This window comes from Mesorhizobium sp. A556 (assembly GCF_054489545.1).
The window spans coordinates 56170-113840 of sequence record NZ_JBTMXA010000006.1 but is presented as its reverse complement, the minus strand read 5'-3'; the positions used below and the strand labels follow the sequence as shown (position 1 = coordinate 113840).

General features: G+C 64.4%; 50 protein-coding genes (2 of these 50 only partly in view). 38 read left to right on the top strand and 12 right to left on the bottom strand.

The window, feature by feature from the left end; genetic code table 11:
- Positions 1-2463, top strand: partial view of a type VI secretion system ATPase TssH gene (tssH, locus tag ACX3P0_RS14305; protein WP_459089446.1) — the 3' portion only. 306 nt of this gene lie to the left of the window's left edge; the window shows 2463 of its 2769 coding nt (coding positions 307-2769); the start codon falls outside the window, past its left edge; it ends in the stop codon at positions 2461-2463.
- A gap of 257 nt (positions 2464-2720) precedes the next feature.
- On the opposite strand, the gene ACX3P0_RS14300 is transcribed toward tssH, so the two are convergent.
- Together ACX3P0_RS14300 and ACX3P0_RS14295 are read right to left on the bottom strand one after the other, a co-directional pair.
- On the bottom strand, positions 2721-3002 hold the full coding sequence (locus tag ACX3P0_RS14300; protein WP_459089444.1) for a hypothetical protein: 282 nt from the start codon (positions 3000-3002) through the stop codon (positions 2721-2723).
- A 29-nt stretch (positions 3003-3031) separates the two neighbouring features.
- Complete coding sequence (locus ACX3P0_RS14295) at positions 3032-5581, bottom strand: caspase family protein (RefSeq protein WP_459089442.1); 2550 nt, start codon at positions 5579-5581, stop codon at positions 3032-3034.
- 406 nt (positions 5582-5987) lie between these two features.
- On the opposite strand from ACX3P0_RS14295, the gene ACX3P0_RS14290 reads away from it, so the two are divergent.
- The 5 genes from ACX3P0_RS14290 to ACX3P0_RS14270 all read left to right on the top strand — a co-directional run bounded on the left by ACX3P0_RS14290 (position 5988) and on the right by ACX3P0_RS14270 (position 10744).
- Entirely contained in the window at positions 5988-7259 is a 1272-nt protein-coding gene (locus ACX3P0_RS14290) for an ABC transporter substrate-binding protein (RefSeq protein WP_459089440.1), read from the top strand.
- Between the two features lie 159 nt (positions 7260-7418).
- Positions 7419-8291 carry a branched-chain amino acid ABC transporter permease gene (locus tag ACX3P0_RS14285; RefSeq protein ID WP_459089438.1) on the top strand — a complete coding sequence of 291 codons (873 nt, stop codon included), beginning with the start codon at positions 7419-7421 and terminating at the stop codon, positions 8289-8291.
- A 1-nt stretch (position 8292) separates the two neighbouring features.
- Positions 8293-9294, top strand: coding sequence for a branched-chain amino acid ABC transporter permease (locus ACX3P0_RS14280; RefSeq protein WP_459089436.1), 1002 nt, complete (start codon positions 8293-8295; stop codon positions 9292-9294).
- A complete protein-coding gene (locus ACX3P0_RS14275; RefSeq protein WP_459089434.1) occupies positions 9291-10034 on the top strand; it encodes an ABC transporter ATP-binding protein in 744 nt (247 codons plus the stop codon). Before ACX3P0_RS14280 ends, ACX3P0_RS14275 begins: the two co-directional genes overlap by 4 nt.
- Positions 10031-10744, top strand: a complete 714-nt coding sequence (locus tag ACX3P0_RS14270) for an ABC transporter ATP-binding protein (RefSeq protein WP_459079937.1) — start codon at positions 10031-10033, stop codon at positions 10742-10744. The genes ACX3P0_RS14275 and ACX3P0_RS14270 overlap by 4 nt, the downstream gene beginning before the upstream one ends.
- A 401-nt stretch (positions 10745-11145) precedes the next feature.
- On the opposite strand, the gene hisC is transcribed toward ACX3P0_RS14270, so the two are convergent.
- The 3 genes from hisC to ACX3P0_RS14255 all read right to left on the bottom strand — a co-directional run bounded on the left by hisC (position 11146) and on the right by ACX3P0_RS14255 (position 14454).
- Positions 11146-12249: a histidinol-phosphate transaminase gene (gene hisC, locus ACX3P0_RS14265; RefSeq protein ID WP_459089432.1), complete on the bottom strand. Its 1104-nt coding sequence runs from the start codon at positions 12247-12249 to the stop codon at positions 11146-11148.
- Between the two features lie 112 nt (positions 12250-12361).
- Positions 12362-13093: a GntR family transcriptional regulator gene (locus ACX3P0_RS14260; RefSeq protein ID WP_459079935.1), complete on the bottom strand. Its 732-nt coding sequence runs from the start codon at positions 13091-13093 to the stop codon at positions 12362-12364.
- Positions 13090-14454 carry a formimidoylglutamate deiminase gene (locus ACX3P0_RS14255; protein WP_459089430.1) on the bottom strand — a complete coding sequence of 455 codons (1365 nt, stop codon included), beginning with the start codon at positions 14452-14454 and terminating at the stop codon, positions 13090-13092. The genes ACX3P0_RS14260 and ACX3P0_RS14255 overlap by 4 nt, the downstream gene beginning before the upstream one ends.
- Before the next feature lie 138 nt (positions 14455-14592).
- On the opposite strand from ACX3P0_RS14255, the gene hutI reads away from it, so the two are divergent.
- The 22 genes from hutI (at position 14593) to ACX3P0_RS14145 (ending at position 39496) form a co-directional block, all read left to right on the top strand.
- The gene (gene hutI / locus ACX3P0_RS14250) at positions 14593-15795 is read left to right on the top strand and encodes an imidazolonepropionase (protein WP_459089428.1); all 1203 of its coding nucleotides are present in this window, start codon (positions 14593-14595) and stop codon (positions 15793-15795) included.
- A complete protein-coding gene (hutH, locus tag ACX3P0_RS14245) occupies positions 15788-17329 on the top strand; it encodes a histidine ammonia-lyase (RefSeq protein WP_459089426.1) in 1542 nt (513 codons plus the stop codon). The genes hutI and hutH overlap by 8 nt, the downstream gene beginning before the upstream one ends.
- An 11-nt stretch (positions 17330-17340) precedes the next feature.
- Positions 17341-18147 (top strand): N-formylglutamate deformylase, encoded by an 807-nt coding sequence (gene hutG / locus ACX3P0_RS14240; protein WP_459089424.1) that lies wholly within the window; start codon positions 17341-17343, stop codon positions 18145-18147.
- Positions 18144-19310 carry a CaiB/BaiF CoA transferase family protein gene (locus ACX3P0_RS14235; RefSeq protein ID WP_459089422.1) on the top strand — a complete coding sequence of 389 codons (1167 nt, stop codon included), beginning with the start codon at positions 18144-18146 and terminating at the stop codon, positions 19308-19310. Before hutG ends, ACX3P0_RS14235 begins: the two co-directional genes overlap by 4 nt.
- Positions 19307-20470: an acyl-CoA dehydrogenase family protein gene (locus ACX3P0_RS14230; RefSeq protein ID WP_459089420.1), complete on the top strand. Its 1164-nt coding sequence runs from the start codon at positions 19307-19309 to the stop codon at positions 20468-20470. Before ACX3P0_RS14235 ends, ACX3P0_RS14230 begins: the two co-directional genes overlap by 4 nt.
- 13 nt (positions 20471-20483) lie before the next feature.
- A complete protein-coding gene (gene hutU, locus ACX3P0_RS14225) occupies positions 20484-22151 on the top strand; it encodes a urocanate hydratase (protein ID WP_459089418.1) in 1668 nt (555 codons plus the stop codon).
- Positions 22152-22248: 97 nt separating this feature from the next.
- Positions 22249-23067, top strand: a complete 819-nt coding sequence (locus ACX3P0_RS14220) for a transporter substrate-binding domain-containing protein (RefSeq protein ID WP_459079928.1) — start codon at positions 22249-22251, stop codon at positions 23065-23067.
- Between the two features lie 58 nt (positions 23068-23125).
- A complete protein-coding gene (locus ACX3P0_RS14215; protein ID WP_459079927.1) occupies positions 23126-23773 on the top strand; it encodes an amino acid ABC transporter permease in 648 nt (215 codons plus the stop codon).
- A complete protein-coding gene (locus tag ACX3P0_RS14210) occupies positions 23773-24435 on the top strand; it encodes an amino acid ABC transporter permease (protein WP_459089416.1) in 663 nt (220 codons plus the stop codon). The genes ACX3P0_RS14215 and ACX3P0_RS14210 overlap by 1 nt, the downstream gene beginning before the upstream one ends.
- Before the next feature lies 1 nt (position 24436).
- Positions 24437-25213: an amino acid ABC transporter ATP-binding protein gene (locus ACX3P0_RS14205; RefSeq protein WP_459089414.1), complete on the top strand. Its 777-nt coding sequence runs from the start codon at positions 24437-24439 to the stop codon at positions 25211-25213.
- A gap of 294 nt (positions 25214-25507) precedes the next feature.
- The gene (locus ACX3P0_RS14200) at positions 25508-26095 is read left to right on the top strand and encodes a TetR family transcriptional regulator (protein ID WP_459089412.1); all 588 of its coding nucleotides are present in this window, start codon (positions 25508-25510) and stop codon (positions 26093-26095) included.
- An 86-nt stretch (positions 26096-26181) separates the two neighbouring features.
- Entirely contained in the window at positions 26182-27390 is a 1209-nt protein-coding gene (locus ACX3P0_RS14195) for an efflux RND transporter periplasmic adaptor subunit (RefSeq protein WP_459089410.1), read from the top strand.
- A gap of 11 nt (positions 27391-27401) precedes the next feature.
- Positions 27402-30551: a multidrug efflux RND transporter permease subunit gene (locus tag ACX3P0_RS14190; RefSeq protein WP_459089408.1), complete on the top strand. Its 3150-nt coding sequence runs from the start codon at positions 27402-27404 to the stop codon at positions 30549-30551.
- 7 nt (positions 30552-30558) lie between these two features.
- Positions 30559-31017: a TetR/AcrR family transcriptional regulator gene (locus tag ACX3P0_RS14185; protein ID WP_459089406.1), complete on the top strand. Its 459-nt coding sequence runs from the start codon at positions 30559-30561 to the stop codon at positions 31015-31017.
- 172 nt (positions 31018-31189) lie between these two features.
- Positions 31190-33037, top strand: coding sequence for a sensor histidine kinase (locus ACX3P0_RS14180; protein WP_459089404.1), 1848 nt, complete (start codon positions 31190-31192; stop codon positions 33035-33037).
- Entirely contained in the window at positions 33034-34377 is a 1344-nt protein-coding gene (locus ACX3P0_RS14175; RefSeq protein ID WP_459089402.1) for a sigma-54-dependent transcriptional regulator, read from the top strand. The genes ACX3P0_RS14180 and ACX3P0_RS14175 overlap by 4 nt, the downstream gene beginning before the upstream one ends.
- A gap of 205 nt (positions 34378-34582) precedes the next feature.
- Complete coding sequence (locus tag ACX3P0_RS14170; protein WP_459089400.1) at positions 34583-35560, top strand: tripartite tricarboxylate transporter substrate-binding protein; 978 nt, start codon at positions 34583-34585, stop codon at positions 35558-35560.
- A gap of 101 nt (positions 35561-35661) precedes the next feature.
- The gene (locus tag ACX3P0_RS14165) at positions 35662-36123 is read left to right on the top strand and encodes a tripartite tricarboxylate transporter TctB family protein (protein WP_459079917.1); all 462 of its coding nucleotides are present in this window, start codon (positions 35662-35664) and stop codon (positions 36121-36123) included.
- A 9-nt stretch (positions 36124-36132) separates the two neighbouring features.
- Positions 36133-37641 carry a tripartite tricarboxylate transporter permease gene (locus ACX3P0_RS14160; RefSeq protein WP_459089398.1) on the top strand — a complete coding sequence of 503 codons (1509 nt, stop codon included), beginning with the start codon at positions 36133-36135 and terminating at the stop codon, positions 37639-37641.
- A gap of 126 nt (positions 37642-37767) precedes the next feature.
- Positions 37768-38364: a hypothetical protein gene (locus tag ACX3P0_RS14155; protein WP_459089396.1), complete on the top strand. Its 597-nt coding sequence runs from the start codon at positions 37768-37770 to the stop codon at positions 38362-38364.
- On the top strand, positions 38361-38954 hold the full coding sequence (locus ACX3P0_RS14150) for a hypothetical protein (RefSeq protein ID WP_459089394.1): 594 nt from the start codon (positions 38361-38363) through the stop codon (positions 38952-38954). The genes ACX3P0_RS14155 and ACX3P0_RS14150 overlap by 4 nt, the downstream gene beginning before the upstream one ends.
- Entirely contained in the window at positions 38951-39496 is a 546-nt protein-coding gene (locus ACX3P0_RS14145; protein WP_459089392.1) for a hypothetical protein, read from the top strand. Before ACX3P0_RS14150 ends, ACX3P0_RS14145 begins: the two co-directional genes overlap by 4 nt.
- On the opposite strand, the gene ACX3P0_RS14140 is transcribed toward ACX3P0_RS14145, so the two are convergent.
- The 5 genes from ACX3P0_RS14140 to ACX3P0_RS14120 form a co-directional block, all read right to left on the bottom strand.
- Positions 39489-40754 (bottom strand): hypothetical protein, encoded by a 1266-nt coding sequence (locus ACX3P0_RS14140; protein ID WP_459089390.1) that lies wholly within the window; start codon positions 40752-40754, stop codon positions 39489-39491. The two genes, ACX3P0_RS14145 and ACX3P0_RS14140, sit on opposite strands and share 8 nt — an antisense overlap.
- 136 nt (positions 40755-40890) lie before the next feature.
- On the bottom strand, positions 40891-41892 hold the full coding sequence (locus tag ACX3P0_RS14135; protein ID WP_459089388.1) for an acyltransferase family protein: 1002 nt from the start codon (positions 41890-41892) through the stop codon (positions 40891-40893).
- Entirely contained in the window at positions 41889-43151 is a 1263-nt protein-coding gene (locus tag ACX3P0_RS14130; protein ID WP_459089386.1) for an O-antigen ligase family protein, read from the bottom strand. The genes ACX3P0_RS14135 and ACX3P0_RS14130 overlap by 4 nt, the downstream gene beginning before the upstream one ends.
- A 37-nt stretch (positions 43152-43188) precedes the next feature.
- Complete coding sequence (locus ACX3P0_RS14125) at positions 43189-44448, bottom strand: polysaccharide biosynthesis/export family protein (RefSeq protein ID WP_459089384.1); 1260 nt, start codon at positions 44446-44448, stop codon at positions 43189-43191.
- Between the two features lie 57 nt (positions 44449-44505).
- Positions 44506-45183, bottom strand: a complete 678-nt coding sequence (locus ACX3P0_RS14120; protein ID WP_459089382.1) for a sugar transferase — start codon at positions 45181-45183, stop codon at positions 44506-44508.
- A gap of 561 nt (positions 45184-45744) precedes the next feature.
- On the opposite strand from ACX3P0_RS14120, the gene ACX3P0_RS14115 reads away from it, so the two are divergent.
- Positions 45745-46053 (top strand): exopolysaccharide production repressor protein, encoded by a 309-nt coding sequence (locus ACX3P0_RS14115; RefSeq protein ID WP_459089380.1) that lies wholly within the window; start codon positions 45745-45747, stop codon positions 46051-46053.
- 104 nt (positions 46054-46157) lie between these two features.
- Entirely contained in the window at positions 46158-47162 is a 1005-nt protein-coding gene (locus ACX3P0_RS14110; RefSeq protein WP_459089378.1) for a glycosyltransferase family 2 protein, read from the top strand.
- On the opposite strand, the gene ACX3P0_RS14105 is transcribed toward ACX3P0_RS14110, so the two are convergent.
- The gene (locus ACX3P0_RS14105) at positions 47153-48106 is read right to left on the bottom strand and encodes a polysaccharide pyruvyl transferase family protein (RefSeq protein ID WP_459089376.1); all 954 of its coding nucleotides are present in this window, start codon (positions 48104-48106) and stop codon (positions 47153-47155) included. The two genes, ACX3P0_RS14110 and ACX3P0_RS14105, sit on opposite strands and share 10 nt — an antisense overlap.
- 9 nt (positions 48107-48115) lie before the next feature.
- The gene (locus ACX3P0_RS14100; protein WP_459089374.1) at positions 48116-49072 is read right to left on the bottom strand and encodes a glycosyltransferase family 2 protein; all 957 of its coding nucleotides are present in this window, start codon (positions 49070-49072) and stop codon (positions 48116-48118) included.
- 216 nt (positions 49073-49288) lie between these two features.
- Here ACX3P0_RS14100 and ACX3P0_RS14095 point away from each other — a divergent pair, with 216 nt between their 5' ends.
- The 8 genes from ACX3P0_RS14095 to ACX3P0_RS14060 all read left to right on the top strand — a co-directional run.
- Complete coding sequence (locus ACX3P0_RS14095; RefSeq protein WP_459089372.1) at positions 49289-49690, top strand: hypothetical protein; 402 nt, start codon at positions 49289-49291, stop codon at positions 49688-49690.
- Between the two features lie 145 nt (positions 49691-49835).
- Positions 49836-50648, top strand: coding sequence for an endo-1,3-1,4-beta-glycanase ExoK (exoK, locus tag ACX3P0_RS14090; RefSeq protein WP_459089370.1), 813 nt, complete (start codon positions 49836-49838; stop codon positions 50646-50648).
- Positions 50649-50660: 12 nt separating this feature from the next.
- A complete protein-coding gene (locus ACX3P0_RS14085; RefSeq protein WP_459089368.1) occupies positions 50661-51836 on the top strand; it encodes a glycosyltransferase in 1176 nt (391 codons plus the stop codon).
- Positions 51833-52861, top strand: coding sequence for a glycosyltransferase family 2 protein (locus ACX3P0_RS14080; RefSeq protein WP_459089366.1), 1029 nt, complete (start codon positions 51833-51835; stop codon positions 52859-52861). Before ACX3P0_RS14085 ends, ACX3P0_RS14080 begins: the two co-directional genes overlap by 4 nt.
- Positions 52858-53826: a glycosyltransferase family 2 protein gene (locus ACX3P0_RS14075; protein ID WP_459079901.1), complete on the top strand. Its 969-nt coding sequence runs from the start codon at positions 52858-52860 to the stop codon at positions 53824-53826. The genes ACX3P0_RS14080 and ACX3P0_RS14075 overlap by 4 nt, the downstream gene beginning before the upstream one ends.
- Entirely contained in the window at positions 53816-54766 is a 951-nt protein-coding gene (locus ACX3P0_RS14070) for a glycosyltransferase family 2 protein (protein ID WP_459089364.1), read from the top strand. Before ACX3P0_RS14075 ends, ACX3P0_RS14070 begins: the two co-directional genes overlap by 11 nt.
- A 43-nt stretch (positions 54767-54809) precedes the next feature.
- On the top strand, positions 54810-55706 hold the full coding sequence (locus tag ACX3P0_RS14065; RefSeq protein ID WP_459089362.1) for a UTP--glucose-1-phosphate uridylyltransferase: 897 nt from the start codon (positions 54810-54812) through the stop codon (positions 55704-55706).
- A 126-nt stretch (positions 55707-55832) separates the two neighbouring features.
- Positions 55833-57671: the 5' portion of a Wzz/FepE/Etk N-terminal domain-containing protein gene (locus ACX3P0_RS14060; RefSeq protein WP_459089360.1), read on the top strand. 495 nt of this gene lie beyond the right edge of the window; the window shows 1839 of its 2334 coding nt (coding positions 1-1839); the start codon lies at positions 55833-55835; its stop codon lies off the right edge, out of view.

The following is a 57671-nucleotide window of genomic DNA, read 5'->3' as shown; positions in this document are numbered from 1 at the left end:
ATCTTTCACGCCATCCAGGAGGCATGGAGCCTGGCAGGGCTCCAATTCGGCGTCGAGGAGGTTCGCAGCGCCCATGTCATCCTCGCCTGCCTGAAAATCCCGGTGCTCGAAGGACTGGTATCCAAGATCAGCGGCGAATTCGACAGGATAGACGCCGATGGCGTGATCGCCCGTTTTGGCGACGTGGTGGAAGGGTCCATCGAGGCGGCCGAAAGCGAGCCTGTTGCAGACGCTGCCGCGGCACCGAAGCGGGCTCCCGGTGGGGATTCGGCGCTGGCGAAATACGCGACCGACCTGACGCAGCGCGCGCGCGACGGCAAGATCGATCCCGTTATCGGGCGTGATCCGGAAATCCGGCAGATCGTCGATATCCTGATGCGCCGCCGGCAGAACAACCCGATCCTGACCGGCGAGGCCGGGGTCGGCAAGACCGCCGTGGTCGAGGGCTTTGCCTTGCGCATTGCCGAAGGCGACGTGCCGCCCATGTTGCAGGGTGTCAGCGTGCGCATGCTCGATGTCGGTCTGATGCAGGCGGGCGCCAGCCTCAAGGGCGAGTTCGAGAAGCGGCTGAAATCGGTCATCGACGAAGTGCAGTCTTCCGGAACGCCGATCATCCTTTTCATCGATGAAGCCCATACCCTCATCGGGGCGGGGGGAGCGGCCGGCACGGGCGACGCCGCCAATCTTTTGAAGCCCGCGCTGGCAAGAGGCGAGTTGCGCACCATCGCGGCGACCACCTGGGCGGAATACAAGCAGCACATCGAAAAGGACCCAGCGCTCACCCGCCGCTTCCAGGTGGTCAAGGTCGACGAGCCGGACGAGGCTGTCGCCGTGCTCATGCTGCGCGCCACGGCAGGCGTGCTCGAACAGCACCACCAGGTGCAGGTGCTTGACGAAGCAATCGAGGCGGCGGTGGCGCTGTCTCACCGCTATATTCCGGCGCGGCAACTGCCGGACAAGGCGGTAAGCCTGCTCGACACTGCCTGTGCGCGCGTCGCCGTTTCGCAGCATGCGACGCCGGCCGAGGTCGAGGATATATTGCGCCGCCGCCAGGCCCTTGAAGTCGAGCGCGGCATCATCGGACGCGAGGCCGCGATCGGCATCGACGTGAATGAACGGCAGGCTCGCGTCGAAGCGGGGCTGGCTGAAACCGAGACGACGCTCGCCGCCGCGCAGCAACGATGGGACCGCGAAAAGACGCTGGTCGCCGAAGTTCTCGAACTGCGCGCAAGGCTGCGCGGCGAGGGCGTGCCGCTCGACAAGGCAGCACAGGAGGCGCAAAGCGGAGAGGCGCAACCGGTCGAGGCTTCCCTGGACGCGAAAGACCCCACCGAACCCGCTGGAGAGGATGTGCAAGCCGAACCGGCTTCCGATCCCATCGCCGATCTGGCACGGCTCAGGGAACTGATGACCGAACTTGCCGAGGCGCAGGGCGAGACGCCGCTGATCCTGCCTTCGGTCGACCGGAACGCGGTGGCCGCCGTGGTTCAGGACTGGACCGGCATTCCCACCGGGCGCATGCTGTCGAGCCAGACCGAAAAGGCGCTGCGGCTCGCCGAAACGCTGTCCGAGCGGGTTGTCGGCCAGGACCATGCGATGGAAATGATTTCCAGGCGTGTGCAGACTAGCCGCGCCGGCCTCGGCGCGCCTGAAAAGCCAGTCGGCGTCTTCCTGTTGTGCGGCCCTTCGGGTGTCGGCAAGACCGAAACGGCGCTGGCGTTGGCCGAGACGCTTTATGGAGGCGAACAAAACCTGATCTCGATCAACATGTCCGAGTTCCAGGAGGCACACACCGTCTCGACGTTGAAAGGCGCGCCTCCCGGCTATGTCGGCTACGGCAAAGGCGGTATCCTGACCGAAGCAGTGCGCAGAAAACCCTATTCGGTGATCCTGCTCGACGAGGTCGAGAAAGCGCATCCGGATGTGCACGAGATTTTCTTCCAGGTCTTCGACAAGGGCATGATGGACGACAGCGAGGGCAGGCGCATCGATTTCAAGAATACGCTGATCCTGCTAACCTCCAATGTCGGCTCCGAAGTGATCATGGATCGTACCCACAATGGTACCGTGCGGGCCGGCCTTGACGATCTTGACCTGGCCCTGCGCCCGCCACTCTTGAAGGTATTTCCGGCGGCGTTTCTCGGCCGCGTCGTCACCATCCCCTACTATCCACTGTCGGATGCCATGATCGAGGCGATCACCCGCCATCAGTTCGGCAAGATAGCAAAAAGGCTGCGTGCAACCAGCGACGCCGAACTGGTGATCGGCGAAGGCGTCATGGATATGGTCAAGGCCCGTTGCACAGAAATCGAATCCGGCGGGCGCATGATCGATGCCATTTTGACCAACACCCTGCTGCCCGAGCTTTCCCGTGGTGTGCTCAACCGCACGCTGGAAGGCGAGCCCATGAAAAAAGTGACGGTTGGTGCCTCCGCCGAAGGGTTTACCTATACCTTCGAATAGGGTGTCGACTTCCCATCGACCACAATCTTGCCGGTTCCCAAAGCGGCTTGGGAAGTCGCAACATTACGGTGCGCTGTTGTCATCCTCCGACAAGATCGGCGAGGCGTCGTTCGACAGGCAGGAGATGCTGGAGCCTCCCCTGGTCGTGGTGAGCCTCTTCGAATGCGGCTATGATCCTGGCGTCGTAACGGATGCGCTCCGACCGCGGCATAGGCGTGCCAATGGTGGCGGCCGGACCTTGACCCGCTGTCGAACGCTCATCCCCAGCCGCCACTGCCGCCACCAGTGCCAGTGCCACCAGTGCCGCTGCCGCCCAAGGGCGGAACGACGACAGGTGCCGTTTCCTCAGCCGGTTTGACAATTTTCCTGGCGACGATCTTCTTCTGCTTGACGATCTTTGACCTGGTGGTCGTGCGGGTGGTCGTCGGCCTGTGCTTCGTCGTCGTCAGCGTCGGTTCGGCCTTCGGTGCGACCGACACGCAGCCCGTCAGCACCGCCAGAGAACCGGATAGAATCGTGGCGATCAATGCTTGCTTCATCACCCTGCCCACCATTGCCTCCTTGTTGATCAAAACAGGTCTCGACGTGGATTGGCCTGCTCCCAGACCGCTCTGGCCGCATTGACCAGTTGGTCGTCCAGCGAGCCATTCGCCGGGACCTTCGACTTGAGGTCCCGGCGCAATTGCTTGAGCGCCGCCGTCTTCGCCTTCACTCCGAATTTCGCCAGCACCGCCCGGGCGTCCGGCAATTCCTTGCGAAGATCAAGCGCGACCGTGAAGGCAAGATAACGCACTGCTATTGCCTGGTCGGCCTTGTCGCCCTTCTGCATTTCAAGGGCCGCGCGATCATACGCGCCGGACTGGTCGCCCCGCGTTGTCGCCACCTCGAACAGCCTTTGCGCTTCGGCGAGGTTCTGTCCTACGCCGACACCGTCTCGGTACATGCGCGCAAGGCTGCCTGGGGCGTAGGGTTGGCCGAGGTCAATGGCCTTCTGAAAAAGCGCCAACGCCGCCTTCGGGTTCTTCTCGACGCCCTGCCCACTGAGGTAGTTGCGGCCGAGCAGGTTCATCGAATACATGTCCTGCCGCTCGACGCCGGCCTTCAGAAAGGCCACGGCGCGAGCCGGATCAGAGGGTACGCCATTGCGGCCTTCCGTGAAGATCGCGGCAAGATCGTTCATCGCGTAAGTATGACCCATAGCCGCCGCCTTGAGCAGCAGGTCCAGCCCCTTGCCGGTGTCGCGCTCGACGCCATAGCCGTTGAACAAGGCGCGGCCCCACGACGTCATCCCGTAGGGATCGCCCTTATCGGATGCGGATGCATAGAAGGTGTTGGCCTGCTTGCGATCGACGGGCATTCCCGTTCCCGTCGCGTTGAAATAGCCGAGTTCGAACACGGCGCGGACATGGCCCCTGTCGGCGGCTTCCTGGATGGCCTTCTTTGCCCGGTCGACCTTGCCGGCCGCCAACAGCGCTCGTCCCAGTTCGTAGCGGAAGCGGGCGACATCGGGATAGGCCTTCACCGCCGCCTCGCAGGGCTCCACGGCCTCGGCGCTGATCTCGTTTGGCAAGAGGCCTGGAACAACACCCTGCAGGTCGAGAGGCTCGCCGGCAGCCTGGTCGCACGGATCGACGCTGGGCGACAGCTTCATCGTGGCGGGCTTGGATGAACTGCTGTCGGCCCGGATCTCGAAGCCGACCTCGACCGGTTCGGCGGCACCGATCTGGGGTTCGTAGCGCAAATCGTCAACCTCGTCCGCCATCAGGCTCGACTCGGGCGACAGGGCACGATCCGGCAGGGACAGCGTTCCCGTTATCGGATAGTTCGCGATCTTCACGCTGACGGAGGCATCCTTTGTAGGGAAATCCAGCTTCAGCGGAACCGGTCCGACGCCCACCTGAACGCTGATCTCGCGGTTTTCGATCGCCTCGGCAGCGCCGGTGATATGGATGCCTCGCTCGAGCACCTGCTGTTTCTGCTCGGCTTCGAGCGAGGCCATAATCTGTTCGCCCTCGGCGCCTTGGCCGCTTTTGACACGGAACACCATTATGCCCTGGGCTTTGCCACCCCAATTGTCATGCGTGGCATAGGCCAGCATGTCCACCTCCTCCTGCGCACCGATGCCCTTGGGCACCGCCATCTTCAGGCGCGGCAAGTCCTTGCCCTGAATCAGTTCGCCCATCTCGACAGCCTTGCCGTCCAGCAGCAGGCGCCCGAGCGCAGGCGGCCTTTCGATGCTAACGGTGATTGATCCGCCATCGACGTCGACCGGTTCCGGCAGGTCCAGGGCGACGGGCCCGACACCCGACGGCACAAGCTTCTCCAGAACCGGTGGCAGCGAAGGCCGGCTGGCACGGCGCATCAGGACAACCTCGTCAATGAGGGACGAGTTTTCCCAGGGAACCTGCTTGCCGTCAGTGGCCTCCACCACATCGCGGCGCACCGCGGCCATGACCGTGCGAAGCTCCTGGTTCGGAGCCATTGCGCGCCGAGAGAATGCAGATGAAAACGGGCTGAGGTCTCCCGTTCCATCATAGGCGACCGCCCCTGGCTCGGTGGCGAAGGCTATCAGCGTGTTCAGCGAGCTTTTGACCTGCGCAAGACCGGTGTTGCCCGCCGTGATCAATTGATCCCTCAGCCAATAATCCTTGCGCGGAAACGGATTGTTGCGACAGGCATCGAGGATGATCACCTGGATCTTCGATTTCGAACGCAACTGCTGCAGCACATCGCCCAGCCTGATCGCCTGTACCTCAATGTCGGCCGCATTCTTCAACGAGGCATCCACGGGGATCAAGAAATTTTCGCCTCCGATCTGAAAGCCATGACCTGAATAGTACACGACGGACAGATCGGCGCCGTCCGCCGCCGCGAGGTAGTGACGAAACTGTTTCTCGAACTGCAGCTTTGTGAGGTCCTTGGCGACGAACACCTCGAAACCGGCCAGCCGAAACGTTTTGGATACGTCCTCGGCATCCTTGTCGGGGTTCTTGAGCGCGGGGATTTCCCGGTACTCGGAATTGCCGATCACCAGGGCAACCCTTCGATCGGCCGACGCATCGAAGGTCGTCAGGGCCGCTACGAGGAAGACTGCGATGAATCCGCAAAGTCGGAGCATGGCAACTGCCTTAACCGCTACCTGGCGACCCCAAGCACGCAGCTTGCGGTATCAAGGTCGGCTACAGAGTTCACAATCTGCCGAGACAGGAACAGAGTGAAAAGCCATCGCGACAGCGGGCACATTCCTCATCTGAATAGGCTCTAGGTTACCTCAGAACCGAACCGCCCGCAATGCGTGTCAAATCGCCCCGGAGGTGCTGTCCGGTGTAAGCTGCAGGTGTAGGTTCGTGGGTGTGGCGCATCGGCCGATACTCCGTTCCAGCCCACCCCATAAATCCTCATGCTCCCCCTATTGCATGACGCCGCGTAAATCCCCTTGCCGGGATTATATGCATATGATCGTATGGCGATCAAAATCCATCAGTTCAATCTGATACGAAAACGCAAAGGGAGGAATTGCATCAATGTCCACGAATAGCAGAGGGTTTTCGCGCCGCGGTTTTCTCGGCGGCAGCGCCGTCGCCCTGACGGCAGGCACGTTGGGAATGCCCTTCGTGCGCACGGCCCGAGCGCAGGCGTCGACCTTCAAGGCGGGCGTCATCACCTCGCTGTCGGGGGAAAATATCCTCGGCGGCAACCTCACCAAGCGCGGCTACGATCTGTGGGCTGACGCCATCAACGCCAAGGGCGGCGTCGAAGTCGGCGGTGACCGGTTCAAGGTGGACATGTTCTACGGCGACGACCAGAGCAATCCGGCGACCGGCGCCGACGCCGCCGAGCGGTTGATCGTGCAGAACGAGGTCGACGTTTTGTTCGGCCCTTATACCAGCGGCTCGACCATCGCCGTGCAGCCGATCTGCCAGAAATACCAGGTGCCGATGATTTCCGGCTCGGCGGAATCGCCGAATGTGTGGAAAGCCAAGCCGGAATTCAATTTCGGCATCATCCCGGCCGTGGATACGACCTCCGGCATGTCGCTGGCGGTGCTGGCCAAGCTGTCCAACCCGAACGCCAAGACCATTGCCGTGATCGGCGTCAACGAGCCCTTCTCCAAGGAGACGGGCGAGGGTTTCCGCGATGGCGTGAAGGCAGCTGGTCTGGAAATGGTCGCCTACGAGCTGGTGCCGCCGGAAGGCGACCTCACCCCCGTCATTTCCAAGATCGCAGCCCTCAATCCGGATGTCATTGCGGTGGGCGGGCACGAGGAACCGCTCATCAATGTCGTCAAGACGTGCAAGTCGCTGAATTATCGGCCGAAGGCGCTGATCATGCATTACGGCGTCACCAACCCGGCCTTCGCCCAGGCGCTCGGCGCGGATGCGGACGGCACGACCGGCGTGGCGGTGTGGCTGCCGACCGTTCCCTACAAGGACGATCTGTTCGGCACGGCCAAGGAATTCGCCGAGATGGCGCAGAAGAAGTCGGGCTCGGAGCCGGACTATACCGAGGCCGGCTGCGCGGCCAGTGGGCTGGTGCTTGGCGATGCGCTCAAGCGCCTCGGCAAGAAGCCGGCACTGACGCCCGAGGACCGGGTGGCGCTGAAGGATGCCATCGCCGAAACCGACATCCAGACCTTCTACGGGCCGATCAAGTTCGAAAAGGAAGGCCCGCACTATCACGACAATACCCAGCCCGTTCCGGTGCTGATCCAGATCCAGGGCGGCAAGACCATCGCGGTCGGCCCGAAGGAAGCGGCTGCCGCGCCCTTCATCTATCCGCTGCCGGCCTGGAAATAAGCGTCAAGACGGGATGGGGCGAGACCACCGCCCCATCCCGGTCGAATTCCGCCGCCGGTTGCGCATGCCTGAAAAATGACGGACACATGTGCCTGTGGTGCCGGCTTGCCGCCGTACCGCTCTGCCTTTCCGTTTCCCTGACGACGAACGGTTTTCGCCTTGGATCTTTTTCTCCAGACTCTGCTGAACGGCCTGTTGATCGGCGGCGTCATCGCCACCTTCACCATCGGCTTCCAGCTTACCTTCGGCGTACTGCATGTCATCGACTTTGCGGTCGGCGGCTGGGTCGTGCTGGGTGGCTATCTCGGCTACTACATGACAGCGGCGCTGGGGGTCGACGGCTTCGCGGCGATCCCGGTGGCCTTCGTCCTGTTCGGCGCGCTTGGCTACCTGATCGGGCCGATCCTCTACAATGTCCGCAACAGCCGAACGGCAAGGCCGGAATTGATGGCGCTGGCGCTGACGTTTGGCCTGTTCACGCTGCTGCGCGGCGGCATGCTGACCGCGTGGGGCTTCAACACCTACAGCGTGCAGACGGCGCTGAGCGGCGAAAGCTTCACCCTCGGCCCGGTCACGGTACCGCTGATCCGGGTCGCCGCGGCAGTTTTTGCGGCGGCAATCGCCGGTGGCCTGTTCCTGTTCCTCTATCGCACCCGCTACGGGCTGGCGATCCGCGCCACGGCCGAGAACCGGCACAACGCCGCTCTGATGGGCGTCAACATCCGCCGCCTCAGCGCCAATGTCTACGGGCTTTACGCAGGCATCACCGCCATGGCCGGCGTGCTGATGGGGTCTATCTACTCGGTCAATCCGGAGGTCGGCCTGCGCTACACGCTGTTCGCCTTCTTCGTCGCCGTGCTGGCGGGGCTTGGCTCGGTCGGCGGCGCGCTGGTCGCAGCCCTGCTGCTCGGCGTCATCGAAGCGTTCGTTTCCACCTATGTCGGGTCCAGCTATTCGCTGCTGGCGGTCTTCGCCACGCTCTTCCTGGTCCTTCTCATATCCCCGAAGGGGATCTTGCGGAGAGGATTGTGACATGGCGGCGCAAACGATGAAATCGCGCCTGCCGGGCCTCGTCCTGCTCGCCGCCATCCTCGTGGTACTGGCGCTGATGCCGTTGCTGGTCAACAATTACTGGCTGCGCATCGCCACCGGCGCGCTGATGTGGGCGGGGCTTGCCTGCTCCTGGAACATTCTGGGCGGCTATGCCGGCTACATCAATTTTGGCCACTCAGCCTTTTTCGGCCTCGGCGCCTATGCGACCGCGCTCCTGATGGGCGACCCGTTCGGCCTGCCTTTCCTGGCCACGATCCCGGCCGGCATGCTGGTGACAGCCCTGTTCGCCGTCGTCATCGGCGCACCGACGCTGCGCCTGCGCGGCGCTTATTTCGCCATCGCCACATGGGCCTTCGCCGAGGTGCTGATCCAATTTTCCTCGGTGGTGGACTTCACCGGCGGCATCGGCGGCATCGGCCTGCCGCCCTACCTCAACGAGCGCTTCTTCTATTTCGCCATGTTCGGCGCGGCGGCGCTGACCTATCTCGTCACCTGGGCGCTGTTCGAGCGCTCCCGCTTTGGCCTGAAGGTCAAGGCGCTGCGCGACCACGAGCCGGCGGCGGAGGCGATGGGCATCAACACCTCGCTGGTCAAATTGCAGACCTTCGTGCTGAGTGCGGTAACCGCCTCGGTTTTCGGCGCGATCTTCGCCTACTGGGTCACCTTCATCAATCCCAAGAGCGTGTTCGGCGGCGACATCACCGACCAGATGGTGGTGATGGTGCTGCTCGGCGGGCTGGGTAGCCTGTGGGGACCGGCCATTGGCGGGGTGATGCTGTTCGTCGTCAACCGCCTCGTGTGGATGTACTGGGGCGACACCGCCTTCTATATCGCCGTACTCGGCGCGGCCATCGTGCTGGTGGTGCTGTTCCTGCCCAACGGCATCGCCGGCCTGTTTGCCAAGCGCGCCAAATCGAGCACGATACTGGAAAAGGCCGCCGGCAAGCTGGTCGGCGGTAGCGGGGAGGGAGGGCGGCCATGAGCGAGACCACGCAATCACCGCCGGCGGGCGAACCTATCCTCGTGGTGCGCGACGTGCAGAAGCACTTCGGCGGCATCAAGGCAGCCAACGGCGTCAGCCTGGAAGTCGGGCGTCGGGAGATCGCCGGGCTGATCGGGCCGAACGGCTCCGGCAAGTCGACATTGTTCAGCCTCGTCTCGGGCACGGTGACGCCGGACAGTGGCCAGATCCGTTTCGACGGGCAGGAGGTGGCCGGCCGCAGCGCCTATGCGATCGCCAGGCTGGGACTGGCGCGCACCTTCCAGATCCCCGCTCTGTTCGAGAACATGACCGTCACCGAGAACCTGCTGGCGGCGGCGGCGCAAGGTCATTGGCCGGGCGCGCATGAGCGGGCGACAGAGACGCTTGCACTGCTCAAGCTGGAACATGTCGCCGATAACCGCGCCGCCGACCTGTCGGGCGGGCAGCAGAAGCTGCTCGAATTCGGCCGCGTCATCATGCGCCAGTCCAGCCTCATCCTGCTCGACGAGGTGACCGCCGGCGTGCACCCCAACATCCGCAAGATCATCCTCGAGGCGATTGCGCGGCTGCGCGAACGCGGCGTTACCTTCCTTGTCATCGAGCACGACATGGAGATGGTGCGCAGCGTATGCGACCGCATCATCGTCATGGATTCGGGTCGGGTGGTGACCAGCGGAACCTTCAACGACATCGTGCGCAATTCGGAAGTCATGCAGACCTATCTGGGGCGGCCGCAATGAGTACGCTCGCCGCCGAAAACATCGTCACCGGCTACGGCAAGCAGGAAATCGTCCACGGCATTTCGCTCACGGCCGAGGCCGGCAAGATCACCTGCATCTTCGGCCCCAACGGCTGCGGCAAGTCCACTTTACTCAAGGCCATCGCCGGCGCGCTGCCGGTGTGGAGCGGCACGGCCAGCCTTGGCGGCACGACGCTTTCCAACCTTGCCGTCCATGACGTGGTGCGCGAGGGGCTGGTGCTCATGCCGCAGGGCGGCGGCGTGTTCCCGCGCCTGACCGTCATGGAAAATTTGCGCATGGGCGGCTACGCCATTGCCGACCGCAGCGCGGTGGAGCGCCGCATCGAGGCGCTGATCGACGAGTATCCCTCGCTGGCGCGGCGTCGGCGCACGGCGGCCGGCGCGCTTTCGGGCGGCGAACAGGCGATGCTTTCGCTGGCGCGCGCTCTGGTTTCGCAACCACGCTTCATCCTGCTCGACGAACCCTCCGCCGGCCTGTCGCCCGCGATGGTGATCGAAACGCTGGAACGCATCACCGGGCTGACGAAACTGGGTATCGGCATTCTGATGGTCGAGCAGAACATCCGCGAGGCCATGCCCATCGCCGACCGAATCTACATCCTCGCTGCCGGCGAAAAGCGCTTCGAAGGCTCGCCGAGCGACGTACGCGACGACCGCCAGATCATGGACATCTACATGGGCGGCGCCTGATGCGCGTTGATGCAGCAAACAGAGCGGTGAAGCGGCCAATCCGCTTGCTCGTGACCACGGGCTCTCAGGTTTCAGGGCTGTTCACGCACTCGAGGAGCGACGGTGGTTGAGGCGCAGGGAAAGCCCGAATGATCGCCGTGAGGAGACCCTGTCCCTGACCGCCGCAGGTCGCCGGCCTTACGCGGAGATTGTTCCTCGCGCGATAGAGTTTGAAGCAGCATTACGTGGCGTGCTTGGAACCGATGCAGGACCCTTGCTGAGGGCACTCCACCGACTCGATGCCCATGCTGGGGTGGGAGTCAAAGGGGGGTGCGATCAGGTGGGGGCCATCGCCCCACCCTCTAGCTAGGTGCTGTGCTTCTACCCTCCGCGGAGGCGGCCTTATGCGATAAGGTCCAGGCTCAGAGCGAGGCGGCCAGTGCCTTCAGGAAATGGTCGTTGTCGGCCTCGGTGCCGACCGAAACGCGGAGCCAGTTTTCGTAGCCCGCTTGCTTCCACGGCTTGACGATCACGCCCTGGTTCAGCAGCGCCTCGGCGAGTTCGACCGATGGGCGGGTCGCTTCGAAGAACAGGAAATTCCCCTTTGACGGCAGCACGCGCAGGCCGAGCGCTTCGATCGCGGCTTTTACGCGCGGCCGCTCGCGCTGCACCAGTGCCACCGCTTCCGCCACCGATTGCGGATGGGCCAGTGCCGCCTCGGCCGCCACCTGGGCCATCAGGTTCACGTTGAAGGGGGTGCGTGCCAGATCGAGCCCGCGCTTCAGCTCCGCGCTGTTGGTCAACCCGTAGCCGACACGCAGGCCGGCGAGCCCCCAGGCCTTCGAGAAGGTGCGCAGGATCAGCAGCGGCCCGCGATGCGTCGCCAGCCGCGCCGTGCCCGAAGCGTATCCCTCCCCTTCCGCATATTCGTGGTAGGCCTCGTCGAGGCAGGTCACCGCCTCGGGGTGGACCGCGTCCAGCACCCGGTCCAGATCCTGCGGCGACAGCCACACGCCGGCCGGGTTCATCGGGTTGGCGAACAGCACCAGCCGCACCGGCTGCGCCACCGCCTGCACCAGCGCGTCGACATCGATGCTGCCTTGCGGCGTCAGCCCGATGCGCGTGACCTCCGCCCCCATCAGCCGGGCATAATCCTCATGCAGCGGAAAGGACGGATAAAGCGTGACCACCTGGTCGCCAGGCCTTAAAGTGGCGCGGGCAAGCATCGCGAGAAGATCTTCCGAACCATTGCCCAGCACCAGCTGGTCGGCCGAAACGCCGTGCCGCACCGCCAGCTTGGCCAGCAGCGCGCGGCCCGACGGGTCGGGGTAAACGGCGATGCGCTGCAACGAGGCTTCGAGCGCCTGCCGCACCGCCGGGTCCGGCCCGAGCGGGTTTTCGTTCGAGCCCAACTTGGAGACGCGGGTCACGCCAGGCCGCCGGGCGACCTCTTCGGCGGTGAGGCCGGCATTGTAAGGCGCGAGCGCGGCCAGTTCCGGGCGCAGGAACGAGTGAACTTTGGTCATGCTTTGGGCCTCCTTGCCCGGCGTGGTGACGGCTTGGCCGCCTGTATCTTGTTTGCCTGTAAAGCTGGGTGGAATGGATTTGTCTTGCCTGAAAGCCGCGCATCGGGGCGAATCAGTCGCCCCCCGCCGTGGTCTTTTCGGTGCCGACAAAATGGCCGGGCTGGAACGCCACCCGGACGGTGGTGATCGGCCCGATGTCGTTCCAGGTGGTGCGGTGCAGGATCAGCAGCGCTTGACCTGGCTGCGTCCGCAGCAGCCGTGCGTCGCGGCGATTGGCATTTTCGGCCGAGAATGCCAGTTCCGCACGCAGGTAAGGCGCATTTCGCACCAGCCATTCATTGGCGTTCAATTGCCAGAAATCGGCTTTTTCCAGCTCTGGCGCGGTGCGCGGGTAGAGCCAGCGGTCCTCCAGCTGGAACGGCAGGCCATCGCCATAGTGCACCGCCCGCATATGGACCAGCACCTCGCCCGTCGGAAGGCCGACCCGCGCTGCAATATCGTCGGGAATGGGGCTCTTGCGCTGCGCAACGACACGATGGCTGTAGGCCATGCCGGCTTGTTCCACCTGTTCGCGCACGATGGAGATGGTGAAGGTTGCCTTGCGGACCGGGTCGATCGCGACCCGCGTGCCGGCCCGGCGCCGGCGGTCCAAAAGCCCTTCGCCAGCCAGAAGCTGCAGGGCCTTGTTGACGGTGGCGCGTGCCGCGTCGAACTCGATCGCCAGGTCGGCTTCGTCGGGGATGCGGTCGCCCTGGCGCCATTCGTGCTCGACGATGCGGCGGCGCACCTCGCTGGCGATGTGCTGCGCCTTGGGGGAGGTGGAACCGGCTGGCTTGTCGGTCACATCCGCTCCTGCAATCGGCCGATGCAGGCCAGGTAATCGGCAGTGATGCGCTCGTGCTCCGGGTGCCGGCCGTCCTGCACGACATGGCGGCCGGCCGCCCAGACGTCGCGCACCAACCCGTCATGGCCGGCAAAGATCAGGCTGTCCAGCATCTCGTCGCCCTTGCGGCCGGCGAGCACCGGATTGTCCAGCGAAACCGCGCACAGATCGGCCCACAGGCCGGGGGCGATAGCGCCGGTCTCGCGCCCCGCAGCCGTTATGCCACCGTCCAGGCCGGCCTCGTAGAGGACCCGGCCGGTGGAGCGCCCCGTCTCGGCGAGTACGGCGCGGGCGGTGTCGCGCAGGCGCTGGCTGTACTCCAGCGTGCGCAGTTCCTCGACCAGCGAGATGCGGACGTTGCTGTCCGAGCCGAAGCCGAGGCGTCCTCCTGCTTGGCTCCAGATCGTGCCGTTGAAGATGCCGTCGCCAAGGCTGGATTCGGTGATCGGGCAAAGCCCGGCGACGGCGCCGGTCGCCGCCAGCCCGCGGGTTTCGGCCTCGGTCATGTGGGTGAGGTGGATCAGCGTCCAGCGGCGGTCGGGATTGTGGTTGTCGAGCAGCCATTCGACCGGGCGGCCGCCGCGCGCGGCCTGCACTTCCTCGATTTCCGGGAGTTGCTCTGCCAGATGCATGTGCAGCGGCCGCCCCGGACGCAAGCCTTCGCAGATGGTCAGCGCCTCGGCGCCGACCGCGCGCAACGAATGCGGCGCGACGCCGATCCCCGCGTCGGCCGGCAGGTGCCGCAACGCCCGCTCCGCCGCATCGAGCAGAACGGCGAATTCGTCCGGCGTCGTGCCGAAACGCTGCTGGCCGGGCCCGAGCGGACGGCGGTCAAGGCCGCCGAACTGATAGTGCACCGGCAACAGGGTCAGTCCGATGCCGGTGCGGGCGGCGGCGGCCACGATCCGCTCAGACATCTCGGCGATGTTGACGTAGTGCGTTCCACCCGGCTGGTGATGCAGATAGTGGAATTCCACATTGGTGGCGTAACCGGCTTCCAGCATCTCCATCTGCACCAATGCTGCGATCGCCTCGACATCCTCGGGCGTCAAATGGTCGAGGAAACGGTACATGATCTGGCGCCATGTCCAGAACGTGTCGCGCGGCTGCGGCCCGCGCGCTTCCGACAGGCCGGCCATGGCGCGCTGGAAGGCATGCGAATGGAGATTGGCCATCGCCGGCAGCAAAAGGCCGACCTGCTGGCCCGTTCGCGCCGCGCCGGCTTCAACCTTGGCGATGCGGCCGTCCGCGCCGAAATCGACACGGACATTCTCCGCCCAGCCGCCCGGCAGCAACGCACGGTCCGCCCAAAGTGTCGTCATTATTCCGATCTCCTCTCGCCGTCTCGACTCGGAAGCCGACATCAATAAGTTTAGACATAGAGACAGAATAAGTCTAGACATAGAAATCCGATTATGGTTAGGCTCAGAAAAATCACGGACAGGGCCGGAGGGCACAGGATGCAGGTTCTAAGCAATGCCGCAGTGGCAATCGTGGACGACGAGAAGGCCGGCTATCGGCTCGTCGAGCGCGCTTCGATCGCTATCGACGGCGGCGCAATCGCCTGGGTCGGCGCCGATGCCGACCTGCCGGCAGCCTGGCGCGGCGCCCCTTCCCGCGACCTCGAAGGGCGGGTGGTGACGCCGGGCCTGATCGACTGCCACACCCACATCGTTTATGGCGGCGACCGCGCCCGCGAGTTCGAGATGCGCCTGGAAGGTGCTGCCTACGAGGAGATCGCGCGGGCCGGCGGCGGCATTCTCTCCAGTGTCCGCAACACCCGCGAAGCCAGCGAAGACGAACTGCTGGCGCTGGCGCTGCCGCGCGTCGACACTCTGCTTGCCGAAGGCGTCACCACGCTGGAGATCAAGTCCGGCTACGGGCTCGATATCGAAACGGAGCTGAAAATGCTGCGCGTCGCGCGCCGCATCGGCACGCTTCGTCCGGTGCATGTCGTCACCAGCTGGCTTGCCGCCCACGCCCTGCCGCCGGAATTCAAGGATGACCGCGCCGGCTATATCGACCGCGTGGTTCTTGCCGGCATGGATCAGGGCCATGCCGAAGGGCTGGTCGATGCGGTGGACGGTTTTTGCGAGGGCATCGCCTTTTCGGTCGAGGAAATGACGCGCATCTTCGATCATGCCAAGGCGCTCGGCCTGCCGGTCAAGCTGCATGCCGAACAGTTGTCCGACCTGCACGGAGCGGCGATGGCGGCCGAACACGGCGCGCTTTCCGTGGACCACCTCGAATATCTCGGCGCGGACGGCATCGCCGCCATGGCGAAGGCCGGAACCGTCGCCGTCCTGCTGCCCGGTGCCTTCTATACGCTCAGGGAAACGCAATATCCGCCGCTTCAGGCGCTGCGCGACGCCGGCGTGCCGATCGCGCTCGCCACCGACTCCAATCCCGGCACCTCGCCGCTGACCTCCATCCTCCTGACCATGAATATGGGCGCGACGCTGTTTCGCATGACGCCTGCCGAATGCCTGCGTGGCGTGACCCGCAACGCGGCCCGCGCGCTTGGCCTTTCCGATCGCGGCGTGATCGTACCCGGCGCCCGCGCCGATCTGGCCATCTGGAACATCAAGCATCCGGCCGAGCTTTCCTATCGCATCGGCTTCAACCCGCTTCATGCCCGCATTTTCGGAGGCCAATATGTCTGAAATCGTCCTGATACCCGGCAAGGTCACCCTGGCCGATTTGGAGCGCGTCTGGCGCGAGGGGCTTGCCGTGCGGCTGGCCGACAGCGCCCGCGCCGGCATTGCCGATTCCGCAGCAAGGATCGATGCCGCCGCCAAGGGCGACGTGCCGGTCTATGGCGTCAACACCGGCTTCGGCAAGCTTGCCTCCATCAAGATCAAGACCGAGGATACGGCGACCTTGCAGCGCAACCTCATCCTGTCGCATTGCTGCGGCGTGGGCGAGGCCGTCGAGGAAGAAACCGTGCGCCTGATCATGGCGCTGAAGCTCTTGTCGCTCGGTCGCGGCGCCTCCGGCACCCGCCCCGAACTGGTCGCGCTGATCGAGACCATGCTGGCCAAGGGCGTGCATCCGGTGATCCCCGCGCAGGGTTCGGTCGGCGCTTCGGGCGACCTCGCGCCATTGGCGCACATGGCGGCCACGATGCTGGGCGAAGGCCGCGCCACCTATCAGGGTCGCGAAATGGCGAGCGCCGAGGCTATGGCCGCCGCCGGCCTGAAGCCGATGGTGCTGGCCGCCAAGGAAGGGCTGGCGCTCATCAACGGCACCCAGGTTTCGACCGCCTTCGCGCTGGTCGGCCTCTTCGAGGCCTCTCGGGCGGCGCGCAATGCGCTGGTGTCGTCGTCGCTTTCCACCGACGCCATCATGGGCTCGACCGCGCCCTTCCTGGATGAAATCCACCAGTTGCGCGGCCATCGCGGCCAGATTCTTGTCGCCAGCGCCATCCGCACATTGATGGATGGCTCGGAAATCCGCGAAAGCCACCGCGTCGGCGACACCCGCGTGCAGGACCCTTATTGCATCCGCTGCCAGCCGCAGGTCACCGGCGCCTGCATCGACCTTTTGACCCAGGCGGGCCGCACGCTGGAGATCGAGGCAAACGCCGCGACCGACAACCCGCTGGTGCTGGTCGAAACCGGCCAGATCGTTTCGGGCGGCAATTTCCACGCCGAGCCGGTGGCGTTTGCCGCCGACCAGATCGCGCTGGCGATCGCCGAGATCGGGGCTATCTCGCAGCGCCGCATCGCGTTGATGGTCGACCCGGCGCTCAGCCACGATTTGCCGCCCTTCCTCACACCCGATCCGGGCCTGAACAGCGGCCTGATGATCGCCGAGGTGACCTCGGCGGCGCTGATGAGCGAGAACAAGCATCTGGCCAATCCCTGCTCGACCGATTCGACCCCGACCTCGGCGAACCAGGAGGACCACGTCTCCATGGCCGCGCACGGCGCGCGCCGCCTGAAGCGGATGAACGCCAACCTTGCCCAGATCGTCGGCATCGAAGTGCTGTGCGGAGCCGCCGGCGTCGAATTCCGCGCCCCGCTCAAAACCTCGACCCCGCTTCAGGCGGTGGTCGCACGGCTGCGCAAGTCGGTCGCGGCGCTGGATCAGGACCGCTACATGGCTCCCGACCTTGCCGAGGTCGCTGCCCTTGTCAGCTCCGGCGCGCTGCTCGAGGCCCTGCCCAAGGGCATGCTGGATGAGGCCCGCCCGTGAACCCAACCCCCATGGACCCAACACTCGTGAAGCCGGTCGAAATTGTTCGGGGCGACGGCCCGGTCATTCTCGGCCTGCCGCATACCGGCACATACCTGCCCGAGTCGATCCGCGCGAAACTCAACGCGCGCGGCCGCATCCTGGCCGATACCGACTGGCACATCGAGCGCCTCTATGACGGGCTGTTGCCGAATGTGACGACGGTCAGGGCGAGGTTCCATCGCTATTGCGTAGACGCCAATCGCGGGCCGGACGACGCGAACCTCTATCCCGGCCAGAACACCACCGGCCTGGTGCCGGTGACCGATTTCGACGGCGAGCCGATCTGGATCGAGGAACCGACGGCGGCTGAAGTCGCCGAGCGCAAGGCGGATTTCCATGCGCCCTACCATGAGGCGCTTGCCGCCGAGATCGAACGGGTGAAGGCGAAGCACGGCGTGGCGATCCTTTACGATTGCCATTCGATCCGCTCGCATATTCCGTTCCTGTTCGAAGACGTGCTGCCCGACTTCAACATAGGCACCAACAATGGCGCGACCTGCGACCCGCGCATTGAGGCAGCAGTCTTCGACCTGTGCGCCGCTTCCGGCCGCACGCACGTCCTCAACGGCCGCTTCAAGGGCGGCTGGACCACGCGCCATTACGGCCGCCCAAAGGATGGCGTCCACGCCATCCAGATGGAACTGGCGCAATCCACCCATCTGGCGAGCGAGACCCCGCCCTTCGCCTATGACGAGGAAAAGGCCGCAGCCATACGCACCACGCTTGCCGCGATCCTGGAGCGGCTCGCAGCCCTTGCGCCGGAGCTGAAGCCATGAGCGGGCCGCTTGCCGGCATCAAGGTGCTCGACCTGTCGCGCGTTCTGGCCGGGCCGTATTGCACCGCGCTGCTGGCCGACCTTGGTGCGGAGATCATCAAGCTGGAGCCGCCTTCTGGCGACGATTACCGCCATGTCGGACCGTTCAGGGATGGCGAGAGCGCGCTGTTCACGCTGAACAACCGTGGCAAGAAGAGCATCGTGCTCGACCTGAAGAAGCCGGCCGACATGAAACTGGCGCAGGCGCTCGCCGCGCGTGTGGACGTGGTCGTGGAAAATTTCCGTCCGGGCGTCGCCGCCCGCCTCGGCCTCGGCGCGGAGGCCTTGCGCGCGGCCAATCCGCGCCTGATCTACTGCTCCATTTCCGGTTTCGGGCAGGAGGGTCCTTTCAAGGACCTGCCGGCCTACGACCTGGTGGTGCAGGCCATGTCCGGCCTGATGGCCGCGACCGGCGAGGAGGGTGGTGCGCCCTTGAAAACCGGCGAAAGCATCGCCGACCTGGTCGCCGGCCTGTTTGCCAGTTGGTCGATCATGGCCGCGCTGGTCCAGCGCAACGCGACCGGGCAAGGCGCGACGCTGGACGTCGCCATGTACGACGCCTTGTTCTCCATGTTGACGACCAGCCATGCCCAGCATCTTTACAGCGGCATCCTGCCCGGCCGGGTCGGCAACCGTCATCCGCTCTCCACGCCCTTCGGCTGCTTTGCCACAAGCGACGGGCAGGTGGTGATCGCCGTGCTGAACGCCGGGCAGTTCGAGCGGCTGGCGGCCCTCATCGGCAAGCCGGAGATCGCTGCCGATCCGCGCTTTGCTTCCGACAGCAGCCGCACCGAGCATGAGCCGGCACTGCGCGCGCTGATCGAGGCATGGTCGGGCGCGCTGACGACCGAGGCGGCCGTTGCGGCGTTGGCCGCGCAGGGCCTGCCGACCGCGCCGATCTGGGACATCGCGAAGGCCGCCGACAATGAACACTCTGCCACACGCGGCTTGGTGAGCCAACTGGCGCATCCCGTGCTCGGCCAGGCGCCGGTCGTCGGCCAGCCGGTGCGCTTCGACGGCGTCAAGCCGTTGGCGGCAACGGCGGCCCCGCGCCTTGGCGGCGACATTGAAGCAGTTCTGAAGGAATTCGGGTTGGAGGAATTCGAGTTGGAGGGGAGGGCATGACGCAGATCAACGACCCCTGGCATATGCTTGCCGAAGAAGAGCGCATGTTCTGCGACGTGCTGGAGCGGCTTTGCGCGGACAAGATCGCGCCGCTGGCGGCCGAGACCGACGAGGCTTCGCGCTTCGTGCATGAACAACTTGGCGTGCTTGGCGAAGCGGGCATGATGGGCGCCAATTTGCCGGAAGCCTATGGCGGGGGCGGCATTTCTGCGCCGGCGCTGTTGCGCGCCGTCTCCATCGTGGCCGGTGCCTGCGGCTCGACCGCCTCGGCGCTGACGGCGCATTATCTGGCGACCGATTCCATCCTGATCGGCGGCACCGATGCGCAGCGCGAGGAATGGCTGACGAAGGCTGCCACCGGCGAGGCGCTCGGCGCATTCGCCTTGACCGAACCCACCGCCGGCTCCGACCCCGCCGACATGAAAACACGGGCGCGGCGCACGGAAAGCGGCTGGCACCTCAAGGGCACCAAGTGCTTCATCTCCAACGGCGGGGTTGCGGATTTCATCGTGGTCTATGCGGTGAGCGACCCCGAAAAGGCGCATCGCGGCATCTCGGCCTTCATCCTGCCCAAGGGCACGCCCGGCCTCGAAGCCGGCTCGCCGGAAAAGACCATGGGCCTGAAGGGCGGCCATGTCTTCACGCTGAACCTCGACTGCACGCTTCCTGAAAGCGCGCTGCTCGGCGAGGAAGGCAAGGGCTTCCGCATCGCCATGCAGGTTCTCGACAACGGCCGCATCGAAGTCGCCGCGCAATGTCTCGGCCTTGCCGGTGCTGCGATGAACGCGGCGGTCGCCTACGCCAAGGACCGGATCATCGGCGGCATTGCGCTATCGGAGCGGCAGGGCATCCGCTGGATGATCGCCGACATGGGGCTCGCCTTCCACTCGGCGCTGCTGTTGTCGCAGGAAGCCGCGCGCCAGCGCGACTTGGCGCATCGCCATGGCGGACGTTTCTCGCTGGCCTCGTCCATGGCCAAGCTCGGCGCGTCGGAGGCTGCGGGCAAGATCGCCGACACCGCCCTGCAACTGCATGGCGGCTATGGCTACACCCGCGATTTCCCCATCGAACGGATCAACCGGGACCTGCGCATCATGCGCATCTACGAGGGCTCCAGCGAAATCCAGCGCATCATTATTTCCGGCACCATGCTGGCCTGACAGGAGTCAAACCATGAGCAACCCCAGACACAATACCCGCGATGTCTTTCCCCCGACCGGTCCCGAGATCACCGCGAAAAGCTGGCTGACCGAGGCGCCCATGCGCATGCTGATGAACAATCTGCATCCCGACGTCGCCGAGAACCCGCATGAACTGGTGGTCTATGGCGGCATCGGCCGCGCCGCCCGCACCTGGAAGGATTTCGACATCATCGTAGACAGCCTGAAGAAGCTGGAGGCCGACGAGACGCTTCTGGTGCAGTCGGGCAAGCCGGTCGGTGTCTTCAAGACCCACAAGGACGCCCCGCGCGTCTTGATCGCCAATTCCAACCTCGTGCCGCACTGGGCAACCTGGGATCATTTCAACGAACTCGACAAGAAGGGCCTGGCCATGTACGGCCAGATGACCGCCGGTTCGTGGATCTATATCGGTTCCCAGGGCATCGTTCAGGGCACCTACGAGACCTTCGTCGAGGCCGGCCGCCAGCATTATGGCGGCAGCCTCAAGGGCAAGTGGATCCTGACCGCCGGTCTCGGCGGCATGGGCGGCGCCCAGCCGCTGGCCGCGGTGATGGCCGGCGCCTGCTGCCTGGCGGTGGAGTGCGACGAGACCCGCGTCGATTTCCGCCTGCGCACCCGCTATGTCGACGCAAAAGCCCATTCCATCGATGAAGCGCTGGCCATGATCGACCAGTGGACCAAGGCGGGCGAGGCGAAATCCGTGGCGCTGATCGGCAATGCGGCGGATGTCTTCCCGGAACTGGTGAAGCGCGGCGTCAGGCCCGATATTGTCACCGACCAGACCTCGGCGCACGATCCGATACACGGCTACCTGCCGCTCGGCTGGAACGTCGCCGAATGGCGCGCCAAGCAGGAGAGCGCACCCAAGGAAGTGGAAAAGGCCGCGCGCGCCTCCATGAAGCAGCATGTCGCCGCCATGGTCGACTTCTGGAATGCCGGCGTGCCGACGCTCGACTACGGCAATAACATCCGCCAGATCGCGCTGGAGGAAGGGCTGGAAAATGCTTTCGCCTTCCCCGGCTTCGTGCCGGCCTATATCCGCCCGCTGTTCTGCCGCGGCATCGGCCCGTTCCGCTGGGCCGCTCTTTCGGGCGATCCGGAAGATATCTACAAGACCGATGCCAAGGTGAAGGAACTGACGCCCGGCAACCACCATCTGCACAACTGGCTGGACATGGCGCGCGATCGCATCGCCTTCCAGGGCCTGCCGGCGCGTATCTGCTGGGTCGGCCTCGGCGACCGTCACCGGCTCGGCCTCGCCTTCAACGAGATGGTGCGCACCGGCGAGTTGAAGGCCCCGGTCGTCATCGGCCGCGACCACCTCGATTCCGGTTCGGTCGCTTCGCCGAACCGCGAGACGGAATCGATGAAGGACGGCTCCGACGCCGTTTCCGACTGGCCGCTGCTCAACGCGCTCTTGAACACCGCTTCGGGCGCGACCTGGGTGTCGCTGCACCATGGCGGCGGCGTCGGCATGGGCTTCTCGCAACATTCGGGCATGGTCATCGTTGCCGATGGCACTGAAGACGCCGCGCGCCGGCTGGAGCGCGTGCTTTGGAACGATCCCGCCACTGGCGTCATGCGCCATGCCGATGCGGGCTATGAGATCGCGATCGACTGCGCTCGCGAACAAGGGCTGAACCTGCCCGCCATTCTTTGATGGCATCGCGCGCCTCCGGCCTCTGGCGGCGCGCGACAAAACCCAATAGCTTTGGTTAATCAGCAGTCGCTAACAGTTCACCAGGGAGAAAAGTGAAATGAAGTTTTCCAACACACTGAAATCGGCTTTGTTCGGCCTGGCCGCGCTCGGCCTCGCCGTGCCCGCCATGGCCGACCAGCTTTCCGACATCAAGGCCGCCGGCAAGATCGTCACGGCAACCGACATGCACTACGCGCCCTTCGACGTGCTCAACAACGGCACCTATGAAGGCATGACCAAGGACCTCTTCGACGGTGTCGCCAAGGAACTCGGCGTCGAGCCGGTCTACCAGGACATTCCGTGGACCGCGGAACTGCCCGGTCTCGAAGTCAAGAAGTTCGACATCGTCATCGCCCCGGTCACCATCACGCCGGAGCGGCTTGAGCGCTACAACTTCACGCTGCCGATCGCCGACGCCACCGTGGCGCTGGTGCGCGCCACCGCCAACACCGAGATGAAGAAGCCGGAAGACATCAAGGGCAAGACCGTAGGCGTCCAGCAGGGCACCGCGCAGTTCAAGCAGTTGCAGGCCTTCGGCGACACGCTGGGCGGCGTCGACGTCAAGGAGTACGGCACCACCGACGAGGCCTATGCGGATCTTGCCGCCGGCCGTCTGGACGCGGTTGCCGGCTCGCTGCCCAACCTGGGCTATCTGGTCAAAAGCCGTCCCGAGACGTTCGCCATGTTCGATAGCGCCACGTTCGGCCAGCCGACCTACTTTGCCTGGGTGGCGCGCAAGGACGCTGACAGCGAAAGCTTCGTCAAGGCCATCAACGACGCCGTGCTCAAGATGACCGACGACGGCCGCATCAAGGCGATCCAGGAAAAGTGGCTCGGCTCCTACACCGAGCTGCCGCGCGAAGTTCCCACCAAGTAACGATACGCTGCGGGCGGGAGCGATCCCGCCCGCAAGCCTTGCGTCAATCGGAGCACCGATGTTTTCGATCTCCACGTTTCTGAACAGCTTCGAGCCGCTCTTCTGGGCCGCGCGCTATACGCTGTTGATTTCAGGGCTGGGCATTGCGCTCGGGCTGGTGGTCGGCGCGCTCATCTGCGCGGCCGCACTGTCCCGCGTGGCCTGGCTGCGCTGGTTCGCGGCACTTTGGGTCAGTTTTCTGCGCGGGGTTCCGCTGCTGGTCCAGCTTCTTCTTTGTTATTATCTCTTGCCCGTCGTCGGCATCAACGTGCCGGCCATGGTCGCGGCCGTGGTGACGGTCGGTATCTGTTCCAGCGCCTATGTCTCCGAAATCTGGCGCGGCGCCATCATTGCGCTGCCCAATGGCCAGGCCGAGGCGGCGACCGCCATCGGCATGCGGCCGCGCGACATCTGGGCACGGATCATCCTGCCGCAGGCGTTCAGGATTTCACTGCCGGCCCTGGTCAACGAGCTGATCCTGCTGGTCAAGGCATCGTCACTGGTGTCGATCGTCGGCATAATGGAAGTGACGCGCGCCAGCCAGGCGCAGGCGGCCACCACCTTCCGTCCGCTGGAAGTCTACATCGCAGCAGCCTGCATCTACCTGATCATCAATCTCTGCTTGGCGGCGCTCGGGCGCTACCTCGAGCACAGGATGACCGTGTAATGGACCTGAGCATCCTGCTGCAATACTGGCCGATCCTGCTGAAAGGCTTCGGGCTGACGATTCTTTGCTGGTTTCTGGGCACGGTCTTCAGCATGATCCTCGGCCTGCTCATTTCGCTGGCGCAGCGTTACGGGCCGCGCTGGCTCGGCTGGTTGATCCAGGTCTATATCGAGGTCATCCGCGGCACGCCCTTTCTCGTACAGCTCTTCGTGCTCTATTATGGCGGCCCGCTGCTCGGCCTGCGCCTTGACGCCCTGCCGGCCGGTATCCTCGGGCTCAGCGTCTATGGCAGCCCCTATTTCGCCGAGATTTTTCGCGCGGGCTATCTTGCCGTGCCTCTTGGCCAGCTCGAAGCGGCACGCGCCATCGGCATGTCGGAACTCACCATCATCCGCCGCATCCTGCTGCCGCTAAGCCTGGTTTCCGCACTGCCGGCGCTGGTCAATTTCTCCATCATCCTGACCAAGGAGACGGTGATCCTGTCCATCATCACCGTGCCCGAATTGATGTATCAGGTACAGCGCATGTCCACCGAGACCTTCCGCTATCTGGAGGCCAATTTAGTGCTGGCTCTGTTCTTCTGGGCGTTGGTCGAAACCATTTCGCGCCTCGGCCGCCGGCTGGAAACGCGCATCACCCGACATCTGGTCGAAAGGACATAGGATGGCAGAGGCCTCATCCGTCGAGATCCGCAAGGTCAACAAGTTCTACGGCCCTTTCCAGGCGCTGAAACAGGTGGACCTGTCCATCACGCCGGGCAAGGTGACCTGCCTGATCGGGCCTTCCGGCTCGGGCAAGTCCACGCTTTTGCGCTGTATCAACTTCCTTGAGGAATATGATTCCGGCGAGATCACCATCGACGGGCAACTGATCGGCTACGCCAGTCCGGGTGGCCGCAAGATGTCGGGCCGCAAGCTGCGCGAGATGCGCCGCTCGATCGGCATGGTGTTCCAGCAGTTCAATCTGTGGCCGCATATGACTGCGTTGCAGAACGTGGCCGAGGGGCTGATCCGCGTGCGCGGCATGTCAAAATCCGAGGCCGGAAGCCGCGCGGCCGGGGCACTGGAGAAGGTAGGGCTCGCCGACAAGTTGGCCAACCATCCGGCGCGCCTGTCGGGCGGCCAGCAGCAGCGCGTCGCGATCGCCCGTGCCATCGCCATGGAACCGCGCCTGATGCTGTTCGACGAACCCACCTCCGCGCTCGACCCGGAATTGGTGGGCGAGGTGCTGAGCGTCATGAAGACGCTCGCCTCCGAGGGCATGACCATGGTCGTCGTCACCCATGAAATGGGGTTCGCCGCGCATGTCGCGGATCAGGTCGGCTTCATGGAAAAGGGCGAACTGGTGGGTGTGGCCGCGCCGAGCCAGATCCTGCACGACCCCAAGGACCCGCGTATCCAGGCCTTTCTGCGCACCTATCACGAGCGCAACGTCTTCTGATTCGCCCGCGACAAGGCGGCGAGGTACATGCGGGAAGATGTCACCAGACCTGTGCGGGGGTAGAATTCTACCCTGGTATCGCTTGATCTTTTCGGCTTCCGGGGACGGGAGTAGAGCCGCGCCAGCAATGCGTTGTCGTCGGCGCCTTGCCACTCGCTGACGATTCCGGGTCGTAGCCGATCACGGCTGGTTGAAGATTTTCCATCACAAAATCCGACGAGCATCCTTGATGTCATGGTGCAGCGCACCTATAATAACCGAACGGTCGGAAATTAATGATTGGATGCCTTGCGCATGGCTCGCCCCAGAGTAATCGAACAGGACGATATTCTTGATGCCGCGGAGGCCGTCGTCGTTCGCAACGGCGCCGCGCATCTGACGCTGGATGCCGTGGCCATCGAGGCCGGCATCAGCAAGGCCAGCGTCATCTATGACTACAAGACCAAGCAGCAGCTGATCAAAGCCGTGATCGAGCGGCGCGTGGCACTGGGGGAAGAGCGAATTCGTGCCGCGACCGAGGAACTGGGTGCGGTGTCGAGTGCTTCGATACGCGGCCTGATCGCGGCTTCGTCGGATGCGGAGCCTGATGACGCGCGGGCAGTGGCGGTCAATCTCGGTGCTGCGCTCGCGCAAGACAAGGCGTTGCGCAAGCCCATTCAGGATTACTACGAGCGGACCATCGCCTCGGTCATGGCGACGTCGAAAAGCCCGCGCGGTGGCCTCCTGGCCTTTCTCGCTCTTGAAGGATTGAGGGCACTAGAATGGCATGATTTTCATTCCTGGACCGATGAGGAGCGCCGGCGCATTTTGGGCGAAATCGGCTGGCTGGTCGATGAGGTTCCTGCACCCGACAAGGCTGGTGGCGCACCAGATTCTTCCTGATCCTTCGCTGAAAACCCATCCCCAATTTTCACCGGCGCGACACCATCGAACGCATCGGCAGTGACACCTATTCGTGGATTTCCCCTATGCGTATTTTTGCCGTGCCCCTGAAGATAGCTGCCGCTGTCGCGCTCCTTTCGCTGGTCGTGGCCTGCAGCGAGGCCGAAAGCTCCGCCGAAGCGCCGGCAGCTCCGCCGCCTTCCGCTGTCAGCGTCGTCGCGGTGACACCGGAGCCGATTCCGATCCTGAATGAATTGCCCGGCCGCATCGCGCCTACCCGCATCGCCGAAGTGCGTCCGCGCGTGTCGGGCATCGTGCTGGAGCGCGTTTTCGAACAGGGCAGCCTCGTCGAGCAGGGCGACGTGCTCTACCGCATCGACCCCGCACAGTTTCGCGTGCAGGTCGCCAGTGCCGAAGCCACGTTGCAACGTGCGCAGTCCGTGCAGCTTCAGGCGCGTCAGGCGGCTGACCGGCAGAAGCAGCTGCGCGAGCGCAATGTCGCCAGCGGGCAGCAGATGGACAATGCCGTGGCATCCCTTGCCCAGGCCGACGCCGAGGTCGCGATAGCAAGTGCGGGTCTTGCCGCAGCGCAACTCAATCTCGACTATGCCGAGATCAAGGCGCCGATCTCCGGCCGTATCGGGCGGGCGATGATCACCGAGGGGGCGCTGGTCAGCACCAACAGCGCCGAAAGCCTGGCCACCATCCAGCAGCTCGACCCGGTCTATGCCGACTTCACCCAGTCGGCCAACGCGCTGCTGAAACTGCGCAAGGCTCTCGAAAACGGAGCGCTGACGAGTTCGAACCCCGGTGAAGCGCGCGTATTGCTGCGACTGGACGACGGCAGTGAATATGCCCATGCCGGCCGTCTTTTGTTTCTTGAGGCGGCGGTCGATGCGACAACCGGGCAGGTGACGTTGCGTGGCGAATTTCCAAATCCGGAAGGCGATCTTCTGCCCGGCATGTATGTGCGCGTGCTGATCGAGCAGGGCGTCCAGCAAAATGCCATCGCCATTCCGCAACAGGCGATCCAGCGTGATTCCGGCGGACAATCCCAGGTCTATGTCGTGAATGATGAAAATATCGCCGAACTCAGGACGGTGCGGGTCGGACGTACCGTGGGCGAGCGCTGGGTTGTCGAAGATGGCCTGAAGGCCGGCGACAAGATTGTCGTGGAAGGCTTTCAAAAGATCAGGCCCGGTGCTCCGGTCAGTGCTCAGCCATGGAAGCCGGAAGCCGCCCAGCCCGCAACGGACACACCGGTCGACGCCGGCAGCAAGCCCACGGCCGGATAAGGACGCTCGATATGCCCCAGTTTTTCATTGAACGGCCCATTTTCGCATGGGTCGTGGCGATCTTCATCATGCTGGCCGGCGTCATCGCCATCCCGTTCCTGCCGGTCGCCCAATATCCGAGCGTCGCCCCGCCACAGATATCGCTTTACGCGAACTATGCGGGTGCTGCACCCGAGGACATCTACCAGAGCGTCACCAAGCCGATCGAGGAAGAGCTGAACGGTGTCAGCGGGCTGCTCTATTTCGAGTCCACCTCGGATTCGTCCGGCATGATCAACATCACCGCGACATTTGCTCCCGGCACTGACACCGCCCAGGCATCGATCGACGTCCAGAATGCCGTTAGCCGTGTCGAGCCGCGCCTGCCGCAGGTCGTCAAGCAAACGGGCATTCAGGTGCAGGAAGCCGGCACCGGATTTCTCATGATGGTCGCGCTTACCTCTACCGATGGCTCAGTCGACGTGGTCGGTCTCGGCGACTATCTCAGCCGCAACGTCTTGAGCGAGATAAGACGCATTGACGGCGTAGGTCGCGCGCAGCTGTTCGCCACGCAGCGCGCCATGCGCATCTGGATCGACCCCGACAAGATGGTGGGTCTGAACCTGACTTCGGACGACATCACCAATGCCATCCGGTCGCAGAATGCCCAGGTCGCGGCCGGCCGTATTGGTGCGCAGCCCAACCCGATCACCCAGCAGATTTCGGCGACCGTTCTGGTTCGCGGCCAGCTTACCTCTGCGGAAGAGTTCGGCTCGATCGTGCTGCGCGCCAATCCCGACGGCTCGTCTGTCCGGCTATCGGATGTGGCCCGCATCGAGGTCGGCGCTGAGAATTACAGTTTTTCCACCAGGCTGAACGGCAAGCCCAGCGCCGCCATTGCGGTGCAGCTTTCGCCGACCGGCAATGCGCTGGCCACCTCCAATGCGGTTCGCGCCCAGATGGAGGAACTTGCGAAGTTTTTCCCGGCAGGTCTCGAATATGCCATCCCCTACGACACGTCGCCCTTCGTCAAGGTGTCGATCGAAAAGGTCATCCATACGCTTCTGGAAGCGATGGTGCTGGTCTTCGCGGTCATGTTCCTGTTCCTGCAGAACTTCCGCTACACGATCATCCCGACGCTGGTGGTGCCGGTGGCGCTGCTGGGAACCTGCGCGGTGATGCTCGCTACCGGCTTCTCGATCAACGTGTTGACGATGTTCGCGATGGTGTTGGCCATCGGCATCCTGGTCGATGACGCCATCGTCGTGGTCGAGAATGTCGAACGCATCATGGCCGAGGAAGGGCTGTCGCCAAAGGAGGCGACGCACAAGGCAATGAAGCAGATCACGGGGGCGATCGTCGGCATCACGCTGGTGCTGACGGCGGTTTTCGTGCCCATGGCCTTCTTCCCCGGTGCCGTCGGCGTCATCTACAAGCAGTTCAGCCTGACCATGGTCGTGTCGATCCTCTTCTCGGGCTTCCTTGCGCTTTCGCTGACGCCCGCACTTTGCGCCAGCTTCCTGAAGCCCATCGCCAAGGGCCATCATGCCGAGAAGAAGGGTTTCTTCGGCTGGTTCAACCGCGGGGTAAATCGGACAACCGCACGCTACACCTCGTCTGTCGGCTGGATCGTCAACCGGACCGGCCGCTTCATGGTCATCTATCTGGCTCTTCTGGTCGGTCTCGGCTGGTCTTTCGTCCAGCTTCCGAGTTCGTTCCTGCCCAACGAAGACCAGGGCTTTGTGCTGGTCGACATCCAGGGTCCACCGGAATCCAGCAGCAGCCGCACAGCGGAAATCGTGGAGCAGGTCGAAACGATTTTCACGGCAGAGGAAGCGGTCGACCGCATGGTCGTGGTCAGCGGCTTCAGCTTTTCGGGTGCCGGCCAGAATGCCGGCCTGGCCTTCGTGACGCTGAAAGACTGGAGCGAGCGCGACGAACAGAACTCGGCCGCGGCCATCTCCGGCCGTGCCAACGGCGCGCTGTTCCAGATCAAGGACGCGATTTCGTTCGCGCTCTCGCCCCCGCCCATCCAGGGGCTCGGCACGTCGAATGGCTTTACTTTCCGCCTGCAGGACAGGGCAGGACAGGGGCAGGTAGCGCTCGCCGCCGCACGCGACCAACTCATGGCCGCCGCCGCACAAAGCGAGATCGTCACCGGTGTGCGGGTCGAAGGCATGCCCGATGCGGCACAGGTCAATCTGCTCATCGACCGCGAGAAGGCGAATACGTTCGGCGTCTCCTTTGCCGACATCAACTCGACCATCTCGGCCAATCTCGGCTCGGCCTATGTCAACGACTTCCCGAACGCCGGTAAAATGCAGCGCGTGACCGTGCAGTCCGATGCGGAGCGCCGCATGAAGACCGACGACCTCTTGAACCTCAACGTGCGCAATGCCCATGGCGGTATGGTGCCGCTGTCGTCCTTCGCAACCGTCGAATGGCTCAAGGGGGCCGCACAGATCGTCGGCTATAATGGCTATCCGTCGGTCCGTATCGGCGGCCAGGCGGCGCCCGGCTATTCGTCTGGTGCTGCGATCGAGGAGATGGAGCGTCTTGCCGGCGAATTGCCGGCCGGCTTCGGCTATGAGTGGACCGGACAATCGCTCCAGGAAATCCAGTCCGGCTCGCAGGCACCGGCGCTGATCGGGCTCAGCATCGTATTCGTGTTCCTGCTTCTGGCCGCCCTTTACGAAAGCTGGTCGATCCCGCTGTCGGTCATTCTCGTCGTGCCGCTGGGCGTCATCGGCTCGGTTCTCGCCGTGACGGTCATGGGCATGTCGAACGACGTCTATTTCAAGGTCGGGTTGATCGCAATCATCGGCCTGTCGGCCAAGAACGCGATCCTGATCATCGAGTTCGCCAAGGATCTGCGCAAGGAAGGCATGTCCCTGCTCGATGCGACAGTCGAGGCATCAAAGCTTCGCTTTCGGCCGATCATCATGACGTCGCTGGCCTTCAGCCTCGGCGTCACGCCGTTGGCAATCGCTACCGGGGCAAGTGCAGCCAGCCAGAACGCCATTGGCATCGGGGTGCTGGGCGGGATGATTTCGGCGACAGTGCTTGCCGTCTTCTTCGTGCCGGTCTTCTTCGTCTTCGTCATGAAGCTGTTCGGGCGTGGCAAGGCTGAAGCCAATGCAGGTGGAAAAGTGAGCGAAGCGGCTCATCTACCGGCGGAGTGAGGCGCACGTGCTTGCGAAGGTAGAAGCGGTCGCTGCGGATGACGTGAACCCGAAGGAACGCATCTTCCATGCGGCGATGGCGGTCGCGCTGCGAAAAGGGTTTGGAAAGGTCGCCTTGAGCCTGGTTGCCCGCGAAGCGGGTTTCAGCAAGGGCGGCTTGCTCCATCACTTCGCGACCAAGGACAATTTGATCAGGTCGATGCTGGCGTTTTACGCGGACCCGACGGCCCGTCACGCCCAGCCGGTCCTGCCCGGCGAAGCGAACGCATTCGTTTCCGGCTGTGATCCCTTCGCCGTGGCGGTGCTCATCGCCGCGGCTGAAAATCCCTTGCTGCTTGAGGTCGTCCGTACGCAGCTTGCTTCGGGAACCCCTGATTTGACAGATCGTTTGGAAACGACGCCAGGCCATTTGCGGCTTGTCGGCGATTTGGTCGCAAAGCTAAGCCAGCGGCGCCGGCTCACGTAGAACTGCCGGTCGTCCGAAACATTTCGGGAGCGGCGGGGAAATGTGCGGCGGCCTTATCGTCTCGGACATCATGGACGCGTTCCGTCAACCGACGATGCCGTTGGTTGTGTCTGTGGCATGTGCGATATAGGAGCAGATCTGCGGGCGCGACCCGACCGGGAATACTGGGTACATGGTGACGAGATCATTTTCGAAAGCGGTTGCAACCGCGTTCGTCCTGGCGGTGATCGCCGTTGCCGCCATCATCGCCGTTTTCGGCGGCGCGTTCGCCACGCGCGCTTATCTCGACCAGACGGCGGCGCGCGGGGAAACCACCCTGCGGCTGGCTGTTGCCGCGCTGCGCGGCCATATGAGCCGTTTCGAGCCGCTGCCAGCCCTCATCGCCGACCATGACGACATAAAAGCGCTCGTCGACAACCCGGGCAATGCCGTGCTGCGCGCTGATGCCAATCTCTATCTGAAAGAGATCAACGCGCTTTTGAAATCGTCCGACATCTATGTGCTGCTGACGGATGGCGAGACCATCGCTGCCAGCAATTACGACGCGCCGCTGAGTTTCGTCGGTGAGAATTTCAGCTACCGTCCCTATTTTCAAGATGCCGTTCAAGGCAGGCAAGGGCGCTTCTTCGCGCTGGGCACCACCTCGCTCAAGCGCGGCTATTACTATTCCGCCCCGGTCCGCGTCGGCAGCCAGATCCGCGGGGTCGTGGTCTTCAAGGTCGATATCGAGCCCATCGAAGCCTCCTGGAAGGGCGACGAGTACGAAATCATCGTCTCGGACCCGGAAGGCATCATCTTCATGACCGACCGTCCCGAATGGCTCTATTCCAGCATCCTTCCCCTTAACCGCGAGCGTCTGGCCAGAACCGAGGCGTCGCGCCGCTATGCCAATGCGACGTTGCGCGATCTGCCGGTCCGACGTACCGCCTCCGATGGACCGCACCATTTGATGAAGATCGCCAGTGCCGGCGTCGACCAGGAATATCTGGTGCTGGAAGAGCCGATGGCGGAAGCCGGCTGGACCGTCAGCGTCCTGCTCGACACCGGTTCGGCGCATACCCAGGCGCTCACCAGCGTTATCGCCGGGCTCCTCCTGCTTGGCCTCGCCACGCTTGGCGGAACCATTATCTTCCAGCGGCGCGCCCGGCTGGCCGAGCGCATGGAGATCCATCGCAATGCGCGTGAAGAACTTGAACACCGGGTCGAGGAACGCACCGCCGATCTGGCCTCGGTCAACAGCCGGCTTGAACTCGAGGTTGCCGAACGGCGCACCACGGAGCAGCAACTGCGCAAGACGCAGGCCGACCTTGTCCAGGCAGGCAAGCTGGCAGCACTAGGCCAGATGTCGGCCGCACTTTCACACGAGTTCAACCAGCCGCTGGCGGCGGTCAAGACCTATGCGGACAACGCCGCGATCCTGATCGACCGCGAACGCATCGCGGAGGCGCGCGACAATGTTTCCCGCATCTCCGCGCTGACCGACCGCATGGCGGCGATCAGCCGTCACCTGCGCAATTTCGCGCGAAAGCCCAATGAACGGCTTGGCCCGGTTTCGTTGGCGGAGGTTGTGACCGATACGTTGGAGATCGTCGCCTGGCGGTTGAAGGCCGCCGATGCGACGGTGACCATCGATCTCGGCAACCGGCCTCCGCAGGTGCAGGCGGGCAGCGTTCGGCTTCAGCAGGTTCTGGTCAATATCATTTCCAATGCGGCCGATGCGGTGGAAGGTCTGCCTGATCGGGTGATCGAGCTTGTCGCCCGGCGCAAACGCGGCATGGTCGCAATCACCATCCGCGACCACGGTCCCGGCGTAGCGGATGCGATCGCCGCGCGTATCTTCGATCCGTTCTTCTCCACCAAGGGCGTCGGCAAGGGGCTTGGGCTCGGCCTGTCGATCTCGTACAACATCATCAAGGATTTCGGCGGAAGCCTTGGCGTCGAGAACCATGCCGATGGCGGCGCGCTTTTCCGCATCGAGCTCAAGGCCGCCGAGGCCGTCACCCACGAGGCTGCCGAATGAACCCTGCGCTGGTCTTGCTGGTCGAGGACGAAGACGAGCTTCGCCGCTCCACCGCGCAAGCGCTGGATTTGTCCGGGTTCAAGGTGCGCGATCTGGCCAGCGCCGAGCGTGCGCTCGACCTCATCACCCCCGGCTTCAACGGCATCGTGGTCACGGATATCCGCATGCCGGGCATGGACGGCATGACGCTGATGGGGCGTATTCGCGAGATCGACGCCGATATTCCCGTCATTCTCACGACCGGCCATGGCGACGTGCAACTCGCGGTCACGGCGATGCGCGAAGGGGCTTATGATTTCATCGAAAAGCCCTTCACCACGCAGACCCTTGCGGCGGTCGCGGCGCGAGCCCTCGACCGGCGGGGCCTGGTGCTGGAAAATCGCCTGCTGCGTGCGGTGGCCGGCAAGCGCGACGATCTCGAGGTTCGCCTGCCCGGCCGCACCCAGACCATGATCGATCTGCGCTACCGCCTGCGTGCGGTGGCCCCCACCGACGCCGATGTTCTCATCGTCGGCGACACCGGCGCCGGCAAGGAGGTCGCGGCACGTGCGCTTCATGATATCAGCGCGCGCGCCAGCAAGCCCTTTGTCGCCATCGACTGCGCCGCGCTGCCGGCAAATCTGATCGAAAGCGAATTGTTCGGCCATGAGGCGGGCGCTTTTGCCGGCGCCATCCGCGCCCGCTTCGGCAAGTTCGAGCATGCACGCGGCGGCACCATCCTGCTCGACGAGATCGGCTCGATGCCGATCGATCTTCAAGCCAAGCTGCTTCGCGTCATTCAGGATCGCAATATCACCCGGCTGGGATCCAACGAACTTATCGCGCTTGACGTGCGCTTCGTGGCTACCAGCAAGGCCGACCTTGAGGCCGAAGTCGCGGCCGGCCGCTTCCGGGCCGACCTGCTTTACCGGCTCAACGTCGTGACCCTGCGACTGCCTTCGCTAGGCGCCAGGCGCGAGGATGTGCCGCTGCTTTTCCTCCAGCTTGTGCGTGAGGCCGCCGCACGCCATCGCCGGGACGAAGTCGACGTGCCGCCGCAGGTGATTGCCCATATCGCCAATCGAACCTGGCCCGGAAACGTGCGCGAATTGCGCAACGCGGCCGATCGTTATGTGCTTGGCCTCGGCTTGGGGCTTGATGAAGAGGCGTCGCCCGCCGACAGTTCGCCGCGGCTTGCCGACCGGGTTGCGGATTTCGAGAAGAGCGTGATTTCCGCCGCTCTTTTGGCGCAGGGCGGCAGCCTCAAGGCCGTCTATGAATCCCTCGGCATCTCGCGCAAGACGCTTTACGAGAAGATGCAGCGCTTCGGCCTGGACAAGCGCGATCCGGGCGACCTTTAGCCGCCGTGTGTGGGATCATACCCGCGCCAAGTCGCAGATGTACCCTTTTCCACCCATCTGGCCGGCCAAAATGCAGAAATCCTTTCCGTAGCCGCCATTGACGGTTGCGATGGAGCAATGAGGCTTTGTCTATTGTTCCCGCCCATCACCGGTGCGGGAGGACCCTTCGCATCAGATGGCCGATCCATATCCTGGGAGGATTTTGATGAACAAGCTTTTCGCGGTGCTCGGCGCTGCCGCAGCCCTTTCGCTCACCCCGTTTGCCGCTGGTGCGCAGACCTATCCAGAGCGCTCGATTACCATCGTCGTGCCGTTCTCGGCTGGCGGGCCGACCGACACGGTGACGCGTCTGGTGGCCGAAGCCATGTCGAAGGACCTTGGCCAGCAGGTGCTGGTCGAAAATGTCGGCGGTGCCGGCGGCACGCTCGGCGCCGGGCGCGTCGCCAGCGCCGAACCGGATGGCTATACGCTGCTGCTGCACCATATCGGCATGGCCACCAGCGCCACGCTCTACCGCAAGCTCGCTTATGACACGCTGAACGCCTTCGAATATGTCGGCCTGGTTACCGAAGTGCCGATGACCATCGTCGCGCGCAAGGATTTTGAGCCGACCGATGCGAAGAGCCTGGTCGAATATGCCAAGGCCAACAAGGACACCGTCACCGTCGCCAATGCCGGTATCGGCGCTGCCTCGCATCTGTGCGGCATGCTGTTCATGAGCGCCATCCAGACGCCGCTGGTCACCGTTCCCTACAAGGGCACGGGACCGGCGATGACCGATCTGCTCGGCGGCCAGGTCGACATCCTGTGCGACCAGACCACCAACACCACCAAGCAGATCAAGGCGGGCACGATCAAGGCCTATGCCGTCACCTCGCCGAACCGGCTCGACGTGCTGCCCGACCTGCCGACGACCACTGAGGCCGGCATTGAGGGCATGGAGGTCGGGATCTGGCATGGCGTCTACGCACCGAAGGGCACCCCGGCCGAAATCGTCGACCGCCTGTCCAAGTCGCTTCAACTGGCGTTGAAGGATGAAAACGTCGCGGCACGCTTTGCCGAACTCGGCACCGCGCCTTCCCCGCAGGAAGACGCCACGCCGGCAGCCCTCAAGGCCAAGGTCGAGAGCGAAATCGCCCGCTGGAAGCCGATCATCGATGCGGCCGGCCAGTACGCAGACTAGATCGACATAAGGAGAGCGGTGGCGCAGGCCTGCCCTGTGCATGCGCCGTCACCGCTCCAGTCCTTTAAGCGCCGCAACCGCGCCTACCTGAAGGAATTGCCATGAAGTCCTTCTCGATCGATAGGGTCAACGGCCTGTGCGCCGCCTTTTTCATCGTCCTTGGGCTGTTCTTTGCCCAGCAGTCGCTCACCGTCGAACTCGGCACCGCATTCCGCATGGGACCGGGTTACTTTCCGCTGGTGCTCGCCGTCATCCTGATCGTGCTTGGCGGGGTCATTCTCGTTGACGCCATTCGTGTCGAAAGCGAGCCGATCGGGCATCTTGCCTGGCGCGGTATTTTCTTCATTTTGCCGGCACCGATCTTTTTCGGCCTGACGGTGCGCGGCCTGGGTTTCGTGCCCTCGATCTTCCTCACCGGGCTTATCGCCGGTTTCGCCAGCCAGAAGATGAAGCCCCTGACCGCCATTTTGCTGGCCGCCGGGCTGACGGTTTTTGCCGTGGCCGTCTTCAGCTATGCGCTCGGCCTGCCCTTCCGGCGGTTCGGTCCCTGGGTCCGGTTCTGAGGTAGATAAATGGATCTGATCGACAATCTCGCGCTTGGCTTCGCCACCGCATCCACCCTGTGGAACCTGCTGTTCTGCCTGATCGGCGTCCTGCTGGGCACGCTGATCGGCGTGCTTCCCGGCATCGGCGCGACGGCCACCATTGCCATGCTGTTGCCGATCACCTTCCAGATCGGCGATCCGGTTTCGGCCCTCATCATGTTGTCGGGCATCTATTACGGCGCACAATATGGCGGTTCCACCACCGCGATCCTCATCAACATGCCGGGCGAATCCTCTTCGGCCGTCACCGCGATCGACGGCTACCAGATGGCGCGCAAGGGGCGCGCCGGCGTGGCGCTGGCAACCGCCGCCATCGGCTCATTCTTCGCCGGCACCGTCTCGACCTTCCTTGTCGCGCTGTTTGCCCCGCCGCTGACGGCTATCGCGCTAAAATTCGGCGCGGCCGAGTATTTCTCGCTGATGGTCGTCGGCCTGGTCTCCTCGATCGCACTTGCGCATGGCTCCATCGTCAAGGCGCTGGGCATGGTGGTGCTCGGGTTGCTGCTCGGCCTTGTCGGCACGGACATCTATACCGGAACGCCGCGTTTCACCCTCGGTATTCGCGAATATGCCGACGGGCTGAATTTCGTCGCGGTCGCGGTCGGCGTGTTCGGCATCGCCGAAATCCTGCGCAATCTGGAGAACGAGAAAGGCCGTGACGTGCTGATGGCCAAGGTCAGCGGCCTGATGCCGACAAGGGACGATTTCAAGCGCATGGCAGCCCCCATCGTACGCGGCACCGTCATCGGTTCGGCGCTCGGCATCCTGCCGGGCGGCGGCGCCCTGCTGGCTTCCTTTGCCTCCTACACCGTCGAAAAGCGGGCTTCGAAAAACCCGGAAGAGTTTGGCCAAGGCGCCATCGAGGGCGTGGCGGGGCCGGAATCGGCCAACAATGCCGGCGCGCAGACCTCTTTCATCCCGATGCTGACGCTGGGCATTCCGGCCAATCCGGTCATGGCGTTGATGATCGGCGCGATGATCATCCAGGGCATCGTGCCCGGCCCGAATGTGGCAACCGAGCAGCCGGCGCTGTTCTGGGGCATCATCGCCTCGATGTGGATCGGCAATCTGATGCTGATCGTGCTCAACCTGCCGCTGATCGGCCTGTGGGTGAAGCTGCTCACCATCCCCTATTACGTGCTGTTCCCGATCATCATGGCGTTCTGCTCCATCGGCGTCTACAGCGTGAACTCCAATGTCTACGACCTCTATGCCGTCGCCTTGTTCGGCCTGGTCGGCTACGTGCTGCTGAAGTTGCGCTGCGAGCCGGCGCCCTTGCTGCTCGGTTTCGTGCTCGGGCCGCTGCTGGAGGAAAATCTGCGCCGCGCCATGATTCTGTCGCGCGGCGACCCGATGACGTTCCTCAACCGGCCGATCAGCGCGATCCTGCTCGGCATTTCGGCTGTCGTTCTGGTCATCGTATTTCTCCCCAGCATCAAGAAAAAGCGCGAGGAAGTCTTCGTCGAAGACGATTGAAGGTTCTGCCGCAGCAGGCGACTGATCGGCGGCAGTGTTTCGCGACGTGACACAATGTGACCACGGCTTCTGCACGTTCGAGTTGAACCCGCGCTATCATGGCGGCGTCGAATACGCGGAGGAACCATGGAGGTCCAGCAACGATCGACGCTGCGGCAGCGCCTGATCGCCATCATCGTCACCGGCATTGGCGGGGCGGTGGCGACTGCCGTGTCGTTCGGGATGGCCGTCTATGAATCGGCCCGCCCGGAGGCCGTTCCCGTCATCGCTGCCGGAAAGCCCATCGACACCGGTCGATGGGCTGTTACGATCCGGGAGGCGAAGATAGATGAAATGCCGCCGACTGGCACGAAGCCGCTCGAGCCGAAGACGTTCGTGACGGTCGCGTTCGATCTCGACAACCGCTCGGCCGCAACCAGCAACGTCTTCTCCAAATTGCTCGTCATCGATCCGCCGGTGCGAGGCTTGCAGGAGCCGACGGTCTATCTGGCGCGGGACAATTGGATCGCCGGCGGCATCCACCCCGACATGCCCGAACGACTGGTCGCCGTGTGGGAATGGCCAGCCTCCGCCCTGCCGCCACGCGAACTTCGGCTGCTGGTCGGCGGCCAGGTCTACAAGCGCCGCGACAATCTCTATGGCGCTTCCGGCTGGTTCGATCGCGATCCGATCGCCGCCGTCGAACTTCCTGTTGCCCAACCTCCTGCCGAGGTGACACAATGAGCGTGCCCATCAAAGGCTACGCAGCCGTGATGGTCGCTGCGGCGCTGCTTTATGGCATGCAGCGCACCACGCCCCTCTACAGCGAGATCACCTCGCCTGTTCCGATCGCGGGCAGGCAGGGCGAACGGATTGATACGACGGCTTTCGCCATCGGAATCACCAATACCCATCTGGCGCGAAAGCTGACCGTGACGGATTTCGGCAGCACCCGTACCTACATCACGTCAGGCGTTTGGGTGATCGTCGAGGGGGCCGCGGAAGCGAAGCATGAAAGCCTGGCTCTGACCTCCGCCGAATGGCTCGGCCCCGGCGGCCTGCGCTACCAGGTGAGCCAACGCCTCCCCACAATTCCCGGCTCGTTGGGAACGGAACAACTCGAACCGGGCATTCCAAGACCGATCCTGATGGCATTCGAAGTGCCGGAAACCCAACTCGCGGGCGCGCGGCTGCTGGTCTCCAGATCCGCCATGACGCCGCTTGACGAGCAAGCCTCGATCGAACTGACCGATCTGCGGCCGGACGCTATTCTGCCTTCCATCAAGCTCGGTCGCGGCAACCCGGTCCGGCCCTGGACGCTGGAGGCGAAATGACGGCGACACCGGTGTTTTTGGGCGAACGCCGCCGCTATTGGCTGAGCCTCGCGGCTCTGGCGGTCATGCTGCCGGCCGCCATCCTGGTGCATTCAGGAAGCCGGTTTCAGGAATGGCTGCGCCGGGACATGCGCGACCCCATCGCCGTCGAGAAAGGAGCCTCCCAACCGTATGGCGGGGCAGACTGGCGGCTGACCGACATGACCCGATTGCCCGGCAACCTGCCCGGAACGGCCGTCGTCGTCGCCGAGTTCGAGGCGGTTGTCGGCGACCCGGAGCGCCTGCGCGGGGGCGCTTCCTGCACGGTCGTCCTTACCGATATGCAGGGCCGCCGCTGGCGACCTCTGTTCCTGACCGAGCCGGTGGTGCGCAAGATGAAACCCGAAGCCGCGGAAAAGCCGCGCTGCGGTGCCTTCGAGAGCACCGGCAATGGCGACACGCTGATGATGGCCGAGAGTTTCGTCGTTCCGGAGGGCGCGCAGGGCCTCGCACTTTCCGTGGCCCTTACCAAATCCTTGCCGGAATATCTGCTGTTCAGGTAGCGGCGGCCCGTTGCTGCCTGCCTCGCAGGGTCTGGGATGCCACGGCATATTCGAGTACCGCCGCCAGAAGGGCGATGCGCACGGCGTCGAACAGGATGCCGCCATCGAGGTCGCTGGGGTTGCCGATGAAGATGTTCGAGACACTGCCGATCAACTGCCAGGTGTCGAGGTCGTAGGGTCCGAGCATGCGCGTCGCGCCGTACCAGAGCCAGGCAGTCGCCCAGTTGAGCGCGCGATAGGCGACGATGCAGGTGAGCAACGTCGCAATCCCGGTGCCAAGGGTCAGCTTGAGGCAGAACCAGACAGGCCGATAGCGCGTTCGGTAGCCGCCGAAAAAATGCGCAGTGAAATCATGCAACCAATTTTGCCATGTCGATGCGCCGGCGGATGCGGCCTTCGGGCGAGCGGAGGTAGAAGCCAGATCGTAGCCGTTGATGATCGCCGCCATCACCAGCCAGACCATCGGCAACAGCGCGTAGAAGAAAAGGTTTTTGGCCTGCTCAAAGCCACCCTGCGGCTGGAACTCGACCGGCACGAAACCCTCGGAGGCATGGGCCGCCATCGATAGCGACAATGCGCTCGCGTCAGGCTTATCAAGCAGTGAGCCTGCGCCAAGCCAGGCAATGAAATCGTCTTTCCACACGCCGAGCGCATAGAGGCCGATGAAGATCCAGCTTGCGTCTGCCGCCACGATCAACAGCCGCCACCAGGGCGTGCGCGAGCGTTCGTTCATGCGTTTGGCAACCCAGCGGATGGCCCAGCAGACGATGATCGCGGCAATGAGACCGCGCGATTGCAGCAGGTCGAATATCTGGAGGCTTTCGCCGAACGGCACCCGCTCCAGCGCCAGTCGCGAATATTCGCGTACGGTGTCGCCAAGAAAGCCCCACGCGGCGTAGTAAGCGAAAAACGGCAGGATCACCGCCGCCGTGACCCCCAGCATGGTGTCGGTATTGCCAGGCGGCGGGGCTTGCGCGGAGGCCTCGGTCGCGCCCTGCCGCAACGCCGTCAAGGCCGGCAGGCCCGGCCGAAGCGCGGCAAACATCGTCACCACGACGAGGAGTTTCGCCAGTACCACCAGCGACAGCACAACCATGCCGCCAAGCGGGTATTGCATGCCGACGCCGACAGCGGCATCCAGCAGAAAATCATGCGCCATGAACCCGACCGCACCGATCAGCAGAAGCTGCGGCCAGAAACGAACGAGAAGCCTGCCCGTCAACACAAGTGGGCGGACCATGTCCTCCAGCATCGTCATGCCGTGAGGATAGCCGGGCGCGGACCGGGTCTCAACACGCCGCAACTTCAGATTTCATGTCCACTCCGTAACCTGCGTGAGCGAGCGGCCGGTCCTCTCGACTTCTCTCGGACACATCAAAACAAGGCCATGCGCATCAGGCCGCGGAACGCATGGAGCGTTGCCACCGCCTGCGCTTCAGGAACGCGGCGATCGGCTTTTCCAGCGTTTCGTGAGCGACCGCGCCGATGGCGATACCCGACACGATGGCGACGCCGCAGACAATCGGGCCTGGCACGGAAAAGGCGGAACCTGCCTTGGCCACCACCGAAATCGCCATCGTGTGCCACAGATAGATCGAATAGGAACTGTCGCCGAGATAGGAGGCCAGCGACAGGCGGGGCATCGGCGCGTGTTTCTCAAATGCGAGGACACCAAGCACGAGAGCCGCGGCCAGCGGTCCAAGGACGAACGGGGTGAAACCGGCATAGGTGACGCCCACAAAGGCGAAGCCCGCAATGGAGACGGCCATCAGCGCGACGCCCGTTCGCGGTGCCGGGATCGCGCCTTTCTGCCAGGCCTTGCCGATGGCCATGCCGATGAGGAACTCCAGCAGCAGCGGGTCGGTCCAGGTCTTGAGAACCGGCGTTTCAGGCCGCAACATCCAGCCAGCCGCGACGAGCGCGAGGAGCAGCGCCGCCATTGCCGCGAAGCGCCGCCTTCCCGGCATGAACAGGGTCGCGGCGAAAAGCACGTAGAAGAACATCTCGTAGTTCAGCGTCCAGCCCTGCACCAGAACCGGCCAGATGTCGCCGGTGCTGGGCGAGCGGCTGGCGATGAAGAAGAGCGAGGACATCACGTACCATGCCGTGAGGCGCAAATTGGGAAACAGGCTTACCAGCGCGCCCACCACCATCACGCCGGTGGCGATCCAGTAGAGCGGCGCAATGCGTTCGATGCGGTCACGCAGGAAGACGGCGGGCGAGGGCGCCCGCTCGCTGGCGACGACCCACATGATGAAGCCGCTGATGACGAAGAATACATCCACGCCGGCCGCGCCGATGGCAAAGTGCGTGCCGGATCGTTCGGCCGCGTGGAAGACGACAACGCCCAGTGCTGCGGCGGCGCGCAGATACTGGATCCCGTGGAGTTTCTTCATGCGGCGTGGCCGGGTTGCGGTGACCTGCCGGCGCTGGCGTGCCAATGCACGGCACGCGGCGCCGCCAGCCGGCCGGCCGCATAAAACAGCAGAAACGAGCCGACCACATAGGGGTTGATGACGTCGACCTCGACGAAAGCGCGCACCAGAAGCATCGCGACGAGACCGAACAGGACGAAGGACGCCTCGTTGCGGGCGTCGCCGACGACCCTGCGCAAATGTCCCACGAATGTGTGCAGCAGCACCGCAAGGAGCAGGACGACACCCACCAGGCCCAGTTCCACTGCTACTTCGATGAAGGTGTTGTGGAAATGGAAGCCGCTGCGCGAGCCGATGTAGAATTCCTCCCACAGACGCTCGGCCTCGGAAAAGCCCTGCACCCAGTAGGCCTGGTAGCCGACGCCGAAGAACGGTGCCTGCGTGGCCGCGGCCCAGCCCTGCGACCACAGATAGGTGCGCCCGGTGAGGGTGGAGTCCTTGCCGAATGCGGCCAGCAGGAGATCGAGGCCACCGAGGTTCAGGCCGATGAAAACGACGCCGATGGCAAGCGCGACGCCGACGACCATGCTCACCTTCCGCACGCGGGGCGAAAACAGCAGCGCCAGCCTCAGCCAGATCTGGATGGCCAGCACCAGGACGAGCGCGATGACAGATGTCGCAGATTGCGACTTGATGAGCATCCAGACGGACAGGCCGCCGACGGCCAGCGCCAGCAGCCGCCAGGGGTCGCGTTCTGCGATGAGGACGAGCGCGGCGAAGGCGAAATAGACGCCCAGCGAGGAAAACAGGCCAAGCTGGTTCTTGGACGGAAAAGCGCCGACGAAGCTGAAACTGCCGTCGAGCGGATCGAGATAGTATTGTCCGAAGGCCAGCGAAAACAGCAGGACGAACAGGGTGCCCGTGAGCGCGCCGAGCGTCAGCGTCCTGACGCTGACGGTGCGGGCGGCGATCAGGGCGCAGGCGACGTGGGAGGCGAACTGCACGGAAGCGCGCGCGGTGACGCCGGGTGCCGCCGACCAGAACACCGACAGGCAGGCCAGCGCGGCAAAGGGTGCGATCCAGGCGAGGTCGGCCCAATTGCCGAGCGTCTTGCGATAGTCGACCAGAACCAGCGGCAGCCACAGGCCGTAATAGACGAGGATCGAGACCTGACCGAAGCGGAGCGAGTAGGCGAACACGAAAATCGAGATCGCTACCGCAACAAGCCCATAGCAGAGATTGTGGTCGGGATTCACGAGTCGGGCCTTGGCAATCTTCATCGGTGATACCCGCTTCGGCCCGTTTTTCCCGGCCCGCTCAGTTGGAATCCGCGGATGTCGGCTTGATCTCCACCTTGACGACGTCTCCCGGCAGGACCGGCGTGTTCTCGTCGGCCGCGATCTCGCCCTCCTTGCCGTCGTCGGCCGTGCGCACGATGGAAAAGCTCATCTGCGGCGGATTGCGGCCATTGGCGTTGCGCGCGGCATCGGGTGCCCGTTCCAGGGCTTCCGTCATCAGGCCGGAATACATGCCCATTCTCAGGTTCATCGCGTCGAGGTCGGCTTCCGTCTGCTGGCGATCCTGGGCGATCTCGGTGTCCCGGTCGTTCTGCAGGCCGATGGCGTCCTGCGTCGCCTTGGCGATGTCCTGCTTGGCGCGCAGTATGGCCGTATCCATGTCGAGCAGCTTGCTTTCCAGTTCGGCGATCGTCTGCTCGAGGGTGAGCACGCGCTGGTTGACCACGAGGCCCTTGCCGGCAAGTTTATCGATGCCTTTCAGTTCCTCACGCGCCAGATCAGTCTGCCTCGACTGCGTGGCGATCTTCTTCTGCAGCGAATCGATCTCGGCCTGCAGCAGGGCCTTGAGGTTGTCGAGGCTTTCGAGTTGCAGGCGCAGCCGCTTCTGCCTCGCCTGCATCAGGTTGGTTTCGTCGGCCATCAGCTTCTTTCCGGCCGCTGCCTTGGCGAGTTCCGGCGGGAAATCGATCTGCTGCTTGTCGGCGGCTTCGGCGTCCAGCCTGGCCCGCCTTGCCAGAAGGCCGTCGCGCTGCGAGGCCATCACCTCGTAGTTGCCCTGCGCCATGATGAAGTCGCGCACTCCGCCCTGGCCACTTTCCGACCGGTGCAGCCCGCCGGCGATGCTGAGGGCCTTCAGCACGGTCAGTTGCGGATCGTAGGGATAGCGGCCGGGCGTCTGCACGTCGCCGGAAACGAAGATCGGACGGAATTCCGCCAGTTCCACGGAAGCCTCCGGCCGGTCGGGCAGGCCGAGTTTCTGCTGAAGGCCATCGCCGATGGCGGCGGCGACCTGTGCCGTGGTCTTTCCCGTTACGGGCAATTCGCCGACGAACGGGATGGATATGGTGCCTGCCGGCCCGACGCCATAGTCGCCGCTGACGGCCGACCAGTCGCGGAAACCGCCTTCGGCGCTTTGCCATTCCGCGACCCGTACGCGCAGTTTGTCCATCGTGCCCAGCCGGTATTCCTCGGCTGCGGCGGACAAGGTCTGTAGCGACACTGTCGCCAGCAGGATGCCGATGGCGAGCAAGACGCGGGCCGTTTGCGATATCCGGGTCAAATCACTGGCTTCCTTCGTTTGCGGATCGAGGATCGTGGGGTGAGGACGCGGCCACCTTCAGTAGCTGCCGCGCGACGAAAACACCGCCGGTACGGTCCAGATCAGGATCTTCAGGTCGAAGGCGAACGACCAGTTCTCGACATAGTGCCTGTCGAAGGCGACGCGTGTCCCGTAGGAGACGTCGTTGCGGCCGCTGACCTGCCACAGTCCCGTCAGGCCGGGGCGCGATTTCAGGTAGAAGCTTGCGGCTGTGCCGTACATGACGAGTTCGTCGTCGACGACCGGCCGCGGTCCGACGAAACTCATCTCGCCGCGCAGGATGTTGAAGATCTGGGGCAGTTCATCGAGGCTGAGCTTGCGCAGGACCGTGCCGACCCGCGTGACGCGGGGATCGTTCTGCAATTTGCGCGTCGCGTTCCATTCCTCGCGTTCCTGCGGGTTCCTGGCGAAATGCGCGGTCAGCACTTCGTCCCCGTTCTCGACCATGGTGCGGAACTTGAGGCAGCGGAAGACCTTGCCGTTGCTGCCGATTCGCGGATGTCCGTAAATCACCCTGCCACCATCGGAGAGTTTGACCAGAAGGACCAGCATCAGGAAAAGCGGGCCGAGGACGACGATTCCGGCAAGCGCCGCTGTTATGTCGAAAGAGCGCTTGAAGGCACCGCCTATCGGCGGCTCCCCCTCCATGTCCGATTCCGCTTCGGAAGCCCTCTGCGCCAGTCCGGTCTGTGACATTATTGCCGCTCCGCGATGTTGATCGTCAGATGCAAATGCTGCGACGCAACATGCTCATTGATAGGGCGGGAGATATGACGTTGGTTCGATGAAAATAGGTCAGGCGGATCAATTTTCGATCATAATTTGTGACGGGCAGTCACATAAGCGGATTTCTCCGGGAATTTTTACTAATTCCATCATAAAAAAATGAAAATAGAAAATCTATATCAATTTATTTTCCTGGAAACTGCATTTTGTTTGAAGATATCGCGCCACATTTAAAAAGTAACCACACTATCGCCGATATATATAGGTATATATTATAGCGTATTCTTTTCGACTAAATCCTCGGGAAGATGTCGCCGTCGCACAACGGTGATGGGGAATCCCGCCAAGAATCGGCGATGTGAGAGGAGTCCGCCCAGCTTGCGTATTGCCTGCCGTGCGAATATTTTATATATTCTGCTATACAGACGCGATTGAATTCGCGCCTCCGGTCCAGAAAACAGCCAATGCCTAATACACCGGATGCGCAGCAACCGTTGCTGCTTGGGCGGGAGGTAGTCTTGGACGTGAAATTTGATCGCACGCGGCGCTGGCCCGGCCTGTCCGGCTGACATGTCCTTTGTCCTGTTCCTTCGCGGCTTCATCGGCGCTTTGGTGGTATTCGCCGTCGTCACCTACGTCATCACGCAGTCGCTGTGGACCACCCTGATCAATACCGCCATCTGCGCGGTCGTCATCCAGGTCGGCTATTTCGTGGCGGTTCTGGTGATGATCCGGCGATCGCCCGCCCCCGGCAAGGCCCCAGAACCCGCGCACAAGGAGTCCGCGCGCAAGCAGCCCCCGCCAGCTCCGGCGAAGAAAGACCAGCAGCCCGTGCGTTAATTCGCGCCAGGCAGCAACAGCTTTTTTTGACCGTCATCAAATCGCCTTTCGGTTCTGCGACCGGTCCGCCATGCGGGCGGGCCAAGCTGATCGAGAGGGTGCGGATGTCATCAACCGCCACAGTCTGCGTCATCATCGCAGCCAGAAACGCGGACCGGACCGTCGCACAGGCGGTAAGTTCGGCCCTGCGTGACGAGCACGTCGCCGAGGTGGTCGCGGTCGACGACGGATCGAGCGATCGGACGGCCGAGGCGGCTCTCGGCGCGGACGACGGAAGCGGGCGGCTGCGTATCCTGCGGCTCGACGTCAATCGCGGCCCGTCCTTCGCGCGCAACCATGCGATCGCGCATTCCACCGCGCCGCTGATCGCCATTCTCGATGCCGACGATTTCTTCCTTGAAGGCCGGTTCGGCAAGCTTCTCGGCGGCGACGACTGGGACTTCGTCGCCGACAACATCGTCTTCGTCGATTCGCGTGACGCGATTGAAACGGAGTTCGCCGTGCCGGACTTCGCGGCCGAGCCGCGCTTCCTCGACTTGCCGGGCTTCGTCGACGGCAACATTTCGCGGCGCGGCGCGTCGCGCGGCGAGATCGGTTTCCTGAAGCCGGTGATGCGGCGCGCATTCCTCGATGCGCACCAACTGCGCTACGACGAAGGCTTGCGGCTGGGCGAGGATTACGACCTCTATGCGCGGGCCTTGCTGAAGGGCGCCCGCTACAAGGTGGTGCATGGCTGCGGCTATGGTGCCGTCGTGCGCGCGGATTCGCTGAGCGGCCGCCACCGGACGTCCGACCTGAAGCGCCTGTACGAAGCCGACCGCGCCATCCTTGCCTTGCCGGAGACGGACGATGCCGCCAGCGCGGCCCTGCATCGCCACGAACACCACATGCGCGCGCGCTACGAGTTGCGCCGCTTCCTCGACATCAAGGCCGAGCGTGGCCTGACGAGGGCGGCGCTTCACGCGCTCGCCTGCCCCGCAGCACTTCCGGCGATTGTCGGCGGCGTCGCCGCCGACAAGTTCGAGGCGCTGAGCGGAAGGATCGGTCCAGCCGGCGAGAAGGCCGCACCGCGGCGCTATCTCCTGGCCGGGCGCGCCGTTCAGAAATAGTCGCGCCGTATGCCGGCGAGCACGTCGCGGAACCGGTCCTTGCGCTCAGTCAGCCTGGCATCGGCACTGAGTTGCGGCCTTGCCTTGCTGGCCTGGCGAAGGGCGATCACCGAGGGCGCCGCCAGCGCATGCTTGAGCGCGTCGCGCAGCGCCGACCGGGGTGGTTCGGCGCGCGTCAGCACCTCGGTTTCGTTCGGGTCCAGCCTGTCGGGCCTTGTGTGATCCACAACCGCCTTGCGCTCGAAATCGACGCCCCAGAAGCGGGCTCCCTTGGTGATCGCCTCGGCCCGCGAGGAGACCGGCACGCGGCGCGGCCGGTAGGTCAGTCCGAGCGACGACGCCCAGTCCTGCCATTTGAAGCCGTTGACGTTGCGAGACGTGGTGACGGCGACAAAGGGCACCCGCAGCGCGTCGGCGAGGATGGCGGCGTGCATGGATTCGGCCACCACGAGCCGCGCGCCCGCAATGGCGCCGATCACCGTCTTCGCGTCGCCGCACGGGTCGACATAGGCAAGGCCGGCCGCCTGGCAGACGGCCGGCCAGATGCCGCCGACGGTCGATTCCCAGTGCGGCACGAAGATGGCGTCGTGGACCTTCGGCACCGCCCGGAACTCGGGCATGTCGGCCACCATCACCGCCGGGTCGACGATGCCGAGCGCTTCGTCCAGCCCGAGCTTGGCCGCCGTGAGCGGCCCGCGCACGCTGCGCACGTCCCATTCCGCCTTGTCGGAAAAGTCGGGCGCCGCGCCATAGCCGAAGCCGCTGCCGACGATCAGCTTCCTTTGTCGCGGCGGCAGCAGCGTCCGGTTGAGCACCGTGCCGACGCCGACCAGCAGCATGTCCGGATGCGCCTCGCGAAAGCCGGGCAGCAGGAAATCCCACAGCCACAGGTTCAGGTCGTCGCCGAAATTGCCGTGCTCGGATTCCCAGTGGAAAGGCTGCATGGTCCTGTCCTATCTGGCCATCTTGGCGACGGCGAGTTCGACGGCGCTGCGCAGGATTTGCGGGTCGCGCCAGGCCCATTGCGCCAGGAGGCCGAATTGCGGCGTCTTGCGGCCGCGCACCAGCCGGGCCTGGCCCCACAGCGCCTGTTGCCGGGCGGTCTGCTTGTAGGAATGGATCGAGGCGCGGTCCTCGGGCCGATGGACGGAGCGGCTCTCCAGCCGGTCGAGCGCCACCCAGGTATTGAACTGCTGTTGCAGGAACTGCGGCGAATCGCTGGCGACGCCGTGAAAGATGTTGAGACCCTCGCCGCGCACGGCGCCCACGTTCTCGCCGAGCACCACGCGGCGCGCGCCGCGGATGCAGTCATAGAAGAACAGCACGTCCTCCGCCGCCAGCCGCAGTTCCGCCTCGAAGCGGGCGGTGCGGAACAAGCTTTCGCCGATCACCATGCAGGACAGGTGCAGAAAGCTCCAGTCCTTGAGCATGACGCCGGCAAGGTCCGGGATCTCGACGAGCGGCGGATCGTCGCAAAGGCGGCTGCCGGCGGTGCTGCCGGCGAGGTCCGCGACGCCGAAATGATAGTAGAATTCTGCGCCGCCCTGAATGGAGGCCCAGTAGCAATCGGCGTCGAACCGGGTGAGCGCCTCCGTTGCCGTTTTGAGGTGACCGGGCGTCCATTCGTCGTCGGAATCCAGGAAGGCGACGCAGGCGCTGTCGGCCGGAACGTGGTCGAGGCCGGTGTTGCGCGCGCCGCCGGGGCCGGCATTGGCCTGCTTGATGACAGCGATCCGTGCCCGCTGTTCGAGCGAAAAGGCCTCGACCTCGGTCTCGACCGGCAGCGGCGAGGAATCATCGATGACGATGATGTCGAAATCCGCATGCGACTGCGCGAACACCGATTTCAGGGCGCGTTGCAGGATGCCGGGTTCGCGCTGGTAGTAGGGGATGATCACGCTGCACTTCATCGTCGTCCTTTCGTCGTTCACGCGCCCGGCGAGGGGCCGCCTTCGACCCCGCCGGTGCGGGCTGGCCCTTCAAGACCAGCAGTTTCGGGCTGAAATTTGTCGCCGCACCGGATCACGGCCTTTACGGCGAAGACGCGGCACGGGGTCCTGTCCTCCGTCGCTTTGCCATCTTTGCAAGTTATGGGGCGCTGGGTGGGAACAAAGGAGACTGTCGAAATGGCCCTGTTCAGCGTGCGCGCAGCGAACCCTTTCCGAACCAGAAATCCGCGGCGCGACCGCGATACGGATGCTGCGCGCGCCGGGCGTTTGCGCGCTTTCCTGGACGATCTGGTGACCGAGATCGAGCATGAGCGCGACGGCCTGCGCGGCCGGTATGAAAGCGTGACAGTGCGCGCGGCCTTCTCGCAGCAGGCGCTGGAGCAGGATGAGGCAGGCCCGGAAATGGCATCATCCGTCGACCAGCTCACCCAGACCATGATCGACTATACGAGGCGGCTCGACGCGTTGGGGCAACAGGCCGCTTTCGTGAACGGGTTGCGCGAGCGCGTCGCGCTGTTTCCCCAGCAAACGGAAGAGGTCGCCGCCGCCGCCGCCGCCTCGGTGCGGCCGTCCGCTTAACGCCGATCATAAAAAGTGACCGGCAGGCTGACCGCCAAAACGGCCGCGCGTCACATTCTCATCCCCTGACGGCCTTATGTGCAGCGCAACGTTTGCTTGAACGGAGCGCCGCTGGGAGGACGGCGCCGCACTGAAAGGCGGTAGGATGACGATGTATCTGAGGTTTCCCACTCGCGGCTGCACATGGCTGGCTGCGGGCCTTGCGGCGGCGGCGCTCTGCGGCCCTCCCGCCGCCCATGCACAGCCCGCCAACGGCAAGTCCTTCGTCGAGAATTTCGACAGGCTCGACGCCGGGCGCTGGTACGTCTCGGACGGCTGGGCGAATGGCGATCATCAGAACTGCACCTGGTCAAAGGGGCAGGTCGGCGTCGAGGGCGGCACGCTCACCCTCGGGTTCGCCAGGCAGAAAACCAAGGACCGGGACTACGTCTGCGGCGAAGTGCAGACCAATCAGCGATTCGGCCATGGCACCTTCGAGGTACGCATGAAGGCGGCGGCGGGCTCCGGCCTCAACACCGGTTTCTTCTCCTATATCGGCCCTGTCCACAAGCAGCCGCATGACGAGATCGATTTCGAGGTGCTCGGCAAGGATCCGGCGACGGTGCAGATCAACCGCTTCGTCGACGGCAAGAGCCTCGGCCCCGCCAAACTGGTGGAGGTGGCGGGCGGCGCCGACAAGGATTTCCACGACTATGCCTTCGTCTGGCGCAAGGACAGCATCGCCTGGTATGTCGACGGCAAGCTCGTCGGCGAGGTCACGGACCCCGCCAAGCTGCCTACCCATCCCGCCAAGATCTATCTGAGCCTGTGGGGGAGCGACACGCTGCAATCGTGGATGGGCGCGTTCGCCGATCCCGGCCAACCGGTCACCGCGCAAGTGGACCGCGTTGCCTTCACCGCCGAAGGCGACAAGTGCCAGTTCCCCGAATCCGTCGTTTGCAAGACGCAATCGCAATAAGAGGGACTGGCGATGCTGCGCATCCTTTATCTGGTGCACAACCTGTCCGATCCGGCCGTGCACCGGCGCGTGACGATGCTGGAAGCGGGCGGCGCCACGGTGACGCTGGCCGGCTTTCGCCGTGACGCGGCGCCGGAGAGAATGGAAGGGGCAGCCCCCATCGAACTCGGCCGCACGCAGGACGGCAGGTTCACGCAGCGGCTGGCCTCGGTAGCGGCGGCGGCCATGGCGCTGGCGGGCAAGCTCCGGCATGTCGCCAGGCCCGACGTCATCATAGGGCGCAACCTGGAAATGCTGGCGCTCGCCAACCGGGCGCGGGCGGTTTTCGGTGCCGACATTCCGCTCGTCTACGAGTGCCTGGACATTCACCGCCTGCTGCTCGACCCCGGCCCGGTGGGCAAGGCGATGCGCGGGGCCGAGCGGCTGTTCGGCCGCGACGCGGCGCTTCTGATCACCAGTTCGCCGGCCTTCGTGCGCGATTATTTCGTCCGTTTCGGGCAGTCGGCCGCGCCGACCGCGCTGCTGCCGAACAAGGTACTGGAACTGGGCACGCCGCAGGCGCCCGGCCCGAAGGCCGCGCCTCCGGATGCCGGCGAGCCGTGGCGGATCGGCTGGTTCGGCGCGCTGCGCTGCGCCAAGTCGCTCGATCTCCTGGCCGCCTTCACGCGGCGGGCGGGCGGCCGTTTCGAGGTCGTGCTGCGTGGCCGCCCCGCCTACCGCGAGTTCACCGATTTCGACCGCTTCGTGGCGGCCGAGCCGCATATTTGTTTCGCCGGCCCCTACCGCAATCCGGACGATCTCGCCGCCATCTACGGCGCGGTGCATTTCTGCTGGGCGATCGACTTCTTCGAGGAAGGGCTGAACGCCGCGTGGCTGCTGCCCAATCGTCTCTACGAAGGCTGCCGCCATGGCGTCGTTCCGATTGCGATGAAAGGCACGGAGACGGCGCGCTTCCTTGCGCAACGCAAGCTTGGGCTGCTGCTTGACGATGATTCCACGGACGGGCTCGAAGCCGCGCTGTCCGCCATCAGCCGGCAAGGATATGACGCGCTGCGGCAGCGGGTCGTGGCGCATGACAGCCGCGACTGGGTCGCCGGCATCGGCGACTGCCGCGCGCTGGTCGAGGGCCTGAAAGCCGTGGCGGGATCGAGGGCGGGCGGCGATATCCTGCTGGAGGAAGCGGCATGACCCGGCAAGCGCACCTTGACGGCGAGCCATCGAAAGCTGTGCCGGGCGGCCGCTGCATGGTGGTGATCCCGTGCCTGAACGAGGCCAGCCATATCGGCGACCTGCTCGCGCGCCTGATCGGCCCGGCGGAGCGGCTGGACATGGTCATCGTCGTCGCGGACGGCGGCAGCAAGGACGGCACCCGGCGCATCGTCGAGCAAATCGCGGCGGCCGAACCGCGCGTCATTCTGCTTCACAATCCCCGCGGGCTGCAGGCCGCCGCCGTCAATCTTGCCGTTGCCGCATATGGAGATGCGTTCGCACGCTTCATCCGCATCGACGCGCATGGCGGCTATCCGCACGACTATTGCGACCGGCTGATCGAGGAAGCCGACGCCACCGGCGCCGATTCGGTGGTCGTCTCCATGGTCACGCAAGGCCTCACCATCTTCCAGCGGGCGACCGCTTCGGCGCAGAACTCGAAGCTCGGCAATGGCGGCTCGCCGCACCGCGAGGGCGCCACGGGCCACTGGACCGATCATGGCCATCATGCGCTGATGAGCGTGGCGGCGTTCCGCGCGGTCGGCGGCTACGACGAAGCCTTCAGCCACAACGAGGATGCCGAACTCGACTTCCGGCTGCGCGCGGCCGGCTATCGCATCTGGATGACCGACAGGACGGTCATGACCTACTATCCGCGCGCTTCCGTCGGCAGCCTGTTTCGGCAGTATCTCGGCTACGGCCGCGGCCGCGCCAGGAACATCCTCAAGCATCGCGCCATTCCGAAGGTGAGGCAGATGGTGCCGCTGATGGTGCTGCCGGTCGTGGCGGGCGCTCTGCTCGCCTTCATCAGCCTTTCGGCCCTGATCCCGGCCGGGCTGTGGGTGGCGGTGTGCATGGGCTACGGCGTCTGGCTGGCGCTGGCCGAGCGCAATCCCTACGGCCCGCTCGCCGGCTTCTCGGCAATGGTCATGCATCTGGCCTGGTCGGCCGGCTTCTGGATGCAACTTGCCCTGTCCTGGAAACGGAAGGCGGCAGCGTCATGAACAATCGCGTGCGCATCGATATCGGCATCTGCACGTTCCGCCGGCCACGACTGGAGCAGACGCTACGTTCGCTCGCCGGCCTGCACGTTCCCGCCGGGGCGGTGCTGCGGATCGTCGTGGCCGACAACGACGCCGTGCCGAGCGCACGCGCTCTGGTCTATGTCATGGCCGCCAGCCTGCCTTTTGAAATCCGCTACGTCCATTGCCCGGCGTCCAACATCTCGCTTGCCCGCAACGCCTGCCTGGAAGCGGCCAACGGCGATTTCCTGATCTTCATGGACGACGATCAGGAGGTGGTGTCGAGCGACTGGCTGACCGAGCTTTTGTCGGTGACCAACGCCTCGGGCGCCGACGTTGTTTTGGGGCCGGTGCTCGCAATCTATGGCGAGGGCGCGCCGCGCTGGATGCGCGAAGGCGATTTCCATTCGACCCGTCCCGTCCGGGTCGAGGGCGAGATCCGCACCGGCTACTCGGGCAACACGCTGCTGCGCCTGTCTTCCCCCGTGGTCGCGGGGCGGCGCTTCAGCCTGCTGCTGGGCCGCAGCGGCGGCGAAGACACGGACTATTTTACGCGGCTCCATCGGGCCGGCGGGCGCATCGCCTATGCGCCTGGTGCGGTGGCGCGCGAGCCGGTGCCGGCTTCGCGCGCCAGCTTCGCCTGGCTGGCGAAGCGCCGTTTCCGCAGCGGCCAGACGCATGGCCGGCTGGCCGGCGAGGGGCTGTCGCGGACGGCTCGCGCGCGCCAGGTCGTGCTTGCCGTGGTCAAGGCCGGCTACTGCCTCGGCGCGGCGGCGGCTACCGCTCCTTTCGCTCCCCGCCGCAACCACCATGCCTTGCGCGGCGTTTTCCATGCCGGCGCGGTCGTCGGTCTGCTGGGCGGCCGTGAAATCCAGCAATATGGCGAAGGTGCTCCGCTGGAAGGCCCGATCGATGCCCGGATGGAAAGCAAGCGCCATGCAGCCTGACGTCACCTTCCTCATTGCCGCCTTCAACGCCGAAGGCTCTATTCGTCGCGCCATCGAAAGCGCGCTGGCGCAGCGCGGCGTCTCGGTGGAGGTCGTCGTCGTCGACGATTGCTCGAGCGACCGCACGGTTGAGGTCGCCACCCGTTTTCCGCGCGACCTCGTGCGCGTGGTCGAACTGGACCAGAACTGCGGACCGGGCGGCGCCCGCAACGCCGGGCTGGATGTCGCGAGCGGCCGCTGGGTGGCGGTGCTCGATTCCGACGACACCATCCATCCCGACCGGCTGGCGCGCATGATGCGGCGGGCGGAGGCAGCGGGCGCCGAGATCGCCGTCGACAATCTCGAAATCGTGCGTGAAGGCATGAGCACCGGCGAGCCGATGTTCGCGCCGGACCATCTTCGGGCGCTCGCCGGTCTGTCGTTGGCGGACCTGATCGGCACCAGCCTTCTGTTTGAAAGCGCGTTCTCCTACGGCTACATGAAGCCGGTGTTCGAGCGGCGTTTCTTGCGCGATGCCGGCCTGCGCTACGACGAGACGCTGCGCATCGGCGAGGACTACATCTTCCTTGCCTCGGCGCTGGCGCGTGGCGGGCGCTGCGCGGTCGAGCCGAGCGCCGGCTACCGCTACCATGTCCGCGCCGGCTCGATCTCGCGCGTGCTCGACCTGCACCATGTCGAAGCGATGCTTCAAGCCGACGCGGCGTTCCTGCGCCGATACGACCTCGATGCGCCGGCGCTGGCGGCACAGGCGCGCCGCACCCGAAGCCTCTGCCGGGGGGCTTCCTTCCTCTCGCTGGTCCGTCACCTCAAGCAGCGCGCGCCGCTGAAGGCGGCGGGCGTCGCGCTCCGGGATCCGGCGGCGCTGCGCCATCTCCGGATGCCGATCGCGGCCAGGCTGCGGCGGCTGTCGGGGTTATCCAGGGCGGCGCAGGCCCGCTGAACCATTTTGAGTTTGGCGGGGGCGCCAACCGAACAGGGATGTAATGAAAAAAGTCAGAAAAGCAGTGATACCCGTCGCCGGCCTCGGAACGCGCTTCCTGCCCGCCACCAAGGCGATGCCGAAGGAAATGCTGACCATCGTCGACCGTCCCGTCGTGCAATATGCCGTCGACGAGGCGCTGGAGGCGGGCATCGAGCACATCGTCTTCGTCACCGGCCGCAACAAGCACATCATCGAGGACTATTTCGATATCCAGCCGGAACTGCTCGACACGCTCACCCGCTCGGGCAAGACGGAACAACTGGCTTGCCTCGACCGCATGCAGCCGCAGGCGGGCGCCATCTCGTTTACCCGCCAGCAGGCGCCGCACGGCCTCGGCCATGCCGTCTGGTGCGCCCGCGACGTGATCGGCGACGAGCCGTTCGCGCTGCTTCTGCCGGACATGGTTTCCTTCGGCGAGCGCGGCTGCCTTTCGGGCGTCATGGACCTTTACGGGCGGACCGGCGGCAACGTCGTGGCCGTCGAACAGTGCGATCCCCTCGATACCGGCCGCTACGGCATCGTCGGCAAAGGGCCGGTCGTCGGCAAAGGGTTCGCCATTACCAGCATGGTCGAAAAGCCGGAACCGGCAGCGGCACCCTCCAATTTCTACATCAACGGCCGCTACGTGCTGCAGCCGGAGATCTTCGGGCTCCTCGGCAATCAGGAGCGCGGTGCCGGCGGCGAGATCCAGCTGACGGACGCGATGCTGCGGCTGTCGCAGCAGCAGGACTTCTTCGCCAGTCCTTTCGACGGCCGCATGTTCGACTGCGGCTCGAAGGAAGGGTTCATCCAGGCCAACGTCGCCTTCGCGCTGGCCCGTGCCGACATCAGGGATCTGGTGCTGGAACCGATCGAGACGATCATCGCAGGGCAAACGCGCCGCAACGAAGCGGCCTGATCGAAGCGGCCTAATCGAAGCGGAACGTCGCCATGGCCATGGCCCAGGGTCAGACCCTCGCGGCCGTGGCTGTCATTTTCGACGGACGAGCAAATCGGCAAAGTCATGAACCATGGACGTTTTTTCTTGAGCAAGCCAGTACCCATGCCTTCGGATGAAACGGATGGCTTCATCGACCTCGACCGGCTGCTGGCCGCGGCAAGGCGGCAGATGCGGGTGGCGGGCCTGTTTGCCGTGGCGGGCCTGGCGCTGGGGATCGTCTATCTCCTGTTCACGCCGTCGGTCTACACCGCCTCGACCGACATCCTGCTCGACGACAGCCTGACGAAATTCGCCGAGGACAAGCCGACGCCGGCGCCAGTGTCGCAGGCGGAATCGATGGTGCTGAGCGAAGTCGAGATCCTGAAATCCGCACGGCTGGCGCGGGTCGTGGTGGAGGCGCAACATCTCCAGGACAACGAGGCCTTCCTCAATCCGCCGGTTTCTCCCCTTGCCTGGGCCAAGTCGACGGTCAAAAGCGTGCTGCGCGTCTTCTCCAGCCGGCCGACTTCCGCCGGCTCGGTCGAGAACGCAAGGATCGGCAAGGCGATGGCGCTGTTGCAGCAGAACCTCGCCGCCGAGCGGGTCGGCCGCAGCTACGTCATCTCGGTGTCCTTCTCGAACAACGATCCGAAGCTGGCGGGAGCGATTACGCGAGCCTATGCCGATGCCTATCTGTCGGACCATCTCGACGCCAATTTCGACGCCACCCAGCGCGCCACCGTGTGGCTGCAGGGGCGGCTGGACGATTTGCGCCAGCGTTCGCAGGATGCCGCGCAGGAGGTCGAGACCTATCGCGCGGCGAACGGGCTGACGGCGGCGCGCGGCGAACTGGTATCGGACCAGCAGCTTTCCGACCTCAACAGCCAGCTCATCCTGGCGCAGGCCGACACCGCCAACGCGCTGGCGCGCTACACCCAGTTCAAGTCGATCGTCGACAGCGGACCGGAGAACGCCGTCAAGAACGCCACGGTGCCGATCGAGAAGGGCAGCAGCGGCACCAATACGGCGTTGCTGACAGACCTTAGGACCCGCTATCTCGGCATGGCCAAGCGCGAGCAGGATATCTCTACCCGCTTCGGTGAAGACCATCCGCAGGCGGTGGCGTTGCGCCGCGAGGAGGCCGACGTCACCCAGCAGATATACGGTGAGTTGAAGCGGCTTACCGAAAGTTATCGCAACGAATATGAGGTAGCGAAGTCGCGCGAGGCATCGCTGCGCACCAATGTCGGCGAATTGTCCGCCCAGAGTTCAAAGTCGGGCCATTCGGGTGTGGAATTGCGCGCTCTGGAGCAGAAGGCGCAGGCGCTCGCCACGCTCTATCAGTCGTTCCTGGGACGGTATGCGGAAGCTTCGCAGCAGCGCTCGTTTCCCATCGCCGAGGCGCGCGTGATCTCGCAGGCGGGCGACCCGACCACGGCGTCCAGCCCGCGCAAGTCGATGGTGCTTGGCCTGTCCCTGGTGCTCGGCCTGTTCGCCGGCGCCGGCGCCAGTGCGCTGCGCGAATTCCGCGAGCGCTTCTTCCGCACCGCCGAAGACGTGCAGAACGCGCTCGACGTCAAGTTCCTCGGCTACCTGCCGATCGTCGGTCCGTCCTTCCGGGCCAAGGCGAACGGCGCCGGCGCGACGGACCGGACGCAAGCGCCTCGGGAAACCACCATCCCGCGCATCCTGCGCGTCGCCATCAATGCGCCGGCCTCTTCCTTCGCCGAAACGTTGCGCAACGTGAAACTGGCCAGCGACGTGGTCTTGCAGCGCAGCCCTTGCAAGGTCATCGGCTTCGTCTCCGTACTGCCGCACGAAGGCAAGACCACCGTGGCCGCCAATTTCGCCGGCCTGCTGGCGGCGAACGGCGCCAGAACGCTGTTGATCGACGCCGATCTCAGGAATCCCGGCCTGAGCCGGAGCCTGCCGCTGGTTCCGGAG

Bases quoted from the DNA above. Each gene is read 5' to 3' on its own strand.
- ACX3P0_RS14300 (WP_459089444.1), bottom strand. From the start codon at position 3,002: ATGAAGCAAGCATTGATCGCCACGATTCTATCCGGTTCTCTGGCGGTG.
- ACX3P0_RS14295 (WP_459089442.1), bottom strand. From the start codon at position 5,581: ATGCTCCGACTTTGCGGATTCATCGCAGTCTTCCTCGTAGCGGCCCTG.
- ACX3P0_RS14290 (WP_459089440.1), top strand. From the start codon at position 5,988: ATGTCCACGAATAGCAGAGGGTTTTCGCGCCGCGGTTTTCTCGGCGGC.
- ACX3P0_RS14280 (WP_459089436.1), top strand. From the start codon at position 8,293: ATGGCGGCGCAAACGATGAAATCGCGCCTGCCGGGCCTCGTCCTGCTC.
- ACX3P0_RS14275 (WP_459089434.1), top strand. From the start codon at position 9,291: ATGAGCGAGACCACGCAATCACCGCCGGCGGGCGAACCTATCCTCGTG.
- ACX3P0_RS14270 (WP_459079937.1), top strand. From the start codon at position 10,031: ATGAGTACGCTCGCCGCCGAAAACATCGTCACCGGCTACGGCAAGCAG.
- hisC (WP_459089432.1), bottom strand. From the start codon at position 12,249: ATGACCAAAGTTCACTCGTTCCTGCGCCCGGAACTGGCCGCGCTCGCG.
- ACX3P0_RS14255 (WP_459089430.1), bottom strand. From the start codon at position 14,454: ATGACGACACTTTGGGCGGACCGTGCGTTGCTGCCGGGCGGCTGGGCG.
- hutI (WP_459089428.1), top strand. From the start codon at position 14,593: ATGCAGGTTCTAAGCAATGCCGCAGTGGCAATCGTGGACGACGAGAAG.
- hutH (WP_459089426.1), top strand. From the start codon at position 15,788: ATGTCTGAAATCGTCCTGATACCCGGCAAGGTCACCCTGGCCGATTTG.
- hutG (WP_459089424.1), top strand. From the start codon at position 17,341: ATGGACCCAACACTCGTGAAGCCGGTCGAAATTGTTCGGGGCGACGGC.
- ACX3P0_RS14235 (WP_459089422.1), top strand. From the start codon at position 18,144: ATGAGCGGGCCGCTTGCCGGCATCAAGGTGCTCGACCTGTCGCGCGTT.
- ACX3P0_RS14230 (WP_459089420.1), top strand. From the start codon at position 19,307: ATGACGCAGATCAACGACCCCTGGCATATGCTTGCCGAAGAAGAGCGC.
- hutU (WP_459089418.1), top strand. From the start codon at position 20,484: ATGAGCAACCCCAGACACAATACCCGCGATGTCTTTCCCCCGACCGGT.
- ACX3P0_RS14220 (WP_459079928.1), top strand. From the start codon at position 22,249: ATGAAGTTTTCCAACACACTGAAATCGGCTTTGTTCGGCCTGGCCGCG.
- ACX3P0_RS14215 (WP_459079927.1), top strand. From the start codon at position 23,126: ATGTTTTCGATCTCCACGTTTCTGAACAGCTTCGAGCCGCTCTTCTGG.
- ACX3P0_RS14210 (WP_459089416.1), top strand. From the start codon at position 23,773: ATGGACCTGAGCATCCTGCTGCAATACTGGCCGATCCTGCTGAAAGGC.
- ACX3P0_RS14205 (WP_459089414.1), top strand. From the start codon at position 24,437: ATGGCAGAGGCCTCATCCGTCGAGATCCGCAAGGTCAACAAGTTCTAC.
- ACX3P0_RS14200 (WP_459089412.1), top strand. From the start codon at position 25,508: ATGGCTCGCCCCAGAGTAATCGAACAGGACGATATTCTTGATGCCGCG.
- ACX3P0_RS14195 (WP_459089410.1), top strand. From the start codon at position 26,182: ATGCGTATTTTTGCCGTGCCCCTGAAGATAGCTGCCGCTGTCGCGCTC.
- ACX3P0_RS14190 (WP_459089408.1), top strand. From the start codon at position 27,402: ATGCCCCAGTTTTTCATTGAACGGCCCATTTTCGCATGGGTCGTGGCG.
- ACX3P0_RS14180 (WP_459089404.1), top strand. From the start codon at position 31,190: ATGGTGACGAGATCATTTTCGAAAGCGGTTGCAACCGCGTTCGTCCTG.
- ACX3P0_RS14175 (WP_459089402.1), top strand. From the start codon at position 33,034: ATGAACCCTGCGCTGGTCTTGCTGGTCGAGGACGAAGACGAGCTTCGC.
- ACX3P0_RS14170 (WP_459089400.1), top strand. From the start codon at position 34,583: ATGAACAAGCTTTTCGCGGTGCTCGGCGCTGCCGCAGCCCTTTCGCTC.
- ACX3P0_RS14165 (WP_459079917.1), top strand. From the start codon at position 35,662: ATGAAGTCCTTCTCGATCGATAGGGTCAACGGCCTGTGCGCCGCCTTT.
- ACX3P0_RS14160 (WP_459089398.1), top strand. From the start codon at position 36,133: ATGGATCTGATCGACAATCTCGCGCTTGGCTTCGCCACCGCATCCACC.
- ACX3P0_RS14155 (WP_459089396.1), top strand. From the start codon at position 37,768: ATGGAGGTCCAGCAACGATCGACGCTGCGGCAGCGCCTGATCGCCATC.
- ACX3P0_RS14150 (WP_459089394.1), top strand. From the start codon at position 38,361: ATGAGCGTGCCCATCAAAGGCTACGCAGCCGTGATGGTCGCTGCGGCG.
- ACX3P0_RS14145 (WP_459089392.1), top strand. From the start codon at position 38,951: ATGACGGCGACACCGGTGTTTTTGGGCGAACGCCGCCGCTATTGGCTG.
- ACX3P0_RS14140 (WP_459089390.1), bottom strand. From the start codon at position 40,754: ATGACGATGCTGGAGGACATGGTCCGCCCACTTGTGTTGACGGGCAGG.
- ACX3P0_RS14135 (WP_459089388.1), bottom strand. From the start codon at position 41,892: ATGAAGAAACTCCACGGGATCCAGTATCTGCGCGCCGCCGCAGCACTG.
- ACX3P0_RS14130 (WP_459089386.1), bottom strand. From the start codon at position 43,151: ATGAAGATTGCCAAGGCCCGACTCGTGAATCCCGACCACAATCTCTGC.
- ACX3P0_RS14120 (WP_459089382.1), bottom strand. From the start codon at position 45,183: ATGTCACAGACCGGACTGGCGCAGAGGGCTTCCGAAGCGGAATCGGAC.
- ACX3P0_RS14110 (WP_459089378.1), top strand. From the start codon at position 46,158: ATGTCATCAACCGCCACAGTCTGCGTCATCATCGCAGCCAGAAACGCG.
- ACX3P0_RS14105 (WP_459089376.1), bottom strand. From the start codon at position 48,106: ATGCAGCCTTTCCACTGGGAATCCGAGCACGGCAATTTCGGCGACGAC.
- ACX3P0_RS14100 (WP_459089374.1), bottom strand. From the start codon at position 49,072: ATGAAGTGCAGCGTGATCATCCCCTACTACCAGCGCGAACCCGGCATC.
- ACX3P0_RS14095 (WP_459089372.1), top strand. From the start codon at position 49,289: ATGGCCCTGTTCAGCGTGCGCGCAGCGAACCCTTTCCGAACCAGAAAT.
- exoK (WP_459089370.1), top strand. From the start codon at position 49,836: ATGACGATGTATCTGAGGTTTCCCACTCGCGGCTGCACATGGCTGGCT.
- ACX3P0_RS14085 (WP_459089368.1), top strand. From the start codon at position 50,661: ATGCTGCGCATCCTTTATCTGGTGCACAACCTGTCCGATCCGGCCGTG.
- ACX3P0_RS14080 (WP_459089366.1), top strand. From the start codon at position 51,833: ATGACCCGGCAAGCGCACCTTGACGGCGAGCCATCGAAAGCTGTGCCG.
- ACX3P0_RS14075 (WP_459079901.1), top strand. From the start codon at position 52,858: ATGAACAATCGCGTGCGCATCGATATCGGCATCTGCACGTTCCGCCGG.
- ACX3P0_RS14070 (WP_459089364.1), top strand. From the start codon at position 53,816: ATGCAGCCTGACGTCACCTTCCTCATTGCCGCCTTCAACGCCGAAGGC.
- ACX3P0_RS14065 (WP_459089362.1), top strand. From the start codon at position 54,810: ATGAAAAAAGTCAGAAAAGCAGTGATACCCGTCGCCGGCCTCGGAACG.